Genomic DNA, 57671 nt, shown 5'->3' with positions numbered 1-57671 from the left:
TCACGGGCCGCAATGCGCAGCCGTCGCCGGGTGCCTGGCGCAAGCGGCGTCCCGGGCACCAACAGGCGCGCGCCTTTGAGGCGCAGGATGATTAATCCATATCGTCCGTCGTAGCCGCTGACGACAGCGTCAAGACTGACTGCGGCATCGCGGCGCGAGGCAAGTGGCAGGGCATGATCGCTTTGCAAGGCCTGTAACGGGCCAGCAGCGGTCACGGTTCCATGTTCCATCATGACCAGATGATCGGCAAAATGTTCTATATCGGCCGCATGATGGCTGAGATAGATCATTGGCAGTGTAGGATTTTCGTGCAACCGCTCAAGGAATGGACGAATCTCTCGATTTTGCGCAGCGAGCAAATCCTCCACCACGAGGAGCCGGGGTTTTGACAACAATGCGGAGCCTATCGCGACACGTTGCCGTTCGTCGGCCGACAGAGTTGAGGCCGAGCGGTCAAGCAGCGACGCCAGGCCAAGCAGTTCGACCACTTCATTGCAGTCAACCTTGGTTGGTGTGGACTTGGCGGCGGCGTAAAGCAAGTTGCGTCTGACGGACAGCTGCGAAAACAGGGTCGGGCGCTGGGCAACATAGGCGACGGGGCGCAGATGCGGCGGGCGGAACCTGGCCTCGTCCTGCCACACCTCACCATCGAGCGCACAGAAGCCGGCCGGCAGGCGCGTAAAGCCGGCGATGCAGCGCGCGACGGTCTTCTTGCCGCAACCTGGCGGGCCGACGATCGCGGTTATACCCTTGGCCGGTACGCTAAACTGCGCATCAAGCGGGATGCGCCCGCGAGAGCCGCTGAACGCAACTTCGATACAGCCTGGTTTTGCTGCTCTCACTTGTCGGCGCTCATGCTGCAAATTTCGATTAAGGCAACGAGCAGGATCACCGCAAGCAGCAAGATCAGCGTGCCGCCAACGAGCCAGTTCGTTTCGCTCCAGCGTGACGTCTGCATCACGGCGATGCCATAAGGCGCGGCCGCAGCATTGCAGGTTGACAGCTGTACGATAGGCGGCGCTTTGAATAGTTCCGTGCCGTTTACGAGGGCCGCAGTCGAGCGCCGCAACGCGTGCCGGCCGATCACACAGCTGAACAAGGTTTTCGCACTTGTGGGACGATGCTCGACCAGTCCGATCGGACGCAGCACCGCTTGTGGGGCCTGGCCGCATTGCCCGCGGGTCGTGATAAAGTCAAAGGTGGCCTCGCGCCCTGCGTTTTTGCAACGTGCCGCAATGACGTCGGCTGGCCGTGTGGACTGCGGGCCTATCACCAAAGTACGGTTTATTGCCAGCGCATCTGCGTGCACAGGCTGCGTCAGAGTTGCATCGATTGGGATCAATTGACCAGGCTCATCGCGACTCCAGAAGCCGGTACTGCAACCGCTCTTGCCGCTGCAGCACCTTGCGCCCCATCCCAGCAAGCTTCGTGCCGCTCGAGCAATACTGTGCCGAACCGTTTTCGCGCCAATCGAACCGAGGACAGGTGGCTCAGCGCCGTACTCTCGAATGGCTGCGCGTTATGCTCGGGTCTTCGACGTTGCAGTCCTCCAACCGCATATCGCGGATGGGAGAGATGGTCGGACGGCTCTGCGTTGAACTGTCAAGGATGAGTTCGTCTGACGATGTGATGACCGAGACGTCTACCGTGGGCATAAGCCGACATTGTTGGAATGTGTACGATCTCGATCTCATCGATCGAGCTACCCGAGGGAAATGCGTCGCCCGACGGCTACTGTGATGGCATTGACCCCTTAGCTAGAAGTTTAGTGATCTCTTGGACGGGCCTTTCAGAGATTTCAGGCATCTATGCTTCATGAGCATCACGATCGACCTCCTCGCACGACTTTGGCGACCATCGCGCCAAGAGTGAGCACCGTGCGCCCAAGCGCAAACTCCCGAACGATTTCCTGATTTCATCGAGCAGCACGCCGGCAGGCCTTGTCTGAGAGCGAACAAATTCGCGCCTCACTCGCTCGTGCTGGCACATAGGACTGGCCATGGCTATCGCTTCGCTGCGCATCAGCGCCCCCAAATCCCCCTATCGGGACTGCGACATCACACTCGTGGAGGCAGCGGACCCAACGGCAGCGATAAGTGTCATGTGCACCGATGCGGAGACCGGCTTGATCATAGGCAGCCCGTCCATCGCGTCGAACCGCTGCGATTATCTGCGAAATGTCGGAGCAGACGAGGTCATCCGCCTGATCGGCGGCACCTACCGCCTAGCCTCGGTCGCTGTCGATATCGGAGCGCAGGATCTCGCCAGGCGGAGCCGTCGGATAACGGACGAGTTGCGGTTAGCCCCACGGTTGTGGCGACGGACACGGCGACGACGAGGTTCGTGAACGGCTCCGTGCATTGCGCTCGAACACTTGCGTCGACGGCGTCGCCTCATTTGCGCTTGCCGGGTGCTATGCTGACGGCGAAATGGGCCGGGCGCAATGGTGCATCGTGCGTCAGCTGGTCGACAGCTAAACCTGGCAGTTGAAGACCTCTCTACCCGGAATGGCAGCTCCGGCTTGATCCGCTCACGACCTTGGGCGGGCGTTCAGCACTCTTGGTTGGCAACGGCGGTCTTTGATCTCTGCTTTGTCATTCAGGTGATGTTCGTCCGTCGTGACGACTCAGGCTTTGAAAAGTGCCGGTCTGACGCATTCCCTTGCTTGGTGACAGCAGAGGTTGGATCTATGGACGCAGGACGGGCTCAGCGGGGCGCTCGCACGACTTCCGAAACGTCGGAAACTGGTGAAACTTCCGAACCGAGGGAGCGATGGGGCGAAGCCATGACACTGGCGAGGGCGTCTGCCGCCGATCAGACTCCTCGCGAAGCTTCGGCTCCGAGCGAATCGCCGCGCAATCAGGTTGCGGAGAACAGGGCTGCCGAAGAGGGGCAGGGCGAGAACACGAACGGGCCGGAGGCGACGAGGCGAACGAGAGCTTGGGAAGAGGCGGGCGATATCGATGAAGCGCTGGATTTGTCGTCATTGTCCCTGACCACCTTGCCGGCTGCTCTCCCGGCCGGCCTCCGCCGCCTGAATCTTGACGACAACCAGTTGACCACTTTACCCCATCCTCTTCCGGCCGGTCTCCGGCGGCTCTATGCCAGCGGCAATCGCCTATCCAGTCTGCCCGACCTTCCTGCCGCACTGCGGCGGCTTTACGCCATCAGCAATCGGCTAACCAGCCTGCCCGCTGAGCTGCCGCCCGGGCTCCGCCGCCTGAACGTCAACAGCAATCGGCTAACCGATCTGCCCGACCTTCCACCAACACTTCAGGAGCTCGATGCCAGCGGCAACCATCTGACCAGCCTGCCCGCCCTTCCAGCCGGGCTCGAGCGCTTGAACGTCGACTATAATCAGCTGGCCGATCTCCCCGATCCCCTTCCGGCTGCGCTCGAGTGGCTCAGCGCCAGCCACAATCGGCTAACCAGCTTGCCCGAGACTGTCCCGTCAGAGCTCCTATGGCTTGATGCCAGCAATAACCAGTTGACCAGCGTGCCCGAGCCCCTGCTGGCCCGGCTAGGTCGAGAGTCCAGCATCAACCTGGAGGATAATCCGCTGCCCGAGGAGGTGCAGGCCAACCTGATGACGGCCCTGCAGTCTGGGGACTACGCTGGCCCGCAGGTGTTTTTTACAGGGGATGAAGGGGTCGCACAAGTTCAGGCGCGCTCCTTGTCCGATGTTGTCGCGGACTGGCTCGTTGGTGAGCCGAAGATGGTGGCCGCCTGGCAGGGCTTCGCCCAAGAACCGGGCGCCCAGCAATACGCACACTGTCTGGACAGGCTGAGAGGTACCGTGAACTACGGCAATGAGACGTTCCGGCAGGCGGTGCGCGATGACCTGAGGCAAGCTGCGATCAGGCCGCGATTGCGCGAGCAGTACTTCCAACTCGCCCTCGACGCGAGCACGAGTTGCGAAGATCGCATCACTTTTACTTGGAATGGCATGCAGACCGCCCGTCTGAACGTTGATGTCGAGGACGGGGTCTATGACGGGCGGCTCGAGGAACTGCTCCAGCACGGTCGTGTCATGTTCCGCCTGGAGACGCTGGACGGCATCGCGCGCGACAGGGTCAAGTCGCTCCGCCGCGCCGATCCGGACTCCGACGTCGACGAGATCGAAGTCTACCTTGCTTACCAGAATCAGCTGCGTGACCCGCTGGAATTGTTGCACATCGCCCCCGACATGCGCTTCTTGGCCGTCTCGCACGTCGATCAGAACGACGTCGCTGCGGCTGAGACATTCGTGCGGAACCAGGAGAAAACAGGGTTCGCCGATTATCTGGCAACGCGCTGGCAACCTTGGGCGACGGTCGCGCGCCGTATCGCGCCCAAAGACTACGAAGCGATGGAGAAGCGGCTCGCCGATGCAGTAGAAAATGAATTCAAGACTCGCTTGGCCCAAAGCCTCGCCGCGCTTCAGATGACCGCAGACACCCAGGCATCCTCTTCCACGTCCTGGTTGCAGGATGCCGAGCGGGAGCTTGGAGCCGAGATCAGCAGCAAGCTCGCTTGCGAGATCAAGGGCGATCTCCTGCGCAAGGTGCTCACAGACCGAGGGCTTGCGCTCTGAAGCGGTCCTCCAAGGGCAAGGGCCGTCGATCCATCCGCAATCGTCATTACAGTCATGACCTTTTCGGAGATCGACGCCGCAGATGGCAACGGCCTCTTCATTTCTCCTGCATTTGTAGTGTGCGCTGCTCGGATCACGCAAACCAGCAGCCGCAAATCGTTCCCGATTCCGGGAGCCAGCCGCCTGGTTAGCTCGCCGCGCGGCGATTGGCGCGAGCTTGCGATCTGGCGTTCATTTGGCCTTGAGTCCCGAGTGCGACAGCCCTGCCGCAAGCAAGTCGCTCGAATTGTGCTGTCGCTCTGTCGGCATTGGCAACAACCGCTGCGCACAACCTTCGACAGTCGGTTGTGCGCCGGGCGGCCAGGTCGTCGGCATCGGCGACCGCCATGCTGCATGCTCGCGCCCGGGCCTCGACATGTGCAACGCAGGACATATTTTCGCGCCCGACGTTTAAAGGGCTTGAATCGCACGTAGCGTCAGGTCGTACGATCTGAAGTACAAGGCGACGGCCCCGAAGCCTCACGATGGATAACAAACGTTGCGAATGTCCAAAGACTTCAGTCTCGCTCTGCCCGAGGCCGCTGCATGCGCCTTGCGTCGCTTACGCCCCGCGCGGGTAACGTCCCTGCGTTTGCGGCCTGAGCAGGGCATTCCATTCGGGGTCAAACCGGGGCGCCTTCGCTTTACCGCTGTGCAGCGACGGCGTACCAGGATCAGGCCCCATCTTGGCTGGCCCGCGTGCTCGTCTTTGCGGACGAAGGTAGCCAGGCTTGCGAGGTCACTGAAATCGCATGACGGGTCGATTGCGTGGCCGTAAATGGCTTCGTTTTCCTTGTGCGGCTACTTCGTCACCAACGTCTTGGACGCGCGCGTGCAAGAGGAGCGAGCGGTGCGCGGTTTGACGTCGCTCTAGCTCTGAGGTTCCTCATCCAGCATCGCCGCGTGGATCATTCCCTTCGGCCCTCGGGGCTCCCAGGTCATCGGTTGGCCGTAGAATCATCAACTATAGTTACGCAGGACGTTCGAGACCGGCCATGTATCAAGCCGCACAAATCGAGACGTCCCGATCTCGATTCGTGGCGCTGTTCAACAGCAAGCGAAGCCAGTCTCAGCCGCGAGGTTGTGGCCGTCTCGAGAACGATGATCAGCAAGCGCCTTGGGAGCGCCGCCTGGTCGCAAACATCGCGTTCCCTGCCTCGCCGCTTTGGCAGCTTCCACCTGTTCTCCGGTAGACGGGTGATGTTGCGCATTCAAACAATCCTGGAGGACGTGCGGGTCAAGAGAGATGCCGTGAACCAAGGGTCGCGCACTCGTTGGATCTATAAAGGACCTCGCTTTGCGACGGCTATCGCGGTCGTGGCGATAATAACGGCTTTGTACACGGAACACGCACGTGCTCGAGCGGTAGAAGCAGAGGACGCATTGTCGTCTTGCAGGTTGGATTTGACGCGCTTTTGTGGCCACTTTACTGGACGTCAGGATACGGATGTCGTTATGTTCTGTCTCAGAGATAACTTCAAAACCTTGCGTGCTGAATGCCGTCGCGCCATTCCGGTCGCGACGGAACGAAAGGAAAGCGCGAAACGAGGCGGCGTCCACAAGAAGGCAGCGTCGCGTGTGATCCGTCGTGAGAAACCATCGAAGCGGTCGATTCGGAAACGGTGACGGAATGAGTTTCCGAACCGATGCTCCACGAAAGTCTTCATCACGCTGAGTGAATCGAGGTTGATCAATCGGGTAGGAAGCGGGAGGAGACGAGTTTGCTCGCGTCTCGGCCAAGATGTGTTCTTCGACAATGTGCCCGATCCTCGTCACTTATTGATGTTCTAACGACGCGTACCTCGATTGACGTCAGAACCGCAGCGTCAGAGGAAATGTTGTCGCCAAGAGTCGCTCAAAAGTAGAATGTTGCTCAAGCAGGCGCTTTTCAAGGGCGTGTCGTTCCGCGTCCGGCAACTCGGCTTCGAGCAACCGACGACAACGCCAAATGCTGTTTCTTACCGATCTTATCTCGCTCAATCTGTCGTCAATTGACGTCATCACGCAAGCTGACCCGACTTTCAAGTCGCCAAGAAACCCGTCCAATCTCCCAATCTTAGGCAGCCGTCCCACGAAGCGATGTTCAATTCGATTAAGTCGCTGAGGAGAGCCTGTCACAGATTGCTTAGGTGGTCAGGAGAGCGAAGGCATGGTGTGCACGAAGGCCCTCATCAATCGATTATCATCTTGTCACTGCGCATGTGTTGGAATTTGCCGCAGGTCGAGAGGTTTCCCTGCGTTATGGTCATCTACGGTGCGGAATTCATGCGCGCTCCTACCAAGCTTAGTGGGCGCGCATGAGAGAAGTTCTTTCTAGACGGGCGAATCAAACGTGACGCGGGATACGCTCGTCTCTCTGGGGCCGAGTCCACAAGGACGATGTGCTCGTGCCGGGATCGACTGCGAAGATATCAGCGGTTGATCACGAGCCATGGTCGGGCTTTCTCGCCTCAGCTGATGGGAGGGCTGGAATGGCTTCTTGGTCGAAGCCGGCGGTCGGTCCGGGGTCGAACCGGCCGGGTCCTGATCTCGTCTCGACGCTGCCAGTATTGACATGAGCGTGGCCGACCTTGTTCATCGGCGGGTGCTCGGATCTGCGCCTAGACGAGAGCAGCAGTTCGCAAGCCGTTGTGACGATGCGACCGCCGATGGCGCTAGCGCGACCGGCGCGTCCGCTCGCGGCGATCCAGACCGCGCCCGGTCGCACGCCGAGTTCCGGGCGCGGCAATCGCCTCTTCGGTCAACGAGCGGGGTGCGTGCGCTCATCAACGTCACGGAATAGGCTATCTCCGCATCTGCGTCCAATTGGAACACGCCAATCGCGCTCGAACCAATCAACAGAACGAACCGACCGTGCTCGATACCTCAGGTGGCGCGAGCAGGCGGCCTTCCTCCATGGCGGGCCATGCCACAAACCCGCGCTGTGATACCCGGCTGAGCGTTTCGGTCAGGTGTACGTCGCTCTCTGCATAGGCCAGTTTACCGCTTGAACCTTACGTCGCGTCAGGTTGTAGGTTCGAAAGGCGATGAACGAGGCTATGCCGCGCAGGGATCATGATGCATTGGCACTCAAACTCGAGCAGCTTGCTCATCCTCAGTTCTCTCGGTGGGAGGGGCTGTTGGTTAACCCCAGGTCCACCGAGCGTCAGGAAAAGCTGACACGCCAGCAGTTGATTGGTCCTAACGAGGAGCCTCGCGCCATGTGGCACAGAACGATCGAATGGCGTGACCACTGAAACGCTTTCGTGAAGGCTGCAGCCGCGCTCGCGATCAGGTCGGCCCGATCGATCAGTGACGGGAGGCTTGGCACGAGGCAGTTCATCTCCACTCTTGGGCGCCGGATGGGCGCATCGCTCGCATAGCCACGAGGGCGCTCGTGGGGGAAGTACGGGAGGTCTGATGTTCGCGCAAACGAAGCTCGATGCCGCGCTGAGTGAGATTGAACGGGCTCGCAACATCGCGGAATTCTCGACTGCGGTGGTCAGCCACGACAAGCAGTTGCGGATGACCGAACAGGCAGTGTTCTTGCAGAAGGCTGCTGCGGAGTTCCAGCGTAGATTCTTGACATGCTTCGAGGAAACCATCCGTGCGAGAAAATCGTGGGGCTACGCCACGACATGCAATGCCGTTAGCCGAAGGGCCGGTGGTCAGCCAGGCATGGAGGCATGCGAAAGGATAGCTGCCCAGTTATCGCGATTCGATGACACCCTGATCAGGAAAGTCGGGATCAGGGCGCTGTCGATTTTTGCATCGTCATTCGGGCGCCATCCCAGAAGAGCGGAATGCCGCAACGGAGCAATCAGAATTGCCAAGTTCTGTCGCGATGAGAGCAGGTCACTTCGGGAATTGAACAATTTGAGCCTGGCAGCACTGGTAAATGGATTTTGCAAATGGCCGGAAGAGGCGGCCTTTCGCGAGGCCACCCTTGCGATCGCCGGTGAGATCACTTCCCGCGCGGGCGGCCGCGGCCGGCTCGCTGATTTTACGCAGCAGGGAATGGCAAACCTGGTGAACGGCTTTTGCAAATGGCCAGGAGAGCCAGCGTTATGCCAAGCCGCGGTCGTGCTCGCCCGTGAGGTCCAGCGCCGTGCCGCGCAGTTGCCAGAGTTTGCCCCCCAAGGATTGTCCATCCTGGTGAACGGTTTCAGCAAGTGGCCGGAAGAACCGGCGTGTGGTCAAGCCGCGGTTGCAATCGCGCATGAGGTCGTTCGGCGTGCCAAATGGTTTGATAGTTTCAGCCAGCAGGATTTGGCAAACCTGGTGAATGGCTTCAGCAAGTGGCCAGATGAGCTAGGCGCTCGTCAAGCGACAGTCGCGATCGCGCAGGAACTGCTTCGTAGTGCCGCCCAACTGCGTGGCTACACTCAGCAAGGCCTTGCGAACCTGGTGAATGGCTTCAGCAAATGGCCTGAAGATGAAGTCTGTCGCAGGGCCACCATCGCGATCGCAGGTGAGGTCCTTTGCCGCGACAGCCAACTTCCGGATCATACTCATCAAGGATTGGCAAACCTGGTGAACGGCTTCAGCAAATGGCCGGACGAGGTGGTCTCTCGTCAGGCCGCCGCCGCACTCGCTCGAGAGATCCTGCGCCGGTCCCCTCGGCTAGGTGATTTTACCCGTCAGGGATTGGCGCTCTTGGTGAACGGCTTCAGCAACTGGCCAGAGAATCCGCCGTGCGGCCAAGCGGTCGTCGCGCTTGCGGGCGAGGTCCTCCGGAGCGCCAACCCTGAGACAGGACTGCCGGGTTTTACTGCTCAAGACCTGAGGGGGCTCGTGATGGGTCTCAGCAGATGGCCGGAGCAGGTGGCGTCTCGCCAAGCCGCAATCGCGGCTGCCGATGAGATCAATCGCCGTGGTATCGGGCTCTTTGATTTTACGCGGCTCGAAGCCGAGAGGTTGATCAACGCTTTTAGCCAATGGCCCGAAGAGGTCGCGCGCCAGTCTGCCATAGTGGATATCACCACGGAGCTCCAGGTCATACAGCGTCAAACCGTAGCGAATTGCATTGGAGAGAAGCGATTAGATCACGCGCTCGATTCGGCGACAGACATAAGCGGTCTTTCGCAAGCAATCGTCGACCCGCATGGTGCGAAGACGTCAAAACACGGAAGCCGCACGCAGCATAGCTCTCGCGGATCCGTCCATGGTACGCAGATTCCCCAAGGCCGAGCCAATGCTTAAAAGAAAGCAACCCTTGATCCAGGCTGAGAACGACGTGGTCGAGCATATGCTCTCGTCATTGACGACGATCTCATTGCAGAACCGCATTGCGCCCACCGATAAACAGGTGATGCATCATTTCGGGCTTGCTTGCGAAAGAGCGGGGCTGATCGCAACGGATGAATCGACGATCCGGATCCTAAAGCGTGTCTCTCGAGAGATCCACGGGGCGCGGTCGGTGCTGGAGTTCATCGCTCGCGATGCGCGTCAACTACAGTGAAACAAGTGCAGTGGTCGGTATCCACTGAACTGGAGCCATACGCTAGCTGGGTCTGCTCGGCCCGATCACTTGGCGACTATCAGAAGATCAGAGCGGCGACCGGACCGGCCTCGACGAGAATTGATGCCGTTATCTTAACGCGCGATGCGCGCCGAGCTCGACGAGCCGACTGTGCCAGGCATGTCGCGAACGTAGGCTTCGACAGCCCCGGTGAAGCTGCGCATTGAATACAGCAATCCGGACGAACCTCAGAATGGACAGCGGGCACGTCGGCCTTCCATATAAGCCTCGTACTCAGTACCGCCGTTGCATGATCAGGCTCAGTTCCAAGTCCCGAAGCATCGTGTAGTTCCGTCGGATCCATTGATGCAGCTCGGTTGACCAATCCCTCTCGTTGCGCAGATATCCGGTAAAAGAGAAATTCAGTCGATCGATGTAGGCCTTTAGAAATATCGGTAGCGCAGGGATGTGGAGCACACGTCCGTCATTCATGTTCTCGGGCAATCCGCCGCGCAGCACGAATTCATTATGAACGGTGACCAGATTCCCTGGCGGAACCTGTCGCCGCAGCATTTCATAACTCCGCCAGGAGATACGATCGGCGCCAGCGACGAACAGGATGATCGGCGCGACATACTGGCGCGCCGTCTCCTTCATGAACCCGATCTCATCGCACATCTTGAAGAACTCGTCGAAGGCATGGAAACCGAGATCAATCACCTTGGCCACCCGATCATGGATGATCAGCGGGTCCACTAGCTGCATCTTGCCGTAAGTGTCGATCACGTCCGCTGTCTCGGTGATCCTTGGCAGGTAATCCAGCAATGATGGCTCCTTCAAATTGACGTCGAAGGAGAGCGCCGCGCCGTTCTTCAGCAACAAGAACTCGCTCACGAGGCGAGCGACAAGGGTTTTGCCGACCTGAGGGCTCGGAGAGCAGATGATGTAGACGGGTGTTGCTAACATCGCCAGCAATATCAGTCGAGTGTCGTACCTGGGCTGCCCTTGACTCGCCAACTATGCGTCTATTTCTCGCCGCCGCGAGTCACTGATTTGGCGCCAGCCAATTCTGTCAAGCTGATGCGGTCGTATTCACTCCAGACATTTGCGAGCCAGTGCCGGACATAGCCGCGTAGCACGAAGGAGTAGTTCGCAGGCTCGTCGTTTCGCGCCTTGTTCGCGATGAAGTCAACGAACGGGACCGCGGCCACTTCGACCTGCTCGTAGGCCATCTCGTTGAGCTTGGGGATGGTCAGCTCTGTTGCATACTTGATACGCTGGAAATACGAATTGTAGGTGGATTGGTCCCACTGGAAGAACTGCGTATCATTGATGAAGTTCTTTACCAGAAAATATTTTGCGCCAGCCATGAAGGATGCAGTCTCGGCGATTTCGTCAAGCGAAGCGATGGACGGTCCGAGGATGTGGAATACAGCGAAAGTGATCTGGCCCGACCGTGCTGCATCCAGAAAGCCGATGTCGCGCAGCGAGCCGAGCGCTGAGGATAGCAGGCCAGCCCGAGCATCAATCACCGTGACGGAGATTCCCGAATTGAGAGTATCAAAGATCTTCATCTGATCCGAAGTCGTCGTCATGTCGACGATCTCGGTGATATCCGGATAGAAGCGCTTCAATGTTCCTCGAGGTGATTCCGTATCGAATGCACGTATCTGCACACTATTGGCGCTGAAGTAGTCCAGAAGCGTTCTGGACACTGTCGTCTTGCCGACGCCACCCTTGTCTGCACCAACCACGATCACAACTGGCTTCACCATAGAACTCTCCTGCGACACTCACCATCGCGGACGCGACATGCGTCTGCGGCAAGCGTGTGCTTTGGCTGCGAACATGGCAGAACGAGGGACGCTCGAATGTATGATGCAGAGCTGCGTTAGTGATAGACAGCTTTATTGCCAAGCTGACATGACGGCGCACACAACGAGCGACAAAAGATCAGAACGGAGCTGTCGGCGCCAATGTTGATGTCGAGCTATGTGCGAATGTTCAGTACAGCGCCTCGCAAAGGGCGGGCCGTGGAGATGAAAGTCAATCGCATCACGATCCGCACCTTGGAGTGATGGCCAGCGAAACGAGTTGAATCTGACGTTGCGTCAGGTTGTGGAGCTGTCACGGAGATAACCGGAGCGACGCCAACTGTGTACGGATAGCTGCCAGCGGCGAACTTGCGATCAAGAAGCGGATAGATCCGATCTATCGTGTTGCAGACGCGCATGGGCGGTTGGCGATGGCGGACCGCGTGCGCATGTCACTGAGCGGCGGTTGCATAATCGGAAATCTGGCGCGGTTCGCCAGATGGATTGCAATTCCATCCGCTCTCGTCACCCGGCCCGGCGTGGTGCCCAGCAATCGGATGATTGACTGAAAACCCAAAGTTGGCGAACTGAGATCTCGTTGCGGCTGCCGGGAAGCGATGTCGCTAACCACGCGAACCTGACGATGGCGTCCTTGAGTGAGAATTCGTGAGGCCATCCGGAACGTAAGCCGCGTAAAATGGACGACGGCCGGCAACAAGCGTGTCAACAATGGGCTGCGGCGTTGCGGGGCTCTGCCAGTGGCGGCACTCTCGGGCCGAGCGTGAGATCCGAGGATATGTGGCAGGAGGTCGTGCAAGGCACCTACCTTGTAAGAGTCGTGTCGGCAGTATGTAGAGCTGCGGTTTCGGCACGACGTTACGGATCAGCATTTTATGAAGAAATGCCTGTCATAGCGCAGGTATCGTCATCATATGGGCGGTCTGCTCGAGGTCCTCCCTACATATCGCCTTTTGCGAATCTGCTGGCATCTCGGGGCAGTGACGCGCGATGCCGCGGCCTGGACCCCAGCTTGCAGGAAGTCCGATGCCCGAGACCCATGAGCGCGGCGTCGCGCGCTCGAGAGCTTGAAACAGCAACGGCGCCCACCGGCGAACGGTCGCGCGTGACGAGCCCCGGCGAGCCGCCCCAAGATGGTCTCTCAGCTTGGACCAGGCGCGCCATGGTTGGCGCTTGAGAACGTATAGCCACCGGACGTTCTCAGACATTCACAAAGCGGGAGTTTGCCGGAACTCATGCCCACAGCATCAGTGGCCCTGCGCCGCCCAAATGCGGTGTTACGGTCCGTTGTCATATCCGGTTCCGTCTGGCGCATGACCCATTTTCGTTTTCGCAGTCCGCCCGCTCGCTTACATCAAGTCATCGTCCCATTCCGGCGCGTGAGCTGGTGCACGCGCGGGGCTGGCGTGATGAGCATTGCGTTCGCCATCGTCGATTGTCGACAGATATAACGGCGGTTTGTCTTTTCGCTGCCATTTGCCTTCGCTGTTCTTGGTCCACTCGTCGCCGTGGCGGGTCGGGTCAAGCGCCATGATCGAGTGACCCACATCACCAAAACCCAATGCTGCCGTGCGGGCTTTCGCTTGTTCGTTGATAGGATGAGAGAGCAGCAATGGTCGCTCGCCGTCACGCCGAAGCTGGTGTTCCAGCAGAATATCGGCTGCGTTGTCCACAAGCGGGTGAGTGACCTGAAAACTTACAACGGATGTGGCGATCCGTCCTGGAAATTGCTGCTGCCATTGTTCTCCTTCGAACACATCGCTCATATCATCTGCGCTCGTGTTGCCTAACTGGTAGCTGAAATATCGTGCGTCCTTCGAATCAGAGTCCGTTCGGCCGTGGTTGTAAGTGACGTCCGCTGCGCGTTCGGCTTTCAACGACACTGAACGCGAGTAGCTCTGCGGTCTTGCGGCGATATCCTGTATCTCGTCGCCATAGAAGTCTTTCACTTTCGCCGCAAATGAAGATTGTGAGAGCTCTACCACAGGCGGATCGGAAACCAGGGAATACGGCCGTGAAGCTGCCGAAGATGGACTGGCGTGAGAGCCACGCGCTGCTATGTGCATGCCCTCTAGCATGCCGGTAAAGCTCTGGTCCTCGGCAGTATCGGAGTTGGGAGAATGGCTGGATTGGATGTTGGATGAGCCGTTGATACGGCCATACATGTCGGTGCGTATTCCTTTCGACAAATGACTTGACGTTGAGTGTGTGCCGCTCAAGCCCTGGAGCAGGTAGATATTCACCCAAGCTGACGACAAGATGACGAGGATACGTTGGCATGTGAGAACACGCCTGAGGCCTCTACTGCGACCGCCGGAGCTCATTGTGGCTCGCTCATCCGCGGTGGTTGGCTAGCGCGGCTGGTTTCGGCCGTTCCGTCAAGTGCGAGCGATAGCCTCAGATTGTTGCGCAACATCGGATTTGCGGGCTCGGCTGCGAGAGCTTGCCGATAGAGGGCCTGCGCCTCACGATGACGACCCTCACTGTCGAGAGCAACTCCCTTCGCGTTCAGGACGCGTAGATCACCGGGGACGGCACGCAAGACGTTGTCGAGCACCTCGAGCGCTTCATCGGGACGCTTGTGCGCCAGCAAGGCGCGCGCAAGCGGAATCGCCGCATCAACATTACCCGGTTGTTGCTTTAATGAATCTCGCAAGGCGTCCTCATCGGCATCTCGACCAAGGGCGGTCGCGATGCGTTCTCGCGTAGCAGGGTCAATCTCCTTGGTGTTCAACGGCTCTCGCGCTGACGTCTCTAGCGAGAGGCCTGGATTAGTGATGCTGGTGCAGCCTCCGAGCAGTACGATGGCAAGTAAGGTGAAGAGGGCTGAACACAGCCGAGGGCGCAACGAGCGTAAGTGCCGCCAATCCTTTATCTCAACCGGGCTCATGCGATCTCTTTACGACTACTGTGCACTGTTAACTGGCGGCGGGGATCGGGTCACGAATCGCTCCTGATGAAGCGCTATCCTTGGCAGCCGTGAGCTTGACCGATCCAATTGGCTGGACGGTGAAATCCGAGGCGAGATCCTGGTAGGACAGAACAGGCAGATCGATCGCGTTGCGGGTAAGAAAGCCGCGCACGAAGCGCCGGATATCCATTGAACCAAGAACTACCGGTCGGTTCTTGCTCCGTGCGATGCTGGAATGGATCTGGCGGAATTGTGAAAGCAGCTTCTCGCTCTGCCAATCCTCTAACACCAGGTAGGGACCGACTGCAGTATCGCGCACCGCGCCACGCACGATCTCCTCGGTCTCACGTTCGATGATGAAGGCGGCCACCACGCGGTGGGCGTTTGCATACCGATGACAGATTTGTCGTTTCAGACCGGAGCGAACATATTCGGCGAGCAGCACGGCGTTCTGCTCCCGTTCACTCCATTCTGCCAACGCCTCCAGGACCAGGCGGGTATTGCGAATGGGAATCCCCTCGTCCAATAGGCGGCGTAGGACGTCAGCGATCCGGGGTACCGGTGTTGTGCGCAGCACTTCCTTCACCAGATCAGCATACTCTTGCTCCATCCGGCCCAGCAGTTGACGCGTCTCCTGAATGCCCACCAAACGCTGTGCGTAGCGTGTCAATGTCGCGTGGACGCGCAAGGCGATGACGTCGCTCGGGCGGTGATGTCCGATTCCGGCGGCTTTGAGAGCCGTCGCATGACCTTGTTCGATCCAGATTCGATTCGTCTCGGGATCTTGCCGAAAGGGGATGCCGCTCAACTCGATGTTCGCCGCGTCATCGTTAAGCACGAGTTGCGTCGGGTCAACGAAATCACTTTCAACCGGCACTCCCTCGACGTCGACCCGGAATTGCGATTCACTTAAGTGTTGGTCGACTTGGGTGGGGATGCGTGGAACCGTGATGCCAAGATCTGAGGAGACCGTTGCCGAAATCTGCCCGATGCGTTGCTCAAGCTCGTCTTTGTCGATTGCATGGATCAGATTCGGGGCGAGGACCAGCGTGATTGGAAGCGCCTCTGCAGGCACGGTCTGCTTCTGAGCTTGGGCCTGAGCCGGAGCCGAACCGCTGGTGCCGGTGCCCGGCTTGGCGGCGGGCTTGCTGCCGGGTATGCCGACCTTGACGAAGCTTGCCGCAGCAAAGAGCGTGGCCAGCATGACGAACGGAGGCAAAGGGAAACCAGGGACGAGCCCCATCACGACCAGGACGCAGGCAGCCAAGCGAAGCGCTTGTGTGCTGGCCGTAAGCTGGTTGACGATATCGGCGCCAAGATTGAGTTTGGAAGGACCGTTGACACGGGTGACGATAGTTGCGGCCGTAATTGACAACAGAAGAGCGGGAATCTGCGAAATGAGCGCATCACCTATTGTCAGGATCGTATATTGATGCAGCGCCTCTTCAAGGGACATGCCCTTGGAGAGTATAGCGATCGAGATGCCTCCGAGCATATTGATGCAGATGACTATGAGCCCGGCGATGGCGTCGCCTTTCACGAATTTCATGGCGCCGTCCATAGCGCCGTGAAGTTGGCTTTCTCGCTCGAGTACGGCGCGCCGGCTGCGAGCTTCGTGTTGATCGATATGACCGTTGCGCAGCTCCGCGTCTATCGCCATCTGCTTGCCGGGCAGCGCGTCCAACGTGAAACGTGCCGACACCTCTGCGACCCGTTCGGCACCTTTGGCAAGAACCATGAACTGCACCATGGTCACGATTAGGAATATGACGATTCCGACCGCGATGTTGCCTGATATGACGAAATCGCCGAACGTCTGGATGATGCTGCCGGCGTCGCCCTCAGCGAGAATCAGCCGCGTCGTTGCGACGGTGAGAGCCAAGCGAAAGACGGTTGAGATCAGGATGACGCCCGGCAGGGACGAGAAGTCAAGTGGGGTGTTGAGATAGAGCGCGACCATGAGCAGCAGTATGGCAAAGCCCAGGTTGAAGCCGATCAACATGTCGATCACGACGATGGGGATCGGCATGATCATCATTCCGATCGCCAGAAGAAGCATCAACGCGACCATCAAATCCGGGTGTGACGGCGCGCGCATGATGAGACTGCGTAAGACGTTGGCCATGACGAGCCTTATTGTTGTTTGATTGGAGCTCTGCTGGCCCGCAACGAGACATAGCGTTTGAAGGTGGATTGCGCCTCAGCCATGCGGCCAGCCTGACGCAGGGCGTGACTGCGCAATAGCATCAAAGGCAGTCGCGAAGACGGCTGGTCGTCAAGTGTGTCAAGCCGGTCCAAAACGGCCAGCGCCTCGTGACCATGTCGCTCCGAGATGAGAGCGTAGGCCAGCATGCGTAGCAGGTCGACATCCCGAGAATGTTCGTGAGCGACGATGCGCAACAACGCTAAGCTCTGTGCACTCTGCCCACACGCAAGATGGACATAGGCAAGTGCGCAGAGTAAATCACGCTCCGGCCCGGAGATCAGCACGGCCTCACCGGGTTTTGGAACGTTTGGCGGTCGACCAGGTGGAAGCTGTTGCGGTCCATCCGAATTGGACATTGCTAACCTTTGATCAAGCCGTTGTTATTCTGGCGGAGCAGAATCAACCTTCGCAGCTCCAGCTGCAGAACGGCTATCCCCTCGCGTGAGGCCGCATCCTGTGGCGCGTTCGATAGCGCATCGGCCAAACGTTCGAGAAGAGGGCCGTGCTTCTCTGGGCGCAAAACATCGCAATGACGTAGGCGGGGCGTGACGAAGGCGAGCAGGTTGCCAGCGAGAGTGGGGCCATTGAGGCAAGTCAGTTCCGCGCTACGCGCGACCTCACCGAGCTGAGCGGGGGTACCGCTAGGATTGATGCGCGAAACTGGATCGATCGGGTCGAGCGCCAGTTCGCTCTCGATCGTAGCTTCAGCAGGGAGCTCTCGTGTGTAGGAATCCCCAAAAGCCGACGAGCGGCTCGTGCCTCCATTCCCATCCGTGTTTGCGATCTCGAGGCTCTTTGCTCGAGGAATGAGCGGGGTAATGGAAGGTCCATGATCGTCGACATTGGGCGGGCGAAAGGAGGCGCCAGGCTCGATAGAATGGTTGGGCAGCCTCGTCATGACAGTTTCCTTATCTATGGGGCTGCAACGTTAATAAGGCAGAATAGCAACCTGGCCATTCCGGCTCAGCAGCACACGCCCTTCTTCGATCCCATTGACTGTCCATCCATTATTCAACAGCGCGCCGACGAAATACTTTTGACCAGAAATGACGAGATAAGGGTCGCTTCCGCGCCAAACAGCTTGGACAGCAATGGACGACGGCGTCTTTTCCTCCCTGACGGCTACTGCATTGACAAGCGTATAAGCGCCATTGCTCTGGCGATCGAACCATTTCTGGACTTCCTCCCATTTCGCAAGAGAGGCGGGCGCAAGGGTGCCATCGGCGGTGACAACGCCCGTCCCAGAACCCACTTTGATGTTGAGAAGGCCCGCTCTATCAACTTCCTCTTGCAGCCGTTCGGCCGCTGCAACCGTGGTCGGAGCATCAGCTGCGTTAAGCGCCGATCGTGGCGAAACTGCCGCGGCAGGGGAGGAGCCGGAGCTGGGTGACGCAGCGCTGTCGCTACGAACGAAAAGTCTTGAGATTGTGCCGGCCGTAATGGAGCTGAGCAGGACCAAGGCGAGCGCGACGATCGACACACGCCAGCGGTCGGTACGGCGGACCGGTTGAGAGTCGTCTATCAACCAACGAATGGACATCGCGCCGGCGTGAATGACGGCGGGAAGAGGGACAACAACGCGCTCGTTCGGTGCAATGTTCTCGCCTCCATCGACCCGGATTTCGCTGGCAAGAGCCTCGATCTCGATGGCATTGCAATGTGGAGTGACGCGCAAGTGATGCCGTTCGAGACCTTGCTCGACAAATACAAAATCCGCATCGAGGCCACTGCCAATCAGGGTTGGTCCGGCCTCTGCTGTGCCCGTAAGTCCGCAATACGGTCCCGACAGCACTTCGAAACGGGGGCGATTCTGTTCATTCACGGCCGGCCTCCTGAACAGCGAACAGAGCCGCACGGCAACGCCGTACGACTCAACCCGAGTTCGCAGATTGCGCACCTGGGAAAAGTGGGACGACAGCGTCGTCCCACTTCAACTATTACTGAACCCGCTCGTCGGCGACCTTCTTGACGGTTGAAAGCTCAGTTGAAACGACGCGCACTTCCACGTCCCTCTCAGCAGCCTTCGTGCTGGTGGCAGTCAGGGCCGCGAGTTGCCGATTGAAGGCCGCTTCTCCTGCGGCTTCAGCAGCCGCGGAACCAGCCGCAGAAGTGATAGTGCCAGCTGCCCCACCTGCAGTCGAGGTATGAGACGCACCAACGTTAGGCATGTTGTTTCTCCTATTTGTAGGGTGTTACCGCCATTTGCGGCTCCTCTTCGCTGACGCCGCAACGCTCGACGTCAGGAATCCTCGGCAGTCTCAGCCATTACATCGTCAAAACGGCTCATCTGACTACCTAACATTTGGGTGGCGATGGAGCCGAGGGCGACGTTAAACGCTTGACGCATTGCCGCATCCTGCGAGTTATCGGCTGGATTGGCCACGCTATCGACCGGGCTGCCTGCACCCGGCGATTGGCGATGATTGCCATCCGCCCGTGCACGGTCTTTGCCGCCACGATTCGCATGCACGTCGGTATCAACGTGCCCACCGCCGCGTGCGCTCGTAATCCGCATCGGGTTCTCCTATCTCGTTCCAGTTAAGCCAGTGGAGGCAACTCTCTCTGCTGACCTCATTGTGGAAGCATTAGCTTTCGACAAGCTGACGAATCAAAAAAGATGGAGCGAGCCAATGACAAATCGTCGCTCTTCACGACGATCGCGATCAGTCCGGTTTCGCGTGGTGTCGAGCCGGCGCCACCCTCGTGAGGCAGTCTCCAGCCTGTTCCCGGTCTGCACGAACTGCAGAACGGGCTCTCCATCTCACATTGTAACCGTGGCATTCGATCTCCATCCGCGTCTTCCGCCGGTGATTGCAGTCTCGACAACTTCAGAGTTGCTGACGAGAGCCGGATGGCGCGCGATTAAGGTTCGGCAACGACGAGCCCGACTTGACGTTGATCGTGTGTCGGTGCGCCGAAAGGCAGATGACGAGGCGGGAACCGATGAAACGAGTGCTAGACCGCGGTCACGAATTCGCCGGCAAGCTTGCGGGGCCTGCTGATCGGCAGGGGGACCCGACTGCGCGAAGACCACGCAAGCTCGCCTACATTATTGTCCTGCCATCATTCGAGAGGACGGTGTGCCGCTCCGACTAGCTGTAAACGCCGCCGGCTTGCATCCGCTCGGACTCGATGCGAGCCTTCAGGTCGTTCAAATAATTTTCCGCGTAGGACTGCGCCATCGAAACCGGCAGGTTGATGCCGGCTGTCGCCGCTTCTTGAATGGCCTGTTTCACCAAACCTTCGCGCATGGCCAGTTTGACCTCAGGGCCGGCTATACAGCCCACCGCCTGAGCCGCAAGACTGAGGCCGGCTTCTTCCAGCGCTTGTTTCAAGTTGCCGCCTGTGATGGCTGTGTGCAGAAGATTGGCTGCTTGCGCCTCGCTCTCGAGCACCATTGACGCCAGATCGGCCAATTCACCCAAGCCTGGAATGACGCCAAGTACACCAACCGCCGTTGCGGCCCAGTCGATCACCTTCGAGCCCACCTTGAGCACATCGTCAAGCACGTGCATGAAGGCGCCCCCGTTCTTCTTGGGAGACTTGATATCGGGCTGATCCTCCACGCCAATCATCATGTCTGCGACAGCGGACTGATCGGCAGCCGTTTTGGCGACATGCGTCTTCAAGTGATGGGGCGTGCGGTTGGCAGCCGACATGTTGCTGAAGAAGTGGGTGAAGTCGTTATTGCTGATGTTGCCGGAATCGACCGTATGACCGCCGCCGAAGTCAAAGACCTTATGGTGGGTCTTGTAGCCTGTGATCGAATTGTTCAGGAGCCCGAACAACAGAGGATCCGACAGCAGCTGTGAGGCCGCCTGTCGTACCTCGGGAGCCAGGCTCTTGTCGTCGACCATGCTGGCGAGCTTGTCCCGCGTCAGGTCGCCCTTTCCGAAGAAAGCGGCCTGATTCTTGTTGATCGTGTTCAGCGTATCCAGCTCGGTCTGCGAGAGGTTCATCGACGATGAAGCAACCTGCAGGAAGTCCTCCTTGTGGACTTTATCTATCGAGCCACCATACAACTGTTTCCATTCGTTGGGATGATCGAGGAAGTATTGCGCGGCTGCGACAACCTGCGGCGGACATTTGCCGGTTTTGGCCTCGCCGTCGACGATCTGCTTGAAATCCGCAAGGCTCAGGTTCTTGGGCAGGTTATCCGAATACCGATAGAGTTCGCGCAACGCATCGTTTTCGCTCATAACCGATGGCTGACCGCTTCCGGTGCCGTCGGATGGAATGTAGTTGTGCTCGTAGCGTCGCGCCTGCTGGTCCTGGAATGTGGCAACCTGTGCGTGATGATCGGAGAAGCTGGAGAGGTCATCTGCCTTGATCTTGCCACCGCAGCGGCCGTCGCCTTGCGATCCTATCGCATAAAAGAGTTCCGGGTCCTGCTGCAGTGCTTCGATCGCCGCCTTGAGATCCGGCGGTGTGGAGGGATCATTGGCCAGGTCTCCAAGGGATTTCCAATCGAGCGGGCACTTGTCTTTGTGACGGTTCAGCACCGACACAATCTGCAACTCGGTATCGGTCAGGGTGCCGCTGTTCCATGTAATCCTTGAGCTGGGTACTGGCGCCGCCGCAATTCCAACGCTGCCCGCAGCAGCAGGGGTGGGCTCTGGAGCTTGCCCAAGTGCATCCAATGCCGCCTTGAGGTCTGGCGGCAAGATATTTCGCGTTTCCTGCGTGAGCTCCTCCGCCAGTTGCTTGGCTGAGTCTGCCGCCTCCGTATCCTGCGGTACGGAGTGATCGCCCGTCTTATCTTTCAAGGAGCAACCGGCCAGAATCGCCTCGAAGCTTGAAAGCTCCCCGGCTGACGGGAGGCCCGGAGCAAGCCCGGACAAAGTCCCCGTTGAGCAAGCGGTTAGCGGTAGGTTGTTGACTGACATTATACTTCCTCTGATGTGAGATTGCACCACAAGCCGGTCGATGGCGCAGCGGGAAATCGCGCCGGACAACGAACAAGAAGATCGATAGGCGGAGTCCAAGAGTCCTTGCGGTTGCTCAGCACGTCCCGGGCGCTTGGTTCCGCTACAATCTATCGGCACATCGCCGTCTAGCTATTCACGCTGTTATGATAGGAGGGATTAGCTTTCGAGAACCTGACGGCTCTCAGAAGAATTCGCAACGAGCCAATGAAAGAGAAGTAGCCGACGGCTATGGCGCATAATACGTACCTTAGTCTCGTCATGCTTGATCGTGTCCTGACGCGGCACATTGGCGGAATCAAGAACTCGCGGCTGCTATCCTGTAATGGTCGCGTTCGGCGATTTGCGCGACAAGCTCGGACCGCCGACATCCCATGCCGGACTTAATCGCGTTGCGACGCCTGCGTCTCCGCCACAAGGCTATCTGCATCTGCTCCATTGCCGCGGCGAAGTCATGCGACCAGATACTGTTTGCCGGTGCAATCCCACGATATTATTGCCATCGTCGAGCATGTTGAGTGGAGGTCGACGGTGGCCTCGAGCGCGACCAAGCTGAAATGCTTCAGCGTTTATTCCTTATCATCTACGTTTGGCCGCCCGGCGGACCTTCGCTCGACTCTCGAGGCCAAAAGCCAGGGTCCAGTGATGGTGTAAGACGAATCACCCCATCTTCTCGCCATTCAGCTGTGTGAGGTACACCCAGGACAGTGAAAGTCGTCACCGGCAAGGCCTTGCTCGGCATGACAAGGCCGCTTCCTAGCATGTCGATCTGGGATCGCGTGGCGGTTTGGCCAGTGAAGACCCAGTAGTCCTCGGCGCGACGTCCGTCCCTCAGGACAAAATCTCCGAGTTCTGGCGGCGCATCACCGGCGCGCGGCGACGGCTCGGCTTGCGATGGTCCGGCTTGAGGCGGCCGGCGCCGCATTGGCCCGGGTTCAAGCTCCTGCCAAACTCGATCCTTGCCGCGATCGCAGCCGCTCGCGAGGGAGTGCGCAATCGGCTGTTGGGAGTTCGAGCGGACGCCAGCGCCTGATGATGGTTCGGCGTGCGAAGATCCGGCCTCGAGCTCCCGCCAAATCAGGTCCTGGCTGACATCGGCGACTTCATGCAGCGCTAACAGTTCGTGTTCAAAGTCGCTCGGATATTGGCGCGATGAGGAATTTGGCTCCGGGCTCGCATCTGTTCGGCTTATTGAGTTAAAGTCCATCCTGTTCCACCTTTCAGATCACAGACCGGCTCGAGGTTGGGAGGAGCTATTCGGAGCAGCGCGCGGGGAGCTAAACTAAACTTGCCGTCAAGAATGATGCTGCCTGCTTTTCCGGTTCGATCGTCTCATCTCGACGTCTATCGCGGCGCTCGTGCAGGCTCTCATGCTGGCAGGATCAGCTTTCGAAAAGCTGACAAAGCATGCAGAGCGGCATTGAATTTTCTCCTAGGCCACCTCTTGTCATCAGTGATCTGGGCCCGGTGCGTGGACGACGCCACCTTGATGCGGCCCGGTGGGCGACATAGGCGCCTCTGGTCGTCCATCACGAACCACCACGCTTGAGGAGCCGCGAAACAGCATTAAAACCGTCTCGTGCGAAGGCTTTTCGACGATCGGGCTTCGCCGCGCCTCTGCCTCCGCCACCAGGGCTTTGAGCGTCTGGTCCACGAGCGCGACAAAGCGAGGTGGACCGGACGCGAGGACGAGGCCATCACCCGGTGCAGCTTTCAGGATATAGCGCTCATCAGAGATCTTAAGTGCATCGAGCGCCGCCCTGAATGCATCGAAAGTGATCGGATTCAAGGCGAGCAGGCGGCTTTGCACCTCGCGCGCGTCAGATACGTACAGCACCAATCCATCATAGTACCACTGAAGATTGTAGAGATTGGTCAAATGGTCGAGAAACGCTCTCGGAGTGAGATCCGGCATCCGCCCCCGAATTCTCCCCTTCACCTCGGCGCTGACGTTGACCCGAATATTCAAGTTGTTGCCGAATTCCTGGAGCGCCGCAGCGAGGTCCTGATCCAGGATCGTATAGCTATAAGGTGTCGATGGCAGCGTTAGGTCAGCGCCGAGCGCCCTAACGATACCCAGCGAAATAAAAACCCAAACGTATAGCGTGGTCTTCAAGATGTGTAGCCTCGTGGCTCGGGTGGGTGTGCTTGGAATTTGCGCTTGAGACCAGCCATCGAAACTCGCCCAAAATTGGAAATCGAAAATTTCGTCCAAACTGGCGACCAAGCGTGATCTTTAGATGACGATCTTGGCGATGCTCGTCAGCTTTTCGTCAGCTCTCTTGTCTAGGGTGCGGGCCGATCAAACAAGCGGCTAATCGCATCACGTGAGAGCTATGATTTCATGTTTGGCGTCACTCCGATCTCCGCCGGCCTTGTCGAATGCCTCTCCAGGGCCTGTTCATCGACGCAGGCCGAGTTCCAGAAGAAACTCGCACAGGTCGCCTTGCATCAAGATGTCGCCTCTTCCGTGACAGATGGCGCCTTGGCTCCACAAGCCGTGGAACTTCAGCGTGTCGGCGCGCCGGCAAATCCAGTCGGCGATCGCATTCTTCAGAATCTATCTGTCTTGCACCAGGGCAAACCATTTCCCTCGGGTGCAATCCCTTCGATGATCGGCGGCGAGCCTATTCCTGCGAAAAGTCTCCAGCTTGGGCCGGCCGCGCAGCCCGTCATGCGGTCGCACGAAATGCAGGTTCATTCCATCCGAAAGCCGGAAGGCGTGGATAATTTCGAAGTGATGCTGTCGAATTTGCGGGATGTTTACAACAGCGTCATTCAGGTTTCGCTTATCTCCAAGAGTGCCGGCACAGTGAGTTCATCCTTGAACAAGCTGCTATCGTCGGGCTGAGCGACCTCGATGGCTGTTTCGATGCAAAGAGAGGTTGGTCGCAACGTGCCGGCGGGAAGCTGGTTTCATGTTTTCCTCGCGCTGCCGCTTGTGCTTTTGCTGGCCGGCTGCAAGGCCGATCTCTACACTAAAGTCCAGGAGCGCGAAGCCAATGAGATGCTGGCGCTTCTCCTTAGCAAAGGCGTCGATGCTGTCCGTGTTGTCGCTAAGGATGGGACGAGCACGATTCAAGTCGAAGAAAAGCAGCTCGCCTTTTCGATCGAGATGCTGAACGAGCAGGGGTTGCCGAGGCAGCCTTACAAGAATCTCGGTGAAGTGTTCAAGGGATCGGGCTTGGTCGCCTCTCCGGTTGAGGAACGTGCCCGTTACGTCTACGCCTTAAGCGAAGAATTGTCGCGCACGATCAACGATATCGATGGGGTGCTCTCCGCCCGTGTCCATGTTGTTCTGCCGAAGAATGATCTTCTGCGACAGGATTCGACACCATCCTCGGCGTCAGTCTTCATTCGTCACAGCTCCGATGCGAAGCTCTCGGCTTTGCTGCCGCAAATCAAGATGCTCGTGGCCAACAGCATCGAAGGGCTCTCCTACGACAAGGTCGCAGTTGTGTTCGTGCCAGTCGAGCGGGCTCAGCATGAGCTGTCGCCTGCGCCTGCCGCGACTTCGGCCCAGCCGGCCAAGTTCTTGTCAGCGCCCTCCATGCTTGCCATCGGTGTCGGAGGCGTGGGCGCAGGGTTCGGCATTGTGGCTTACGTGCTGCTGAGCACACGTGCGCGCCAGCTCGGTCAATCATTGCGCAAACTGACAAATCTCGGTGGAGCTTCGAGTAGACCGGTGGTCCAAGCCGTCGGCAAAAAGCTAACCTCCGACGTGAGATAGGTAAAATGCAGTGTCGGTATCGACGTCCGCCGAACCAAATCATTCACTCGACCCGCATTCCGATCGCCTGCGCGAGCTTGCTGTCTTGATCCATCCGAGCCGTTTTGCCGCACATCTTGATGCGCTGCTGTCGGCTCCAACAGTGCTGAAGTTGCAGAATTCTTACAGGCTGCAGAAAAGATTGGCCGAATTGCTGCTAGGCAGCGAACTTTCCGCGAAAGGAGGTAGCTGGGGGAGGGACATTCTAGTCGGGCACGATCCGCGTCGGGTGGCCTTGCTCACTGGCAGCATCTGGCATGCACGTTCAGTCCTGAAGCTGGTATCAAAGCGCGATCTCACGATTCTGGTCGGACACATCGGAGCTGAAGCACATGCCTTCGGCATCCGACACTTATCCAGCGCCGTCGCGACCACACCGATAGTCGATCCTGAGCAACTTTCGCGGCAGATTGAACATGATGGATATGCCTGTCTTGGCGCTTGGCTCGAAGATGCGTCAGAGCTCGACCGCGCCCGCGTGCTTCTCCGCCTACCTGTAGGGTCCTCCGCGGAGACCCCTGCCAGCGAACACCACATCGCCGCAAGCCAATTGCTGTCTTTGGTGATGCAGCACCTGGCGACGGAGACACCAGCGGCATGATTGTCACTGACCCAGCGTTGCCAGAAGCGCCCCAGATACGTCCGCTTGGTCCACTCATACCGGCCGCTGAACTCGGAATATGGTATGATGCAATACGGACGCGCGCACTGGCGGAGCGGTATCTACAGCAGGTTCGCAGCTGGGCGAGCAAAGTCTATCAGCGCGAGCGTATGCGTGGCCACGCCGAGGGCATGAAGGCAGGCTCGGACGAAATGGCGCGGATCGTCGCCCGCGCAGCTTCTGAGTTGGCGCGGCGAAAGGCGGTTCTGGAACGGGAGTTGCCACAGCTCGTCATTGAGATCTTGAGCGATTTGCTAGGCTCCTTCGATCCGGGGGAGATGCTGATCAGGACCGTTCGTCATGCCATCGAACGAAGCTGTGGCGGTGCCGAAGTATGTCTTCACGTGTCTCCATTGAATGCCGATGCACTGACCCGTGAGTTCGCAGCGTTTGATGGAACGGATGGACGGCCCAAAATCAGAATTGATCCGGATCCGGCGCTGACGCCGGACCAGTGCGTTTTGTGGACCGAGTTTGGCAATGTCGATGTGGGGCTTGCCGCGCAGCTGCGTACTTTGCGTCTCGAACTTGGCTCGTCTTCTTGGATGGGCGAACCGTGACCGTGCCGCGATCAAGCGACCACGGTGCAGCTGGAGAAAAATCCGTCCACGCTGCGTTATCGTCTTTGCGATCTGCGGCAATGCAGATCGATACGCGTGCTGTGCGCGGACGAGTCAAACGGGCAATCGGCACGTTGCTTCACGCCGTGCTACCAGGGGCTCGCGTTGGAGAGATTTGCGTGTTGCAGGATCATGGTACGGGATGGTCGCTTGAGGCCGAGGTGATCGGGCTGCTTCCGGACGGCGTGTTACTCACGCCAATCGGCGACATGGTGGGTTTATCTAGCCGTGCGGAGGTGGTTCCGACCGGGCGAATGCAGGAAGTATCGGTCGGTCCCGATTTGCTCGGCCGCGTGATCGATAGCTTTGGCCGGCCACTCGACGGCAAGGGCACGGTAAAGGCAGCGCACACTCGCCCGCTGCGCGGCGCGGCGCCCAATCCAATGACGCGGCGCGGTATCGAGCAGCCGTTTCCGCTCGGCATCCGCGTGCTGGATGGACTTCTGACGTGTGGGGAAGGCCAGCGAATCGGAATCTATGGAGACGCCGGTTGCGGCAAGTCGACGCTGATGTCGCAAATTGTAAAGGGAGCTGCCGCCGACGTCACGGTGGTCGCGCTAATAGGCGAGCGTGGACGTGAGGTACGTGAATTCATCGAGCGTCACATTGGAGAGGCGCTCGGTCGCACGATCGTTGTCGTTGAGACGTCCGACCGTTCGCCGATGGAGCGCGCGCAATGCGCCCATACGGCGACGGCACTCGCCGAGTATTTTCGTGATCAAGGACTGCGCGTCGTTTTGATGATGGATTCATTGACGCGCTTTAGCCGCGCGATGCGCGAAATCGGCCTTGCCGCGGGCGAACCTCCCACGAGACGCGGCTTTCCTCCCTCGGTATTTGCGCTACTGCCCGGTCTGTTGGAGCGCGCCGGTATGGGCGAGCGCGGCTCGATCACGGCTTTCTATACCGTGCTTGTCGAAGGTGACGGTACAGGCGATCCAATCGCCGAAGAGACGCGCGGTATTCTCGATGGTCATATCATTCTGTCGCGCGCGCTTGCGGCGCGAGAGCATTTTCCCGCCATTGACGTGTTGTCGAGCCGAAGTCGCGTCATGGATGCGGTCGTCTCGGCGCCACATCGCAGGGCGGCATCCCTCTTCCGCGATCTGCTCTCGCGCTACAATGAGGCGGAGTTCCTGATCAAGGTAGGCGAGTACAAGCCGGGTAGCGATCCGCTAACGGACCGGGCAATCGGCTCAATCGAGGAGCTGCGGGCATTCCTGCGCCAGGGCCAACATGAACCGTCCAGTTTTGAGGAGGCCGTCACGTGGATGTCGCGTCTGACCGCCTGAATCTCGTCGAAGCCGCAAAATTGCGGCTCGTGAAGGACATGAGGGAGCGAAGTGCGCTTCGGGAATTGTCCAACATGGAGGGCAAGCGCCGCATCGCCGATGAAAGGGTGAAGCGAGCTTCCGAGACGCTTGCAAGCGCCGAGAAACATCGCGCAAGCGTCGAAGCCGAACTTTATCTGCAGCTGTCATCCATCGAAGCGATGTCCGTCACAGAACTCGATCGTCGCCGCCATCTCGTCATTGAACGGCTCGCAGCCGGCATCGCATCGGCACGTCAGGCGCTTGAGGAGGCCTGCGTCGCTCGAGAGCAGGCCGAGACGGAAGTGGCGGACGCGCGGGCTCTGTGGACCAGGCGTTTGGCAGCGCGCCGTAAATGGGAACAGATTGAATCTGATGTTCACAGTACAACCAATGCTCGTTTGGAGTCCGCCGCCGAAATCGAGGCCGACGATGAGGTTTTGCTTCGCTATCAGTGCGGCTCGTCTGGGCGGGCGGTCGGCGATTCGATCTAATGGCTGATTCACTGATCTCGGCGCGAGCTCGCGGTTCTATACAAATGGGGTCGGCAAATACTCGGGGCGAACCGTTACCATTCGAACCACCGCTAACGCTGACCCACGAGGTCGTCTCGTGGGTCAATGAGGTCGCCGCGCCGCGCGTGGTTCTTCAGAGCCGCCTTGGCGACAATCCCCTGTTCGTGCGCATGAGCCGGCTTGTCTGGCATGCAGAGCCATCGGCCGTCTCGATGCTTGACTGCGTAGTTCGCGTCGGGGACGACATGGCGATCTTGTCTTTGCCGTGTCGGCTTGCCGAGGCACTGATTTCGACGGTGCAGCAAGGCCTTACTCTACCTTCCGACCCAACCCGTTCGCTCCTTCTCGAGCTTGCGCTTGAATCGTGGCTCACGCGACTAGAGGCCTTGTTCGCGCGAGATTTACAACTTGTCCGCATCGACGAAGCACGGACAGAAGGGCCTTATCTAGAATTCGACACTGCCTACGGACCGCTCACTGACAAGGCGCGCCTATTCCTGTTCTCGCCTCTCGATCGTCGGGTTCCCCCTGCATTCGGGATCTTAGCCCAGCTGCTTGGCCAACTGCCGCTGGAAATGCCTAAGCTTTCTCCGGAGTTTCCTGTCACGGTCGCGATAGAAATCGGCTCGCTTCGTGTGAGCATCGCACTCCTTCGTCAAGCACAGGGTGGCGACGCGCTACTGCCGGACATCATTCCCTTCGCTCAGCACATAGTCATCCTCAATGCGGACAAGCTATGGGCTCCGGCTCAGGTGGCCGGTGCCAGACTGGTCCTACAGGGGCCGTTCCGCCTGCCACCCCATCCTCTAGAGTGTGCCCATATGACGCCACGACCTCAAGCGCAGCAGCTGGTTCCGCCATCGGAAGCCGACATCGACAATATTGAGATCACGCTTGTGTTCGAATGCGGTCGCTGGCCTATACCGTTAGGTACGTTGCGAAACGTCAACGAAGGGTATGTGTTCGACCTCGGGCGACCGCTTGATGGTCCGGTCGACATTCTTGCGAACGGTCGATTGATCGGCCGCGGCGACATCGTGCGTGTCGGTGAGGAGCTGGCCGTCAGGTTACGCGACAGGTTGGCGGTCAATGAGTGACATTCAACCAAGCATCGTTGCGCTTCTCGCGGTGACGGTCGGCCTTGGCCTGCTCGCGTTCGCGGTGGTCACAACGACCGCCTTCATCAAGGTTTCCGTTGTTCTCTTCCTGGTCCGTAACGCGCTCGGGACACAGTCGATACCCCCGAACATCGTTCTGTATGGCGCTGCATTGATCCTTACCGTCTTCATTGGCGCTCCAGTATTTGAGCAGACCTACAATCGTCTGACCGAACCGCAACTTCGATATCAAACGTTCGATGATTGGGTGACCGCTGCCAAGGAAGGGAGCGAGCCGCTGCGCACCCATCTCAAGAAGTCCACCAATGAGGAGCAGCGTTCGTTCTTCCTCTCGTCGACAGAACATGTCTGGTCGGAGGAAATGCGCAGCAACACAACGGCCGATGATTTTGTGATTCTGATACCGTCCTTTCTGATATCGGAACTCAAGCGCGCCTTTGAAATCGGCTTCCTTCTCTATCTTCCATTCATCACGATCGACCTGATCGTAACGACGATCTTGATGGCAATGGGAATGTCGATGGTTTCACCAACGCTGATCTCCGTCCCTTTCAAGCTCTTTCTGTTCGTTACGATCGACGGCTGGTCGCGGCTCATGCACGGATTAGTCCTAAGTTACGCAACGCGGGGAGGTTAAGATGGATGAGGCCAGTATTCTCACTCACCTGAGCCGATCGCTCGTCCTCTTCATGATTTGGGTTCTACCGCCGCTCATTGCGGCTCTCGTCGTCGGATTGGGCATCGGCATCATCCAGGCGGCAACGCAGCTGCAGGATCAAACCTTGCCGCTTACCGTCAAACTCCTTGTTGTTGTTGCCGTGCTTGTTTTGTTTTCTCCGGTGCTGAGCGCGCCACTTATCGAACAAGCCCAGCAGATCTTCGCGGAGTTCCCAACTCTCACGAGGTATTAACAAGTGGAACGAAAGAGTGAGTGTCCGGCACAGGGCCGCCATCGCCATCGCTCGTGTGAATCACGAGGAGATTGTCCGTCAGCTTATCGAAAGCGAGCCTCAGTAGCATGAGCAGAAGACCGCTACTTCGATCGCAAGCGGCCTTAACGATTTCGCCTCCGAAAGAGTGCTGCTCGAGACCGGAAAGCGAGGCGTCAAGATCGATGATGGCTAGGACGGTTGGCAGACGCTCGAACGATGCGTTCGGCGTGAGAGGTCAATAGAGCCTGGTTTGTCAGCCCTGCGGGCCCTGAGGGCGGCTGGTGCTATCCTTGAAACTGGCCATGTCTCGTCGCGGGGGAAGCCATGGGAGGCAGTTGGGGCCGAAGTGATCTGCCTTTCACATCATGGGCGCGTCACCTTGCAGGATCTGGAGCGAAACGGACGGATTATCTGCGACCTTCTTGAATTCTAACATCATGGCGCGGCGAGCGTGGCTGGTTCGATTGGCCGAGGCGAACGATCAACAGACTTCAAATGCATAATGTGTCCTTCACCGAGACGCAGATTCTGATCCAGACTGGTACCGAGTTCATTATTGCAGCAGGTCTTGGTGCAGCCCGGGCCCTCGGCATTATGTTGGTGCATCCCGTGTTCACGCGGCCGCACATTAGCGGGATGATCCGCGGAAGCTTGACGATCGCGCTTGGGCTGCCATGCTTGGCTCATATCAGGCACAGCCTGCAGATGCTAGATCCGGGCACTCGTATGGTCGCAGTCGCGCTGCTCGGTCTCAAGGAGATATTCATCGGCCTGCTGTTCGGCATCCTGCTCAGTATACCACTATGGAGCATTCAGGCAGTTGGTGACATCATCGACACCCAGCGCGGTATTTCGAGCCAGGTGGACGATCCTGCGACACACAGCCAAGCCTCGGCGACAGGTCTTTTTCTCGGGACTGCTGCAGTTACGATTTTCGTTCTATCTGGAGGTCTGCAGACGATGGTCAGGTGCCTCTACGGCAGCTATCTGATCTGGCCCGTGGATCGGCTACTACCACCCCTCACCCAGCAAGGGGCAATGGAATTCGTAGCGCTTCTCGATCATATCATGCGTACGACCCTGCTGGTCTCGGGGCCTGTGCTGGCTCTGCTGCTCCTGATTGAGGCATCGCTCATGTTGCTCGGGCGCTTTGCCCCGCAAATCAAGCTGAACGACCTTTCCCCGACCATCAAGAACGCCGCGTTTGGCGTCATCATGGTCAGCTACACCGTCTACCTCATCGAATACATGGGAGCGGAGATCACCCAGTTCAACGGTGTGCTGGAGTGGCTCGAGAAGTTCTTGAAATGAACGATTCGAGCGAGGAGAAGAAGCTTCCACCAACTGCCAAGAAGCTACGTGACGCCCGTAAGAAAGGCCAGCTCGCGCGCAGCGGCGACTTCGTGAGCGCGCTCAGCATTTGCGCCGGTTTCGGCTGTCTATGCCTCAGAGCGGGCTCGATCAAAGATGGATGGCATGAAGCGGTGCGGCTCGTCGACAAGGTACAGGCGCAGCCCTTCAACGACGCGGTCGCGCAGGCGCTGATCGGATTGATCGAACTCTGTATGGCAGCCGTCGCCCCAATTATTGGGGCGGCCGCGGCCGCAGCCGTTCTGGCCAGTGTCCTGGCCACTGGTGGACCGACATTTTCTGTCGAGCCGCTCAAACCAAGCCTTGAGAAATTGGATCCCATCAAAGGGTTGAAGCGGCTTTTCTCTCAGCGATCGCTTGTAGAGCTTGGTAAGTCGCTGATCAAGGTGCTCAGCCTGGGCGCAATCCTTCTTCTTACTGTGATCGCAAGCTGGAAGGCGTTGGTATACTTGCCTGTCTGCGGAATGGGATGTTTCGGCTTCGTCTTCCAAGAGCTCAAAGTCCTGATCGAGATTGCGGCCGGGGCCTTTCTGATCGGCGGCTTGGCTGATCTGCTCATTCAGCGCTGGCTATTTTTGCGCGACATGCGCATGACGGAGAGCGAAGCGAAGCGCGAATCCAAGGAACAGCAGGGCAATCCGCAGATCAAGGGCGAACACCGCCGGATCCGTCGCGAGGCGGCAAACGAATCCCCGATCGGCATTCGTCGAGCCACATTGATACTGACGGGACCCGCGACGGTGATCGGGCTGCGCTACGTTCGCGGCGAGACCGGAGTGCCAGTGCTGGTGTGCCGCGCTGAGGGCGAACTTGCTTCGCGGCTGCTTGAAGAGGCGCGGGCCCTGCATCTGACTGTTGTCCAGGACCATGTTTTAGCGCGTGAGTTGATCCAAAAGGCGACGATGGGGAGGGCCGTTCCGATTGCGTGTTTTGAGCGGGTCGCAAAGGCAGTCTTTGCTGCCGGCCTGGTGTAACTTCGCGTAAGGTTGATGCGCTGTATCCTGGTCAAATACACAATTTGATCGAAAAGCGGCGTAGTAATCACAGAAGTGGCTGGTCCCTATCGCGAACCTAGCGACCAGAACATGAGCCGACACTGCATGTCATGCTACGAGTATGGGCTCGTGATCCGCTCATGGGGATTCCGGTGAAGCCCTGTCATGAGTTCCACCTTCCGATCTGCTGCCGCTGTCCGGTGTGGAGATCTCACGAGCGGTAAGGGGGCGCACCGCACGATCACCACGCGTTGGCATGACGGCACTATTCCCCAGCAAGTCGCCAGGATCGTTGATCATGACTCCGAGATTATTCCGGACCGAGCAGCCCAGCGTCGGGTCAAAGGAATTATCGTCAGTTGAGGGGCCGACGATCGAAATCGGCCGGCAAACGGGAGGCCGTGCTTCGTAGATAATTGCCTCGATCCGTACACCGAAATGGGCGGGTAAATCGACGGGTGAGGCAGCCAAGCGAATATTATAAGGGGCAACGCCCATTGCGCGGGCCTCATGCGCCACTTGAGCAATGAGCCGGGGTGAGCCAGTGACGTCGAGATGGAGGGCATCCCGCCGACCGCGACTTGCCTTCGCAATGAAATCCCGCAGGCGATACCTCTCGGCACGACGCAGGCTGCCTAGGGACAAGACGCTGGTCTTCTGCTCCACTTCGATCGCTTGTTCGGGTGGCCCGAAAGAGCTCGGACCACTATTTGTGCATCCGCCTACCGCTACGCCAATAGCCAACAAACAGCACAGCTGACGTAAGATCATTGTCGGTCCTCATTCGATGATGAAGCCCGCACCGCCGGCCGTGCCCGGTGCTGCCATGGGGGGAGGGGTGCGGCCTCGCGGCGAACTTGCCAATGTGTTTGTTAAAGTGCGGCCGGCGTCCGAGGGCGGTCCGATACGGCCGGTGGGAGCGCTTATCTTGCCCGGATTCGAAGCTGGCCGCACGATATAGGGCGTGACAACTATGACCAGCTCCGTCTCCTGCTTCTGAAATGACGATGAGCGAAACAGCGCGCCTAAGATCGGTACATCGCCTAACCAAGGAAAAGCACCAATGTCGGTGTTGAAATTGCGCCTGATGAGCCCTCCAATTGCAAAGCTTTGACCACTGGCAAGCTCGACGACGGTACTGGCACGCCGCGTGGAGAGACCAGGCACAGAGATTCCGTTGACGCTGACCTCACCTTCTTTCGACAATTCGCTCACTTCAGGCTTCACGTGGATATTGATCTGATTGTTGCTGAGAACGGTCGGAACGAACTCCAGGCTGATGCCAAATTGACGGAATTGGACTGAGACCTGCCGATTGTCCTGCATGACCGGAATGGGAAATTCGCCACCTGCCAGGAAACTTGCTGACTCTCCGGACATGGCGGTAAGATTAGGTTCGGCAAGTACCGAAGCGAGGTGTTCGCTGGCGAGCGCGTCAAGAACAGCGCTGATATTCGCGCCGCCGACGCCGAATCCGATATTTGCCGTGCCGCCGCCGCGTGCCGCGGCGGTACTGCTAGGTCCACCGCGGCTAAAGCCAAAAACGAACGTGCCGTTTTGACCTGAGACGGAGAGGTTAACGCCGAGCTCCTTCATGGCGCTGCGCGAGACTTCGGCGATGCGCACGCTCAAATTGACCTGTAATGAGCCGGCAACCTGAACCTTATTCACGACCAGTGCGCCCGCACCGAGAAATTGCTCCGTCACCTTCTTGGCGGCATCAACAACATCGGCGTTTGGTGCCGTCCCACTCAGAATCGCGCCGCGTGGGGTATAGCTGACTTGGATTGGATAGTCCCCGAGTTCGGCCTTGAGCGCGGCACGGAGATCCTCGACGGGTTGCCTGACAACAACACGAAGCTCGGCTAAAGCTTCTCCATTGTCGTTCAAAGCAAACAAGCTCGTTCGCCCCGACTTTTTTCCGAACACGAAGATGGTCGTGTTCGACGGCGCCTGATAGTCGGCAATCGCCGGGTCGGCAACAAAGATGCTCGCCGCCGGCGCAGGAAGATGGATAGTCTTACCTTGAGAGGAGGCAAGATCGAGGGTTCCGTTGAGGCTATCAGCAGTGGCGCGCGCCGCCCTCTGAACGCCATCGCGTTGTGTCTGAGCTGCAGCGCACAATGGAAACAGTAGCGCAGCCGCGCACGAGATGTACGGCACGGCGATCATCCGGCGTCCAGCGTCACGACGAGAGAAGGCCTTCAAGGCTGTCTTTGCTTTCATGTTCGAGCGAGCTACGCCGCTGACGCGGCATTACTCAGCGCAAGGGAGTAACCGACGCCGCGCGCGGTCTTGATGGTTAGCGTCGCACCTGATTCGCTCAAAATGCAGCGCAAGCGGTAGATTCCGACCTCAAGCGCGTTGGTCGAGACATGGTCGTCGAAGGCATATAGGCTGTCTTCCAGTGAGGATCGCGGTACGGTACGGCCAGCGCGACTGAGCAAATGCTCAAGTATACACACTTCTCGGCGCGCAATTCTCAAGATGCGGTCTCCAACCGAGACTTGTCTGGCGACTGGATCGAAATTGAGATTGCCGAACGTAACGAGCGGGGCTGTCATTTGGGTTGCCCGTCGCAAAAGAGCGCGCATGCGAGCGATGAGTTCGTCGGTCGACACGGGCTTTGGCAGGAAATCGTCAGCGCCAGCGTTGAAAACGGCAATCCGCCTGCCGAGCTCATTCAGGCTGCTCATCATCATGGCCGGCGTCGAACATCCCTCGCGCCGCAAATGTTTCAGCCAGCTCAAGCCGTCTCCGTCTGGAAGAACCAACTCCAGCAGGAGAACGTCGTAGCTAGCGCAATCGAGCGCGGCTGCCGCCTCGTCCAGGGTGCGCGTCAGATCGACCGCAAAACCGTGGTTCAATAGCGCTTCCTTCACTCCGCGCGCAAAATCCGTATGGTCGTCGACCAGGAGAATTCGCATTTGATTGCCTTTCGTCCATCACCTCCAAGCTGAGCGCGTCACGATTGACCACGATCTCGGGCGAATCTGAACAACGGCTGCTTCGGCACGAGCGTTGACGAGTGGCGACCACGAGGACTGGCATAGTGAGCCGAGATCAATCTCACCCGATCCATTACCGGCCGATAACTGACCGCGTGCCCGTGACCGCACGCGTCGTCGGCGATGCTCAAAGTGCATCTATTGCCTGCAAGCCTGACGAAATTATTCACTGCATCATGCGCCTTGATGAACCGCTCGCGCTTCTGCGCGCCAGTGGCAGCAGTGCTTCCGGTCATCGACCTGTTGGGAGAAGTGTCCTTGGCGCAAATGCGCGCGGTCGAAACCAATGTAAAGAGAATGTTCGGGGTTGAAGTTGAACAGAGACAAGAAGTTGGCATTTGGAGCTCCCAAGTTGCCTTAGTCCGAAGTCGGCCTTGCTATGCCGTTGACCTTGTGGCCTCTCTAAGTCACGGCAAATGCAAGTATCGCATTTGAAGGCAGGTGACGTGTCGCAGCTGGCCCATGTGTCGGAAGCCGCTAGACGAAACGACCGATGCGCGTTCGAGCTAAAGACAAGTTCTCTCGATAGCCGGTAATCCGACCTGGCGAACGCGAGCGGTGCAGGCATCCGATCGCCTACAACATCGCCGGTGCTGCAGCCCGTCGAACACGGTTGTTGCGCGACGAGTGCGATCCCAGGTCTGCAACGTCACGCACCTAGTTAGGCGGTGTCGCCGGCCGGATGTCGTCTCTCGCCACGAACAGCGACGGATTGATCGCATCTCAAAATTGGGGCGGGGTTGCGCGCGGCGAGGGCGAGCAGAGGGTTGCGCGTCCTGATCTCGATCGGTACGCGGCGTTCCGGCTGCAACGAACCCACCGACAGTTCCTGCCCTCTGTGCATCGGTGACACCGACAGGGCGTCTTCGGGAGGAGTGCTCGACAAGCGTGGCCGAGCCGGCCGGCGCGACCTTGAGACATTGAGACATTCGCAATTCTTGCTACCTGCCAGAAATGTTGGCGCGACACAGAACGTCGCGACTTGTCAGAAAACTTACAATCTGACGTTACGTGCGGTTCAAGCCCATTCGAGCGGTGATTACGTCAATACCTACGAACTTGTAGGCCTCCTGACGCAGCGATGATCCTCACTCTGGGGCGTACAATCGATCTGCGCGTGGGCAAGTCCAGCGCGCCTTGAATTGGCAGGCATTTTGTCGATCGAGGCGTCGCACGGCCGACGTATGGCCGCAGCAAGTGGTGCGCATGAAAGGCAATCTTTCTTGAGTGTGTTCGGCGACGCGACGCGGTGAATCGATCCGCGTTGCCGCTGCCGCCAGCAGCCAGGTTGCTGTTGAACCGCATGTCACGATCTGAACAAAGGAAGGTCGCGTTCCGGACGCAAGCATAGGTTCGCGAAGATCACATTCGCCGGCAACTGGTCTGAAGGGAGAATCGATTGTCACACGGCGCTCCTGAACGCTGCTGCGAATGGACGCGTGACTATGGGCCCTTCGGGCAAGATTGGAAAAATCGATTGTTTCGATGGAACACATCCAAGTGACGAATGGACAATGAGGCGATACCCCCGAGCTCCCGGGCGCGTCCTCGACAGGCAGCAGGGCAGGCCGGACACAAGCTGACCTTCAACGAGGTTGCGAGCCTGATCATTACGAGCGCTGCGTGGGGGAAATAACCTTCTAATGTCGGCAATAAAGGTCTGTAGCGAAGGATCGCATGGGACCGCTGTTCGTTCGAAGAGGTGCGCGTTGGCGAGGCAAGCGCGGCTGAACTAGGGCGTGCGAGCCGTGTCAGCCCGCAGGTCGCGCTACGCGGGCCGGGGACCTGTGATCGACGTGTAGCGGAACGTGCGCAGGCGCATCTGGCGGCGCCGCGATGCGTGCCTTGAGCGTATCGCAGCGTCAGCGCGTCAAGCTGAGCTGCTGACACGTGCTGGGCCACAGTGGGCCGCCGGGATGAAGCGAGCCCATTTGCAGTCGGAGGCCCCCCTTCTTCGGACGGGCCTATTTGAAGTCTCGTGGCTTGGATAGCGGGCGCTGCCTGCTATGCGACAAGAGGCCGGAGCCGGCTCGAATGCGTATCCGCGCCTTGCATGAGGCGCACGCCGTGGGCAATCCAGAATCGCTAGTTAGGCTATCTTTTGCGTGACGACAGTCGATATAACGAGCCCATTGGGGTTCCTGTAACGTTCAGCGAGACTTTTGAACAAGTCACCTATCTGGCCTGATCGGACGGTAAATTCTCCATAGTTAGGATCAAAGAGAGTGGTCATTCCATTCGAGGTCGACGTTGTGATTGTGTGTGCGTCGCCGCCGGCGAAACGCAGGCTGAGCAAATAGATCGAACCGTTTTCAGTGACTTCGTTTACGAGCTGCGCGTTGCGCGAGGACGCGCTAAATCTATGTCTCGTCTGTTGTCCTGATGGTTCCAGGCCTGCTTCCCGCAACGTCGTGATTTTCGCTTGAAGATTGTGCGAACCTCGTGCCCTGTCGCTTCGCAATTGTGCCTTGAGGTCTTCATAGCGCTGCTGCCGCGTTGCCGCAGAGGCGTGGTTTTCCGAACCCGGTCGCAGCGCACGCATTCGCGATGACGGACTGCTGTGACGATTGCGGAGCCACTCCGCGGCCAAACCGACGCAGATGCCGTTGACATTCGCCTCAGGCAAATCGGCGGTCCTGTAATCGAACAGAGGGCGGATCGGCCTTGCGGGAGAGGATGGACTGGAACTGGAAGAGAGAGAGGATGTGCTGAGGTCGAAGGAGCTTGGGCTGTGAACGTTTGCATCCGAGGTGTTTGGCCTGCTGCAGCAGAGTCCCATTCTGTCGGACAATTCCCCTGGTGAGGAGGCCTCTCGCAGCGCGAGATCGGCAAGTGTTTCCGCAAAGTTACGGCTGTCCGTCGATTGATTCAACTGGTCCGCTTGATTGGCGCGCGTGGATGAGTCGCTGATCCGATGATACATGGCGATTCTCGTGTCCCTTCAGCGTACGGTTCCTCGTGGTAAGCACGAGGCTGCTTAAGCTGTGCTGAACTAGATAATCAAGCAAGCTGACGACGAACTGACGGGCAGCTGTGCGCTGCTTGGAGCGGAGGAGGAAAGCAATCGTCTGGTTGGGGCCGCCCGGCGGAATTCGGGCCCCGGGAGGAGTAAAGTGGGCTGGGGTCTCGATGCTTAGCTCACTTTTCTGCGAACGGCCCGGACATGACCCGCGGTCGTTCGTGATCATGACGTGCATCGCCATGGCGCTCTCGTTCAGCAGTGTCTGCGGTAAGCGCCTGGGTCTTCGCGTTTCGTAGGGCGCCGGACCAGGAGGACAGACGCAGCCTGATCGACAGACTGGCACAGCCGCCGTTGCTCGCCCAAGAGCCGATATCACCGAGATGCCGATGGTCCAAAATGCAACGGAGCGGGCTGGCGGATGTGATGGGCGAACTGACGACCCTCTCCGAGATGCGATAAACTGCTCTCGGCATAACCCGACATGCGCACGACCTCCGCACGCGAAAGGCGATCGACTATTTAGTCACTGCTCTCAGTCTTGAACGGATTTTCTTGCTTGGCGGTCCGATAGGCCTCCAGATCGCCGCCCAAAAACAAGCGCTCGGTCTCCCGGGTGGGTGTTCTACCCAGGGAGCACATCAGGTCCACATCCGCATCTATGTTCTCGTGATCGTCGACATTCATCCCGAGCGCAATGCTGCTCAAGATCTGGTCAGGGGTCCAGACCGCCGACTTCGGTATAGTGTAGGTGTGCAGCATCGTCGCGTTATTGGCGATTGCTCGGGCCCACGGATCGCGCGACGCGGACAGTTTGGAGGGGTCCTCAATCAAAGACACAAAAGGAGAGTCAACCTTGCCGCGCATATGCCATCCAGCCTGACGCGCCAGAGTCATAGGATATCGTTCCAGATGATCTCCAACGGAGGAGTGTTCGCGCGCCGCGTCACGCACATACGATATTGCGCTGGTCTCGGCTGCTCTGCGCGGCTTGCAATCGCCATCCGCGTTCTGAAACCGTCTCAGCTCTACATACGACGATCCAACAACGTCGTTGAAGATGCGTTCGCGATCGACGCCGCGGTCTGCAGGCCCAGACGCTGATGACCACGGTGCCGATTGCTGCTCGGCAAGTTCAATCTCGTTCCTGAGTGCCGCGAGCGTCGCCCCAGTCAGCGCTGCGGCAAGCTGGGCGCGCGCGCCTACAAACGATGAAGCCGAGCAGCGTTCACTTGGGCGAGGCCCGTTGGTTGCAGTCGAGGATGGTCCAATCCCGGGATTGGCCGATGAGGAAGCGCCGTCTGACGTTCGGTCGACCGGGCGGAAGCGATCGAGCTGCTGCTCAAAATCCACCTGGTCCTCGGACGGGTGCGCCGGCGAGCCGGCTTGAGCGCTCGCATCGCCGGTCTGTTGCCGCTGCGGCTCAAAATCGCGGGCTTTGGCGACTTCTGGGCCGTGCCGTGAGTCGATATTCATTTGCTCTCTCAAGTTACAGGTCCGTTCAAGAGTTTTTTGGTAGAAGCAGCTTTCGAGAAGCTGACGAGTCAGGAAGTGAATGATTATTTCGCTCGTCGGGCAGGCTCTTCTGGTCGGGCGAGGGGCGCGGGCCCCCCTTTTTTGGGTGCATCTTGTGACGCTCGACGTGCATCGCTCGCAGCCGGAGCGAATCCATCGAAAGCCAGTTTCGATACCAGTGTTGGCTTCGAGAACTGATGGCCATATTGCCCGTTGCGTGAATGCTGCGCCTCGCTCGTGACTCGGCCCGTCTCGGATCGCGGGCATTGTCCTTTCCATCGAGCGCGAGGGGCCTTGCAGAGAATGCGTCGTCTCCTGCGCCAAGTTGGTAGCATTCGACACGTGCCGGCTGAAACGGCGGAATCGCCACCGAGATCGGGCTTCCGATGGCGATGCTGAGATCATCCGCAAGTACCACTGTCGGAAAGCCGCTCGCCGCGATCAGACGACTAACGGAGAGGCACGCAGCAACCGGCAATCAAACTGCGAGACGACGGGAAAGGCTTGAACCGCACGTGGCGTGAAGTTGTAGGCTTTAAGCACGACCAAGGGCGACCCACGCAGTCATCTCGACTCCGGGCAGGTGCAAAAGGGATAAGTTGATGAAACGGATTGCTCTCGCGACCTTGCTAGTCGCCGCCGGACTTGAGCAGGCAAGAGGTCAAACCCCAGCCGCCGGCGAAATGGTGTTCACGGCCTGCAAGCCTTGCCACCGGGTCGGCGACAGCGCCAGGAACGCCGTCGGCCCAACGTTGAACGGGCTGATCGGGCGGAAGGCAGGATCGGTCGAGGGCTTCAGCTATTCAGAAGCCATGAAGGGCTCAGGCATCACGTGGGACGAGGCAACGTTTGCCGATTACATCAAGGACCCGAAGGCGAAGGTTCCCGGTACCAAGATGGCGTTCCCTGGACTCAAGGACGCCCAGAAAATCGCGGATCTGATCGCTTATCTCCATACCTTCGATAAATCGCCGGTCAAGCTCGAGCGCTAAGACGGTGCCCCGTGGCAATCGCTCGAGGAGCGCTCCTTCCGGCGAGCAGGCGACTCGGCCCGCCGCTCGTTCAGTCAAGATGTGGGCGATGGAACAGAAGAACGCGCCCTGCGGGCAGGTTTTCGGCCGTGTAGGGCTCACCGTTGATCAAGAAACACGTCATTGGTGCATCCCGGTGCGGCAGGAGGCCAAGGGTTTGGAGCATGTCAATGACGGCGGGTGAGGCCTCTCGGGGGCCGTGGTGCCAGTCGAGGCCGACGAACTCGCCGATATCGGCCAGCTTCGGAAGCCGGCGATGACCCGGTTCAGGCTCGGTAGACGGCGGTCGAAAATCCGGCACCGGCGCAGAATGGGCATCGTCCCGCAATTCGAGCGGTGTAGGGGGATTGAGATCAAGCAGAGATTCAAGACCGCCGTAGATATCAGTCGGAGCCCGCAGCTTCGTCGCTGGCGCAGCTTCACCCATCGGCCGAAGGCGAGCGTGGTGGATGAGCTGAACGTCATTCAGCCCTCCTGGCCCTAACGTGGCGGCGTAGCGCTCACCGCCAATGTCGTAGCTCATGATCCGCTGATCAGCGTCCGGCAGGAAGCCCAGGCGACGCAGCCTTTCGAGCATCGTATCCGGGGCGGGCTGGGTTCGGTGGGAAAAGTTCCCGGGGACGGCGAAGGAAACATCAAATGTCTCGCCGACGGGCGGCGACCCAAGGTGAATAAGCTGAACGTCATGGGGACCCGCGGGCCCCAGTACGGCAGTGTAGTGTTCTCCGCGAATGTCATAGTCCTTCATCCGCTGTACCGCGTCTGGCAAGAGCCCAAAGCGGCCCGATTGGTCGTGTCCCCATTGGTGGTGTAGCTCGGTAGAGCAAAGCCGTCCGCACGCGCGCCCTCCCATGGCGCCGTAGCGGGCGGGCGGCTTTGCGGTGGTCACCGGCAGTTCGCCGGTAGGGTCGGGTTGCTGATACCAACCTGATTCGAGGAACCACCGATGACCGATGAGATGATGAACCTCCGCACGCTCGTGGAGAAGACCCCTGATGCCGATCTGCTGCGCGAGATGATCGGCTTTGCCGCCCAGCGCCTGATGGAGCTGGAAGTGGAAGGCCAGACTGGGGCCGCCTATGGCGAGAAGAGCTCCGAGCGCCTGGCGCAGCGCAACGGCTACCGCGACCGGACCTGGGAGACCCGCGCCGGCACGGTCGAGCTGCGTATCCCCAAGCTGCGCAAGGGTTCCTACTTCCCCGGCTTTCTGGAGCCGCGCCGGATGGCCGAGAAGGCGCTCACCGCCGTGGTGCAGGAAGCCTATGTGCAGGGCGTCTCCACCCGCTCGGTCGACGACCTGGTGCAGGCGATGGGCATGAGCGGCATCTCCAAGAGCCAGGTCTCGCGGCTGTGCGCGGAGATCGACGACAAGGTGAAGGCGTTCCTCGCTCGCCCGATCGAGGGCGATTGGCCGTATCTGTGGATCGACGCCACCTACGTGAAGGTGCGCCAGCAGGGGCGCATCGTGTCGGTCGCGGTGATCGTCGCGGTCGGCGTCAACAGCGATGGCCGGCGCGAAGTTCTCGGTATGGACATTGGTCCCTCGGAGGCCGAGACATTCTGGACGGCGTTCCTGCGCAAGCTCGCCCGCCGCGGCCTGCGCGGCGTCAAGCTGGTCGTCTCCGACGCCCACGAGGGCATCAAGGCGACCGTCGCCAAGGTGCTCAACGCCAGTTGGCAGCGTTGCCGCGTGCACTTCATGCGCAACGCGCTGGCCCATGCCGGCAAAAGCGGACGGCGTGTCGTCTCCGCCTTCATCGCCACTGCGTTTGCCCAGGACGATGCCGAAGCCGCACGAGCGCAATGGCGAAAGGTCGCCGATCAGCTCCGCCCCAAGCTACCCAAGCTCGCCGGCTTCCTCGACGAGGCCGAGACCGATGTGCTGGCCTACATGACGTTCCCGCCGCAGCACCGCACCAAGCTGCACTCGACCAACCCGATCGAGCGCCTCAACGGCGAGATCAAGCGCCGGACCGAGGTCGTCGGCATCTTCCCCAATGAGGACGCCATCGTCCGCCTCATCGGCGCGATCCTGCTCGAACAGAATGATGAATGGGCCGTCCAGCGCGCCCGTTACATGACGCTGGAAACCATCGCGCCGTTGAGCGATGATCCAACCGTCAGTCTCCCGGCTATCGCCAGCTGACCAGTCCGGCTCTTGCCGGCGAACGCGGTGTCCCACCGCCAGTTACACCACGCTCAGGGACACGATCGCCCGATTTGGAGAGCATCGTGTCCGGAGCGGGTTGAGTGCCGTGGGCAAAGTCATTGGGAACGACCAGCGAAGCATCGAAAGTCTCGCCGATCGAGGTGGGCGTCGTCTGCGCAGCCCTGTCGGGCGGCGGCCCGGCTTGCTCCATTGCCCGTCCAAAGAATTCTGACGAGGCGGGATAGCGCAGCTGCGAGCTGGACTGTCTCGCCGCGGCATCGAAGGGCCCGACCCGGTCGACACTTTGTGTGCGCCGGTGAGCGGCTGAATCCATTTGCTGCCAAAGCTCCGGCGCATCGAACCCGCTGGCGCATGTCCAGCCGCCCCGATCAGCGGCATCAAACAGCTCGTCCTGGTCGACGCTTTGCACTGGCGAGTAGGCAGCTGAAGCCAAGGCCTGCCACGGTTCCTGCGTATCGATTCCGTCGGCAAGTGTGAGGCCGTTCTGATCCGCAGCAACACTTCGCACGGGCGAGTGGGCGATCGAACTCATTGTCGGCCAAAGCACCGGTGCATCGAAGGTGGTGACCAGAAGCGAGCTCTCTCGATGCGCGACATCGAAAAGCGGTTCGTGGCCGGCATTTTGTACGGGAAAGTGAGCGACTGAATCCGTTCCCTGCCCAAGCTCCGGCGCGTTGAATCCGTCAGCCGCCAGCTGGCTCCCCTGATCCGCGACACCCTCCAAAGGCTGCTCCCGATCAAAATCTTGCACGGGTGAGCGGCCGGCCGGCTCTGTTGGCTGACGGGAGCCGCTGCGAAAATGGTCCTGCACATTGCTGTCGCGGTAGTCGCGGAGCCTGTTCAGGCATAGATGAGTTTCTTGTTGCCCGGAAACAAAGTGTCGGCATGGCCGAGTAGCGTGTCGTGACCAAGCTTAGAAATTGATAACGGTCGAAGGGCTGCAGCCAACTTCCGAAGATCGCTAGAATAATTTCCGGCGGTTTTCTCGTCGATCTGTCGGCCAAAGCCTGCTTCAGCGGCCTGCCTGATGAGGCGGTCGTCTTCCTTGGACGGACGGTAATGCGTTGGGATGGACCGCGCTGGGGCGTCAGGTTCGCGGTACCTGCTAACCATTGACAATGCGGGGGCGATGACCTTGTCCTTTGGCAGCAGTTTCTTGGCATAGTCGAGCAGACTTTCTGGTAGTGGGTCAGTTTGAAAACTGACCCCGAAAGAAAGGGCTTGGTTAACGTCTGGGCTGCCCCTGCTCACGTTTTGGTGGAGTAGAAGGCGCGGCTATCGTATTCGTGGCAAAAGTCACGAATCGGTCATGCTGCGTCTTTCATCATCTATTCAATTACCCCTTGTCAGCATCCCTCATCTACGCGAGCCTTGGGCTGGCGGGGAGATCGTTCACGTCTGCGGAAGGCTGGGCGAACTCAACGGTACCGGCATGCAAGGCGGCCAAGCCAAGACCCGAAAAACGCTGTACGCAAAAGCCAAGCTTGCCGGTGATTATGACGCGGCGGACAGGATCGTCGAAGTCATGCTGTCCGAGGACATGCTTGATCGGCTAGTGGATGTTGTAACCCCCTTTTTGGTTAATGGAACCTCCCTCGTTTGCGTGGTTCCCCACCCGCCCTTTGACGATGCCCGCGCTGATGGCGCGGATTTGATCGGGCGTAGGGGTGTCAAAAATGCCCTCCCGATCCAGTATCTCGCTAGGTTGAGCGTTGAACTCGGAGCCGAGGTCGATACACAAATCGTCCAGAAAAGCAGGGTTGGGCGTACCAAATTAAAACATTTTCCACGTTTCCTATGGCAGCCTTGATTTGACGGTGATGTACGTCAAGACGCTGCCTACATCTTGGTGGATGATGTCCTGACGACGGGGGGAACGCTTGCGGCTCTCCGCAGTCATATCCTGCGCGGTGGCGGTAAGGTTGCCGCTATTACAACTTTGGCGCATGGGTCTGGCGACTCTCGCGCGCTTGCGCTTTCCGGTCCTACATGGCAGGGTCTGAAAGTTGGTTTTGGTATCGAGATTAACCCGTTTTGGAGAAAGGAGATCGGCCATGACGCAGAATGTCTTACTGAAGCCGAAGCCCAAATTCTCCTCAAATGGCGTTCTGGCGACGGACCCTGGGACACCCCACTTCAGCGCCTTAGAGATCGCCTCGCTCAGGCAGCAGCTAAAAACGAGTAGCGATAAGGCGGTAGCTGTCGCGAAAGGAAGAGGCGCAAAGCTGCATCCTCGCATCGCAGCCTTGAAGGATCAGAAGTCCAAGGCTTAGAGGACGAAACGGGATTCGAGAGGCCGCCTTACCGGGCGGCCTTTTTGCTTTCGAGCAGCCATCCCTGCGACTTCTCTCTGATCCATTCCAGCGCCTCATGTTCACTTGCAAAGCCAAAGATGCTATCAACTTCGCCGCCGCGCCATAAAACGCTGACCGAGTGGCCCTTACCGATAGCGTACTGACGGACAACGAACTGATATTCCGGCTTGAAGTTCGCCAGCTCCCATTGCTCCAGCATCGCAACGAGGTCTTCCATCTCCCAAAGCTTGTCGGTCACGCCAGCGGCCATCGCAGGCTGCGGATTCCGATGATCTCGCCCGGGTGTACCGATTTGATCTCGCCCAGGATTCCGAGATGATCTCGCCCACCATTCCGATTTGATGTCGCCCGGGGCGCGAGGCGTTCTGGCTGTTTGGTTTCTGGCATCGGTGAAGCCGCGGGGTCAACTTGAATCGCGGCTTGAGGCCCTTCTTCGTCTGCTGTTGGTCTGCTGTGGGCATGTGGGCAACGCTCTTTGCGTTGTCCAAGCGCAGCGGCATGTCCACAGCGCCACTGGCTCAGGCCTTTCGATCGGGTTTGCGGGTTCGCCGCAGGCTCTCGCCGTTGAGATCGATCCGGTGGGCGTTGTGGACCAGGCGGTCGAGGACGGCATCGGCGTAGGTGGGATCACCGAACACGACAGAGTACCCCTATTCTTGAACGGGTCGTGTCTCACATCACGATCACTGACCCGCATCATTTCCTTTTTGGGCAGCGGCTTGAGGTGCTGAAGGAGCGGTCGGGGCGCGGTCCCGCCTACGTCGTTGTCGCGCTGCCGGACGGACGGCGGCGGGGGGTTCGGATCGCCTCGACGGACCTTGCCGAGACGATCACTTCCCACCCGAACGCCGCCGATCTGCCGCGCATCAGTGCACGTACGCTGATCCCATTGATGCAACATTTGAGCGCGAGTCTGAGCCTTCTCGACGAGAAGGTGATTCGCGATGACCCACCGACCGCTTCCAGGTCGCGTTGCGTATCGACCCCTACCGACATTGGCAAATCCACCAGACCGCCGCACGGCCGACATTCCACGCCTCTGGCCAAATCTGTCGGCCGCGACACAAACCCAGATCGCTCAAGTCCTCGCCACGCTGCTGCGGCGAATGCAAGCGGTTCCCGGCACGCCCGGAAGGGGACTGGGTCGTGCTGATCAGCTTGAACGCCGTTGACGAGCGGCTCACGACTGCGCACCGAGCCAAGTTGGCCTATGTCTACGTGCGGCAGTCGTCCGTGAACCAGGTGCGCCAGCACCAGGAGAGCACGGAGCTGCAGTATCGCCTTGTCGATCGCGCCGTCGGTCTGGGCTGGCCCCCGGAGCGCGTCCAGGTCATTGACGAGGATCTGGGCAAATCCGGTGCTGGCGCTGTGGATCGGCATGGTTTCCAGAAGCTCATTGCCGAGATCGGCCTTGGCAACGCCGGTCTTGTGGTGAGCCTCGACGCTTCTCGCTTGGCCCGCAATAACCGGGACTGGCATCAGCTTCTCGAACTGTGTTCGGTGTTCGGCGTGCTCATTGCGGATGGCGAGCGGCTTTACGATCCGCGGGCCTACCATGACCGCCTGCTGTTGGGCTTGTCCGGCATCATGAGCGAGGCGGAGCTGCATCAGCTTCGGATGCGCCTTCACCAAGGGGAACGCCAGAAGGCGGAGCGGGGCGAACTGCGGCTGCCGCTGCCGGCGGGGCTCGCCTACGACCGCGCGGGCACAATTGTTCTCAATCCCGATGAGGAGGTGCGGGCCCGTCTTCATCTGGTGTTTGCCAAATTCCGGGAACTGCAAAGCGCGCGCGGTGTAATGCGTTACTTGGACAGGAATGGATTGTCCTTGCCGGTTCGGCCGCTGCTTGGACCATCTCCACACGAGATCGTCTGGCGTGCGCCAGATAGTGCACGCGTCCTTAATATCCTTCAGAATCCGGCCTATGCTGGGGCGTATGTTTATGGCCGCCGGCAAAAGGATCCGAGCCGATGCCGGCCGGGATCGCTGACGGGAACGGTCAAGGTAGCGATCGCGGATTGGGCGGTTTGCCTCCACGCCGCTCACCCAGGATATATCAGCTGGGAGGAGTTCATGGCCAACCAGGGGCGATTGGCAGATAACGTCTGCCGCTATGAGGGAGGACACTCTGGCGTACCGCGCAAGGGGGCAGCCCTGCTACAAGGAATCGCGGTCTGCGGTCGTTGTGGACGGCGCATGAGCATGCGCTACACGGGCCCGAATGCCGACTATCCGGTCTATTGCTGCCGCTCGGATCGGGACCAGCAAGGCAGTGCAATGTGCCAGGAAGTCCGGGCCTTGGCCGTTGACGCGCTGGTTGAGCGGATGGTCCTCGATGCCCTGGTGCCGGATCAGATTGAGATCGCGCTCGCAGCCGCGGGCCAACTGGAGCAGGAGAGCCGTCAGCTCGAGCGCCAGTGGGCGCTTCGCGTGGAGCGCGCCCGCTACGAGGCCGAGCGCGCTCGACGCCAGTATGACGCCGTAGAGCCCGAGAACCGCCTTGTGGCACGCTCACTTGAGCGGGCTTGGGAAGAGAGGCTGCGTGTCGTCGAGGCGATCGAGCAGGAGCATGCGCGTTGGCGCGGGCACGAGCCGCTTCTGATTGGCCCGGCGGAACGCGCAGGGCTACAAGCACTCGGCGAGAACCTGCCGCGGATTTGGAACGCGGCCACCACTTCGGTAGCCGATCGCAAGCGCATTCTGCGATTTGTGATCCGCGAAGTCGTTCTTGATCAGAAGCGGACCCGAGGTCAGGTGTGGCTCAAGATCGTCTGGCAGACCGGTGCAACCAGCGAGCATCACGTGCAACGGCGCGTTCAGACCTACCGCGATTACATCGACATTGATCGGTTGCGGAAACGGATCATCGAGTTGAATGCTGAACACAAAATGGATGCCGAGATCGCGGCAATACTCAATCAGGAAGGCTTCGTCGCGGCCCGAGGCTGCGCCTTCAAAGGCGAGAATGTCTGGCTGTTGCGTACCCGCTGGGGCATTCCCACCGTTAAAATTAACGGCGTGGACAAGAATCCGATGCGCTGGCCCGATGGGAGTTTCTCAATTCAGGGCGCCGCGGCTGAGCTTGGAGTGACCCCGCAGACAGTGTTCGATTATCTCGCGCGAGGATTGCTGGCAGGTCATCAGTTGGCCAAAGGCCAGCCGTGGCAGATCGAGCTCTCAGACGACCAAATCCGACAGCTTCGCAATCGGATACGACGCACCAATCGTTCGAAGAAGGAGGCATCATGAAGTCATCGGCTCGCCGATCAGCGCGTGCCATTGATCGACGGGGAGCTGGCTGGTGACGGTGGTGGAGCGGCGGCCGTAGCGGTCCTCGAGGATCTCGAGGAGGTCGTGGCGGGCTGCGGCGTCGAGCGGCTCGAGGCCCCAGTCGTCGAGGATGAGCAGATCGATGCGGCCGAGCGCCCGCAGGAGCCGCGGGTGGCGGCCGTCGCCGCGCGCCAAAGCGAGATCGGTGAACAGCCGCGGGACACGCTGGTAGAGCACGGAGCGATTGTCGCGGCAGGCCTTGTTGCCGAGCGCCGAGGCGAGCCAGCTCTTGCCGACGCCGGAGGGCCCGCAGATCAGCAGGTTGGCGTGGTCGTCGATCCATTGGCCTTCGACCAGCATCGTCAGGAGGCTGCGGTCGAGGCCGCGCGGGGTGCGATAGTCGATGTCCTCGACGCAAGCCTGCTGGCGCAGCTTGGCGTATTGCAGCCGCTTCGATAGCCGCTTGTCGCGTCGCAGCGAGGCTTCGCGTTCGAGCAGCAGCGCGAGCCATTCGGCATGGCCGAGGCTTGCGGCATCGCCGCCGGCTTCGATGTCGGCAAAGGCCTTGGCCATGCCATGAAGGCCGAGCGCGTGAAGCTGATCGAGGGTCGGATGGGTGAGCAAGGCGTGATCTCCCTAGTTGTAGTAGCGCGGCCCGCGGATGTTGGGATGAAGGATCGGCGCGTCGTCCGCGGAGCGCTTGGGTGAAGGACGCCGATCAAGGTTGTTGGCGAGGATCGATTTGACCGAACCGTAAGTGCGCGCGCCGATATCGATCGCCCGCATGGCGGCGGCATCGAGCCGCTGTTGCCCGTAGGATCGGGCGAGCCGGATGATGCCGAGGCAAGCGCGGAAGCCCTGTTCCGGATGCGAACGCTCATCGAGGATCAGATCGCACAGCGCCGCGGTGGCCGGTCCGATGATGGCGGCCTCCTTGCGGATGCGCTCGATGGTCCAGCCGGCGTAGCGCCGATGACTGGAGGCCATGTGCTCCGGCACGGTCGTGTGCTTGTGGTTGCCGCTCATGCGCTGATGCGCGGCGATCCGCTCACCCTTGTGGAAAATCTCGACGGTGCGGGCGGTGACGCGTACCTCAACTTCGGCGCGGACGAAGCGATGCGGGACGCTGTAGTAATGCGCCTCGACCTCGACGTGATAGTCGATGCTGACCCGGCAGATCCGCCACTCGGCAAACACGTAAGGGCTTTCCGGCAAGGCCTTGAGTGCCGGCCGGTCGATCTCCTCCAATAGCTTGCGGCGGGTCACGCCGAGCCGCCGGATCGGTCGCTCCTCGTTGAGCCGGGTCATTAACTCGGCGATCGCCGCGTTGACCTCGGCGAGGCTGTGGAAGGTCCGGTGGCGCAGCCGTCCAAGCAGCCAGCGCTCGACCATGAGGACCGCCTGCTCGACCTTCGCCTTGTCGCGTGGCCGCCGTGGCCTGGCCGGCAGAATGGCGGTGCCGTAATGCGCCGCCATGTCGGCGTAGCTGCGGTTGATCTGCGGATCGTAGAGGCAGGCTTTGATCACCGCGACCTTGGTGTTGTCCGGCACCAAGAGCGCCGGCACGCCGCCGATCGCCTCGAAGGCGCCGACGTGGCCGCTGATCCAGTCGGTGAGCCCCTGCGTCCAGGTCGCCTGCGCGTAGGTGAAGCTCGATGCGCCGAGCACCGCGACGAAGATCTGCGCGGCGCGTCGCTCGCCGGTGAACCGGTCGATTACCACCGGCACGCCGTCGCCGGCATAGTCGACGAACAGCTTGTCGCCGGCCGTATGCGACTGGCGCATCGTCACCGACAGGCGGCCTTCCCAGGCGCGGTAGAGCTCGCAGAACCGCGAATAACGATACCCGTCGGGTTCGCCCGCGATGTACTCGTCCCACAGGATCGACAGCGTCACATGCTTGCGCCGGAGTTCGCGGTGTACCGCCGCCCAGTCCGGCTCGGCCTGCCGGCGATGGCCCCGCCGGGTGCCGGGACCGGCTCCCGCGCTGGCGAACAGCCGGGCTTCCAGCGCAGCGTCGGTGATGTCGTCGGGCAATGGCCAGGTCAGCCCCGCCGCCTCGAACCGGTGGATCGTCAACCGCACCGTCGAAGGGGCTGTCCCCACCCGCCGCGCAATCTCGCGGGTCGGCATCCCGGCCGACTTCAATCTGATCACATCGCGCACATGGCGCATCGCAAACCTCTCCGTCGGCATCCAGGTCCCCCTTCGCAAAGCCGAAAGGCGGGACCGTATCGGAGCCAGAAGAGGCCTCGTCACCCCGGGCGACATCATCCCGGAATGGTGGGCGAGATCATCTCGGAATGGTGGGCGACATCAAATCGGAACGGTGGGCGAGATCATTCCGGAATGGTGGGCGACATCGAGCGGAATCAGCATCGCAGGCGTCACCTTGAGCGGTTGGTGGATCCGCAGGAAGTTGTAATACATCGTATGCAGCGCAATCGCTGCGGCATGGTTCTCAACCTTCTTTGAGAAGGCGTTCGTCAATCGGGTAAACCGGCGCATGTACATGCGCATGGTGAGGTTGCTGCGCTCGGCATAGGACGTGCTGATGTGCTTCGGATCGGGGTTGCCAATCTTCGGCTTCTTATCCGCGCCAAGGCACTTAGCCGGGCTGTAGCGGACTTTCGCCTGAGGATCAGAGCCGTAAATCTTGATGAGCATGGCATAGTCCACCTGATCGGCGAACGCGGCCTCAACGGCGTACAGGTACGGCCTATGGCCCTCGCTGGTAAGCTGAACGCGATTGGCTAGGCGGCTCTCCAGATCATGGACGAACGTCAGAGCGGCGTCCTGATCGCGTGCGCCAAGCAACCAGCTCACAATCAGCTTGGTATCGGCGCAGATCGCGGTCCAGGTCCAAACGTCGCCAGCGGCCTCGGGAGCGGCCTTGGCCTTCTCCACGTTCGCGGCCTTGGCATAAACGAACGACCAGATTTCATCCATCTGGACGCGCTTGCACGGCAGGTTACGCAGCGCCTTGTCCTGATAGGCGGCGCAGGCGTGACCGGCCTCAACCAAAAGTTTGGCTACCGTATTCTTGCTACATTCGGTTAAACGTGTGACGGCACGGATCGACTGCCCCTCGCAAAGGAGATGGAGGATTTGGGAGCGGGTCTTTCGATCCAGCTTGTTCATGGCCGAAGTATCTGACCCTTTATGCTTATCGTCAAGCATTTTGGGCGCTTTAAGAAAAATTAGTACTACGGGGTGTTTTTCTGATTTAACCGTGATATCGGATATAGTACTATGGATCGCAAGAAACTAGATAAGCTATGGGCGGACATTGCTGCCGCTCGGCGAAGCCCGCAGAAAGCGGGCGATCTAGAGGCGTTGGCAAAGTTGGCAGGACGGAAGGAAGTAAGCGGCGGGAATCACCCGATGTGGGTGAGTGCTTTTCCACAACATCGAGCGTTTCCCATCGAGAGACATGGAGGCAATCCAGACCTATCACCTCATGTGCGAAAGGTTGTCCTCAATCACCTTGAGGCGGATGCAGCGGCTTGGGAGGAAGTGCTTGAGGCAGAAAATGAAAATGAAGAAGGAGCGTAAAATGGCGGTGACGGAGATTCTTAAACAGCCCTATGCACGAATGGTCACGCCAGACGAAGACGGCAGCTATTTTGCTGAGATCGTAGAATTCCCTGGTTGCTTTGCGACCGGAGCTACAGCCGTTGAAGCGTTGGAAAATCTGGAAGGTGTTGCAGTCGATTGGGTTAATGCAACCATCGCTCAGGGACAAAACGTTCCGGAGCCGATGGAGGCTATGGATTACAGTGGGAAGCTTGTTCTTAGAATGCCGAAGGGCCTGCATAAGCGAGCAGCGCTTTGGGCAGACCGAGAAGGTGTTAGCCTAAATCAGTTCATTGTGAGCTGCGTGGCAGAACACGTAGGTTCGCTAGCTCGACCTGCTATGACTTACGCTCAAACGGCATTCGGCGGCATGAGTATCAACGTCATCACGTTAGGCGGAAATGGCGGAATGTTCATGGTGCCACACCACGGCAATACATTTCGTATCCCACTTCATATGGAAGCTGCCACCACGCAACTGCCTTTCGGACATTCTCGTAGGGATATGGCGCATGCCGGAACCTAGCCAATTCATGTTCACCTACCACGAATTGATTGCGGCTATGGTCAAACAGGCCGGGCTTCATGAAGGAAAGTGGCAGCTGATTATGAACTTCGGACTCGGAGCGGGTAATATGGGTCCGACTGAGGCCGAGCTTGTCCCGGGCGCGATGGTTGCTGTCACGTCGATTGGAATTCAAAAGGCGATTGATGGGGCTCCGGCTGCCCTTGTGGTAGACGCCTCTGTCGTCAATCCTGCTTCCACCTAGAAGCCGCAGCCTTTTTCGCAATTTCACTTCGGCGCGCGCCCGTTAAGCGACTGGCGCGCGCCTTACCGCCCTTCCGGCCCAACTCAACCGCAGCCGGATCTTTCCCCTCTTCCTCGGGCGTAGGATCGCGGTCGGGCGTCTCGCCTGTTGCGATATCAATGATTCGCTTAGCGAGCTGGTTCGAATCTCTGGGGCGTTTAGGCGTCATTCGTCGATCCGTTCGTAGGACCGGAAACTCGTCGAGTTTCGCCAGCTGTCCATGACCTTGCCGCAGTTATCACAGCGCGCGTCATCCGCATCTGGGAACGGTGTTCTCGTCGTTCGGCCGCGGTACTTCGCCCCGCAGTCGTAGGTATGCCTTCCCGTGATCCGATCAAACCATCCAGCCATGCCGGAGAATATGCGCCTCGAATCGCCTCAGTGCCACCCCTCCCGGTTGCCACAATCAAACTGACCCACTACCGACTTTCTTCATCGAGCCCAGCCATTGATCTGCCATACTGCTTCAGCGCTTCAGCCAATTTACGAAGTCGACGATCGTAGATACCGATGGTGGTAGCGCCCGGCGGTGGTCCTCGCTCAAGGGCGGCGCCAGACGCTGCTTGGATGAGGCGGTCGTCTTCGTCAGCGACATCATAAAGCTCACCGTGCGGATAGACGGGACCGACCCGTCGCACGTCTCTCAAGTGCTGTTCAAACTCCATGATCCCGTCCGGTGGTGGCGCGCTGTCGTTCTCGCTACTCACGTTAGCTTTCTGAAACCTGACGCGGCTTGGAGAAAGTTAGAATTGGACTGGCGGCCCCGCAGTCAGCTTCTTCGGGTCCAGCCGACATTCCTTGTATCGGGCGGGTACCAAACGATTGGCGGGCCGTGTCAGTCGTCAGCCAAACAAAGGCTGCGATGATCAAAGGGAGCAGAGCGGCTCCGCCGTGATGATCGTAATCATGTAGCCGATCTTGATCGGATCATCATAGCACGATCAAACGGTACGCCTTCGGAACGTTCTGATTGGTGGACGGCCGCGCCCGGGCCGTTCGGTGACCCACCGCGCCTGCTCATCCATCCGTGCACGCCAGACGTCGCAGGAATCCTCAAGTCAAAGGCCTTGCGCGTGAGACACGCGCTCGGTTGGCATGGACAGAACTTGCCCCCGTCGGCAACATGTTGTGCATCAAAGCGGACGAAGTCCAATTCAGCACGCTCCGTATTTTTGCGCGCGCGCGATCCTTGTTACTGTAAGCGGGATCGTACTATCCTGAACGTTGGCTGCAAATGGTGGGAGGCAATTTGTCGATCAAGAGCCGTTCCGATGAGGTGGCTGAGACGTTTCGTCTCTTGAGAGCGTTTCGCGCGCTCCGAAATCCTGCCGATCGTCGCCGTATCATCGAGATGGTTGAGACCATGTTAGCAAGAGACGATGCGCAGGGCATGGTTCGCCCACACGTCGATGAGGAAAAGGAAAGGTCCTGACTTGGCTCGGCCCGCAAACTGCTGATCGTCGGACGAACATGCCCGTGGTTTCAGTGGGCATGAGACCTCAGCGCGCCGGCCGCCCTATGTCATAGGTTCAATGCTGCAAGCCATGGCGCCAACACAACGATCGAGCAGCGATGCCATGACCCCGTGGCCGCTCGCTCGTTGTTTGATGGCGTCGCCGCGGGCCGCATCTCCTGGAGGCTCCGGCACGGCTCGTTTTGTGCCTTTCGGCCCGGAATTAGATTTCGATATCGTGGACGAACCAGCCGGAGGCCTGTCTTTTTGGACGTTCGAATTGTGGGCGACAGCTTGGGGCATCTTGACCTGGCTTTGATCTGTTTGCGCGAGGCTGCGCTACGTATATTTCGAATCAGCTATCGTGACAGACCCTACTTGTCCAGAGAGGGCCGCGGGGTTGCCTCGGTACGCGCGGGCAATATCGGGTACTCGATCTTGGGCCGCTGTCCTGTCAGCGAATTGAGAAATGCGACGATGTCGTTTTCGTCCTGATCGCTGAGCTTGGTGCCGAGCTGAACCTCGCTCATCACGCCAACTGCTTGCTTGAGGCTCCAAACCTGGCCCGAATGGAAGTAAGGGGCTCGCAAGGCGACGTTGCGCAAGGGCGCAGAGCGGAAAACGTACTCGTCACCAGCCATCTTGGTGACCGCGAAGCGGCCTTTGTCGGCGGCTGGAAGCAGTGGCGCGGCCGGCCTTCCGACCACGCCGAACGGGAAGTAATCCTGCCCTCCGACGTTGATTCCATTGTGGCAGGACGAGCATCCCTTTTCCATAAATAGCTTCAGGCCCGCCTTCTGCCGATCATCGAGCGCATGCTTGTCACCCTCGAGGTACTGATCGAAAGGCGCAGCGGGTGTAATAAGGGTCGCTTCGAAAGCCTCGATCGCTTTTGCGAAATTGTCAAAGGTGACGGGCGTCGCATCGTTAGGAAATGCCCTGCTGAACATGACGACATAGTCGTTCATCGAATTCAACGTGTCGAGCACTCTATCTGGCGTCGCATTCATTTCGACACTTGCCTGGACTGGCCCCTTGGCTTGCGCCTTGAGGTCTGCCGCCCGTCCATCCCAGAACTGCGCCACATTGAATACCGCATTATAGACGGTAGGCGCCCGACGCGCACCGCGCTGCCAGCCATGACCGACCGACGTTGGGCCGGCATCTACGCCGCCGGCGCCAAGATTGTGGCACGTATTGCAGCTAATGATCCCGCTCGATGAGAGCCGCGGATCGAAGAACAGCACCTTGCCAAGTTCGACCTTTTCATGGGTGACCGGATTGTCCTTCACCGCAGGAACGATCGAGGGAATCGGCTTGAAGATCTGTCTGGCGGCGCTCATCAAATCGTCATTCGCGGCTGCTGCTGACGACACCAGCATCCCGACGCCCAGGATGTATACCTTGCGTACAATGGAAAGCTCTCGTATCGCTAACTTCTTCATGGCGTGCAGCACCGGTTTTTGTTGGATATCGGAAGTGGATCAAGAGCGACACGCATCACTCTCATTCATGCAGGGCAACGCAGCGGGCGTCTGAAGCGGTAGTTTGTCGTGTCTTGCTCGCTTTGGCGTAGTTCATCATGAGATGCAAACGGCATCACCGCGCAGGCCGAGCCGTTTGAAAGCGCAAACGGCGCTTTGTCTTATGAGCTCCTGACCAGAACTGCTGGCTCCAGACGGCAGTCGACTTGCCCTTGCAAGAGCGACGATCGGTCCGGCGGCGTATATTGTCGTTCGCCATCATCGATCGGCGGACGATGGGGCCGCGCGCGTGCAAGTATGTTTGTATCACGCGGCATCGGTCGAAAAATCCTGCTCCGGCTCGGCGGAGCGCCACCATCGATGCCGAGCGTAGACCATATCGGACACCAGGACGTCCGAGAATGACGTGATGGAGGTCCTGCAGAGCGAGCTCTAAGACTTGAGGCTTCGTGCTGTTCACTGTCGATCATCGAATCTTATACACCGTCCGCTGCTCGGAATATTCTACAACCTGACGTGACGTGCGGTTCAAGCCCCATGAGCGCCTGGACGCGCGGCCATGTCTGGCTCGGGCTATCGAGAAGCGGCGGGGCATTTCTGCTTACGACGTGACGTTGGCTCAACGTCCAAACCAGCGCTTGGGCTCAGATGCATGGGAGTATCAAGCGGCGTGTCGCCGGGTTCTGCCTGCGTGAGCAGACTGTTCGATAACGCCAAGACAACGGGAGAGGAGACGTGGTCGTTGTCGGTATCAGCCGGCGCGACTGCTGCCGAAACGATCAACGCGTGCGCGGGTACCAGATCGATTATCATGGCACGTTGCGCGCGCGTGCACCAGGCGCTGCATCAATCCTTGCGCCGGAA

Annotated in this window: 46 protein-coding genes and 4 pseudogenes (1 of these 50 cut by a window edge); 22 read left to right on the top strand and 28 right to left on the bottom strand. The window is 59.3% G+C overall.

Features of this window, described 5'->3' with window-relative positions; all coding sequences use genetic code 11:
* Together modC and MTX23_RS28340 are read right to left on the bottom strand one after the other, a co-directional pair.
* Positions 1-842 carry the 5' portion of a molybdenum ABC transporter ATP-binding protein gene (modC, locus tag MTX23_RS28345; RefSeq protein ID WP_280973425.1) on the bottom strand. It extends 295 nt beyond the left edge of the window, so the window shows 842 of its 1137 coding nt (coding positions 1-842); it begins with the start codon at positions 840-842; the stop codon falls past the left edge of the window.
* On the bottom strand, positions 839-1342 hold the full coding sequence (locus MTX23_RS28340; protein WP_280973424.1) for a hypothetical protein: 504 nt from the start codon (positions 1340-1342) through the stop codon (positions 839-841). The genes modC and MTX23_RS28340 overlap by 4 nt, the downstream gene beginning before the upstream one ends.
* A 1347-nt stretch (positions 1343-2689) precedes the next feature.
* Here MTX23_RS28340 and MTX23_RS28335 point away from each other — a divergent pair.
* From MTX23_RS28335 to MTX23_RS28325, 3 genes are all read left to right on the top strand, one after another.
* Positions 2690-4573: an NEL-type E3 ubiquitin ligase domain-containing protein gene (locus tag MTX23_RS28335; protein ID WP_280978228.1), complete on the top strand. Its 1884-nt coding sequence runs from the start codon at positions 2690-2692 to the stop codon at positions 4571-4573.
* Positions 4574-8011: 3438 nt separating this feature from the next.
* Positions 8012-9793, top strand: coding sequence for a hypothetical protein (locus MTX23_RS28330; protein ID WP_280973423.1), 1782 nt, complete (start codon positions 8012-8014; stop codon positions 9791-9793).
* 13 nt (positions 9794-9806) lie between these two features.
* Positions 9807-10052: a hypothetical protein gene (locus MTX23_RS28325; protein ID WP_280973422.1), complete on the top strand. Its 246-nt coding sequence runs from the start codon at positions 9807-9809 to the stop codon at positions 10050-10052.
* 294 nt (positions 10053-10346) lie between these two features.
* Here the strand turns inward: MTX23_RS28325 and MTX23_RS28320 are convergent, their stop codons facing one another.
* The 11 genes from MTX23_RS28320 to MTX23_RS28270 all read right to left on the bottom strand — a co-directional run bounded on the left by MTX23_RS28320 (position 10347) and on the right by MTX23_RS28270 (position 24042).
* Complete coding sequence (locus tag MTX23_RS28320; RefSeq protein WP_280973421.1) at positions 10347-11018, bottom strand: hypothetical protein; 672 nt, start codon at positions 11016-11018, stop codon at positions 10347-10349.
* 59 nt (positions 11019-11077) lie between these two features.
* Positions 11078-11827, bottom strand: coding sequence for a hypothetical protein (locus MTX23_RS28315; RefSeq protein ID WP_280973420.1), 750 nt, complete (start codon positions 11825-11827; stop codon positions 11078-11080).
* 1406 nt (positions 11828-13233) lie between these two features.
* A complete protein-coding gene (locus tag MTX23_RS28310; protein ID WP_280973419.1) occupies positions 13234-14049 on the bottom strand; it encodes an Effector protein NopP in 816 nt (271 codons plus the stop codon).
* A 155-nt stretch (positions 14050-14204) separates the two neighbouring features.
* A complete protein-coding gene (locus MTX23_RS28305; protein ID WP_280973418.1) occupies positions 14205-14618 on the bottom strand; it encodes a tetratricopeptide repeat protein in 414 nt (137 codons plus the stop codon).
* A 184-nt stretch (positions 14619-14802) separates the two neighbouring features.
* Complete coding sequence (gene sctV / locus MTX23_RS28300; protein WP_280973417.1) at positions 14803-16920, bottom strand: type III secretion system export apparatus subunit SctV; 2118 nt, start codon at positions 16918-16920, stop codon at positions 14803-14805.
* 8 nt (positions 16921-16928) lie between these two features.
* Positions 16929-17357 carry a histidine kinase gene (locus tag MTX23_RS28295; RefSeq protein ID WP_280973416.1) on the bottom strand — a complete coding sequence of 143 codons (429 nt, stop codon included), beginning with the start codon at positions 17355-17357 and terminating at the stop codon, positions 16929-16931.
* A gap of 2 nt (positions 17358-17359) precedes the next feature.
* Complete coding sequence (locus tag MTX23_RS28290; RefSeq protein WP_280973415.1) at positions 17360-17899, bottom strand: hypothetical protein; 540 nt, start codon at positions 17897-17899, stop codon at positions 17360-17362.
* A gap of 30 nt (positions 17900-17929) precedes the next feature.
* A complete protein-coding gene (locus MTX23_RS28285; RefSeq protein WP_280973414.1) occupies positions 17930-18823 on the bottom strand; it encodes a hypothetical protein in 894 nt (297 codons plus the stop codon).
* 417 nt (positions 18824-19240) lie between these two features.
* Positions 19241-19516, bottom strand: coding sequence for a hypothetical protein (locus MTX23_RS28280; protein WP_280973412.1), 276 nt, complete (start codon positions 19514-19516; stop codon positions 19241-19243).
* A 577-nt stretch (positions 19517-20093) separates the two neighbouring features.
* On the bottom strand, positions 20094-21887 hold the full coding sequence (locus tag MTX23_RS28275; protein WP_280973411.1) for an HrpF/NolX family T3SS translocon protein: 1794 nt from the start codon (positions 21885-21887) through the stop codon (positions 20094-20096).
* Positions 21888-23376: 1489 nt separating this feature from the next.
* Positions 23377-24042, bottom strand: a complete 666-nt coding sequence (locus tag MTX23_RS28270) for a nodulation protein NolW (protein WP_280973410.1) — start codon at positions 24040-24042, stop codon at positions 23377-23379.
* 228 nt (positions 24043-24270) lie between these two features.
* Here MTX23_RS28270 and MTX23_RS28265 point away from each other — a divergent pair, with 228 nt between their 5' ends.
* The 11 genes from MTX23_RS28265 to MTX23_RS28215 all read left to right on the top strand — a co-directional run bounded on the left by MTX23_RS28265 (position 24271) and on the right by MTX23_RS28215 (position 33196).
* Complete coding sequence (locus MTX23_RS28265) at positions 24271-24777, top strand: nodulation protein NolB (RefSeq protein ID WP_280973409.1); 507 nt, start codon at positions 24271-24273, stop codon at positions 24775-24777.
* Between the two features lie 21 nt (positions 24778-24798).
* Positions 24799-25656 (top strand): type III secretion inner membrane ring lipoprotein SctJ, encoded by an 858-nt coding sequence (gene sctJ, locus MTX23_RS28260; protein WP_280978227.1) that lies wholly within the window; start codon positions 24799-24801, stop codon positions 25654-25656.
* Positions 25657-25666: 10 nt separating this feature from the next.
* Positions 25667-26296, top strand: a complete 630-nt coding sequence (locus tag MTX23_RS28255; protein WP_280973408.1) for a nodulation protein NolU — start codon at positions 25667-25669, stop codon at positions 26294-26296.
* Positions 26293-26916 (top strand): type III secretion system stator protein SctL, encoded by a 624-nt coding sequence (gene sctL, locus MTX23_RS28250; protein ID WP_280973407.1) that lies wholly within the window; start codon positions 26293-26295, stop codon positions 26914-26916. Before MTX23_RS28255 ends, sctL begins: the two co-directional genes overlap by 4 nt.
* Complete coding sequence (gene sctN / locus MTX23_RS28245; RefSeq protein WP_280973406.1) at positions 26913-28268, top strand: type III secretion system ATPase SctN; 1356 nt, start codon at positions 26913-26915, stop codon at positions 28266-28268. Before sctL ends, sctN begins: the two co-directional genes overlap by 4 nt.
* A complete protein-coding gene (locus MTX23_RS28240) occupies positions 28244-28780 on the top strand; it encodes a hypothetical protein (protein ID WP_280973405.1) in 537 nt (178 codons plus the stop codon). The genes sctN and MTX23_RS28240 overlap by 25 nt, the downstream gene beginning before the upstream one ends.
* Positions 28780-29898: a type III secretion system cytoplasmic ring protein SctQ gene (gene sctQ, locus MTX23_RS28235; RefSeq protein ID WP_348637526.1), complete on the top strand. Its 1119-nt coding sequence runs from the start codon at positions 28780-28782 to the stop codon at positions 29896-29898. The genes MTX23_RS28240 and sctQ overlap by 1 nt, the downstream gene beginning before the upstream one ends.
* Positions 29891-30556, top strand: a complete 666-nt coding sequence (gene sctR, locus MTX23_RS28230; RefSeq protein ID WP_280973404.1) for a type III secretion system export apparatus subunit SctR — start codon at positions 29891-29893, stop codon at positions 30554-30556. The genes sctQ and sctR overlap by 8 nt, the downstream gene beginning before the upstream one ends.
* Before the next feature lies 1 nt (position 30557).
* Entirely contained in the window at positions 30558-30830 is a 273-nt protein-coding gene (locus tag MTX23_RS28225; RefSeq protein ID WP_280973403.1) for a flagellar biosynthetic protein FliQ, read from the top strand.
* 516 nt (positions 30831-31346) lie between these two features.
* Positions 31347-32162 carry a type III secretion system export apparatus subunit SctT gene (gene sctT / locus MTX23_RS28220; RefSeq protein ID WP_280973402.1) on the top strand — a complete coding sequence of 272 codons (816 nt, stop codon included), beginning with the start codon at positions 31347-31349 and terminating at the stop codon, positions 32160-32162.
* A complete protein-coding gene (locus tag MTX23_RS28215) occupies positions 32159-33196 on the top strand; it encodes an EscU/YscU/HrcU family type III secretion system export apparatus switch protein (protein ID WP_280973401.1) in 1038 nt (345 codons plus the stop codon). Before sctT ends, MTX23_RS28215 begins: the two co-directional genes overlap by 4 nt.
* A 159-nt stretch (positions 33197-33355) precedes the next feature.
* Here the strand turns inward: MTX23_RS28215 and MTX23_RS28210 are convergent, their stop codons facing one another.
* From MTX23_RS28210 to MTX23_RS28190, 5 genes are all read right to left on the bottom strand, one after another.
* Positions 33356-33988: a CpaD family pilus assembly lipoprotein gene (locus MTX23_RS28210; protein ID WP_280973399.1), complete on the bottom strand. Its 633-nt coding sequence runs from the start codon at positions 33986-33988 to the stop codon at positions 33356-33358.
* A 9-nt stretch (positions 33989-33997) separates the two neighbouring features.
* The gene (locus tag MTX23_RS28205; protein ID WP_280978225.1) at positions 33998-35389 is read right to left on the bottom strand and encodes a type II and III secretion system protein family protein; all 1392 of its coding nucleotides are present in this window, start codon (positions 35387-35389) and stop codon (positions 33998-34000) included.
* A 65-nt stretch (positions 35390-35454) separates the two neighbouring features.
* Entirely contained in the window at positions 35455-36144 is a 690-nt protein-coding gene (locus MTX23_RS28200; protein ID WP_280973398.1) for a response regulator transcription factor, read from the bottom strand.
* A 2170-nt stretch (positions 36145-38314) separates the two neighbouring features.
* A complete protein-coding gene (locus MTX23_RS28195) occupies positions 38315-39148 on the bottom strand; it encodes a YopT-type cysteine protease domain-containing protein (RefSeq protein WP_280973397.1) in 834 nt (277 codons plus the stop codon).
* Between the two features lie 558 nt (positions 39149-39706).
* Positions 39707-40660 carry a hypothetical protein gene (locus MTX23_RS28190; RefSeq protein ID WP_280973396.1) on the bottom strand — a complete coding sequence of 318 codons (954 nt, stop codon included), beginning with the start codon at positions 40658-40660 and terminating at the stop codon, positions 39707-39709.
* A gap of 641 nt (positions 40661-41301) precedes the next feature.
* Between MTX23_RS28190 and MTX23_RS28185 the strand changes: the two genes are divergently transcribed.
* Complete coding sequence (locus MTX23_RS28185; RefSeq protein ID WP_280973395.1) at positions 41302-41691, top strand: cytochrome c family protein; 390 nt, start codon at positions 41302-41304, stop codon at positions 41689-41691.
* A 70-nt stretch (positions 41692-41761) separates the two neighbouring features.
* Here MTX23_RS28185 and MTX23_RS28180 read toward each other — a convergent pair whose 3' ends face one another.
* On the bottom strand, positions 41762-42478 hold the full coding sequence (locus tag MTX23_RS28180; RefSeq protein ID WP_280973394.1) for a hypothetical protein: 717 nt from the start codon (positions 42476-42478) through the stop codon (positions 41762-41764).
* A 198-nt stretch (positions 42479-42676) separates the two neighbouring features.
* On the opposite strand from MTX23_RS28180, the gene MTX23_RS28175 reads away from it, so the two are divergent.
* The gene (locus tag MTX23_RS28175) at positions 42677-43876 is read left to right on the top strand and encodes an IS256 family transposase (protein ID WP_280973221.1); all 1200 of its coding nucleotides are present in this window, start codon (positions 42677-42679) and stop codon (positions 43874-43876) included.
* Here the strand turns inward: MTX23_RS28175 and MTX23_RS28170 are convergent.
* Both MTX23_RS28170 and MTX23_RS28165 read right to left on the bottom strand, forming a co-directional pair.
* Positions 43863-44711 carry a hypothetical protein gene (locus tag MTX23_RS28170; protein ID WP_280973393.1) on the bottom strand — a complete coding sequence of 283 codons (849 nt, stop codon included), beginning with the start codon at positions 44709-44711 and terminating at the stop codon, positions 43863-43865. The genes MTX23_RS28175 and MTX23_RS28170 overlap by 14 nt on opposite strands.
* Before the next feature lie 29 nt (positions 44712-44740).
* Complete coding sequence (locus MTX23_RS28165; protein WP_280973392.1) at positions 44741-45151, bottom strand: hypothetical protein; 411 nt, start codon at positions 45149-45151, stop codon at positions 44741-44743.
* Positions 45152-45209: 58 nt separating this feature from the next.
* On the opposite strand from MTX23_RS28165, the gene MTX23_RS28160 reads away from it, so the two are divergent.
* Together MTX23_RS28160 and MTX23_RS28155 are read left to right on the top strand one after the other, a co-directional pair.
* The gene (locus MTX23_RS28160) at positions 45210-45710 is read left to right on the top strand and encodes a hypothetical protein (RefSeq protein WP_280973391.1); all 501 of its coding nucleotides are present in this window, start codon (positions 45210-45212) and stop codon (positions 45708-45710) included.
* Positions 45711-45954: 244 nt separating this feature from the next.
* Positions 45955-46173 (top strand): hypothetical protein, encoded by a 219-nt coding sequence (locus MTX23_RS28155; protein ID WP_280973390.1) that lies wholly within the window; start codon positions 45955-45957, stop codon positions 46171-46173.
* A gap of 28 nt (positions 46174-46201) precedes the next feature.
* Here MTX23_RS28155 and MTX23_RS28150 read toward each other — a convergent pair.
* Positions 46202-46471: pseudogene (locus tag MTX23_RS28150) on the bottom strand (hypothetical protein); the annotation flags it as partial.
* 262 nt (positions 46472-46733) lie between these two features.
* Positions 46734-46853: pseudogene (locus tag MTX23_RS28145) on the bottom strand (ATP-binding protein); the annotation flags it as partial.
* Positions 46854-47361: 508 nt separating this feature from the next.
* On the opposite strand from MTX23_RS28145, the gene MTX23_RS28140 reads away from it, so the two are divergent.
* Positions 47362-49464, top strand: coding sequence for a recombinase family protein (locus MTX23_RS28140; RefSeq protein WP_280973198.1), 2103 nt, complete (start codon positions 47362-47364; stop codon positions 49462-49464).
* A 6-nt stretch (positions 49465-49470) separates the two neighbouring features.
* Here MTX23_RS28140 and istB read toward each other — a convergent pair.
* The 3 genes and pseudogenes from istB to MTX23_RS28125 form a co-directional block, all read right to left on the bottom strand.
* Positions 49471-50109 (bottom strand): annotated as a pseudogene (gene istB / locus MTX23_RS28135) (IS21-like element helper ATPase IstB); the annotation flags it as partial.
* A 12-nt stretch (positions 50110-50121) separates the two neighbouring features.
* Positions 50122-51660: an IS21 family transposase gene (istA, locus tag MTX23_RS28130; RefSeq protein WP_280978207.1), complete on the bottom strand. Its 1539-nt coding sequence runs from the start codon at positions 51658-51660 to the stop codon at positions 50122-50124.
* Between the two features lie 201 nt (positions 51661-51861).
* Positions 51862-52626, bottom strand: a pseudogene (locus tag MTX23_RS28125) (IS1 family transposase); the annotation flags it as partial.
* Positions 52627-52737: 111 nt separating this feature from the next.
* Here MTX23_RS28125 and MTX23_RS28120 point away from each other — a divergent pair.
* The 3 genes from MTX23_RS28120 to MTX23_RS28110 are packed head-to-tail and all read left to right on the top strand — an operon-like array spanning position 52738 to position 53831.
* Positions 52738-53040, top strand: a complete 303-nt coding sequence (locus MTX23_RS28120) for a hypothetical protein (protein WP_280973389.1) — start codon at positions 52738-52740, stop codon at positions 53038-53040.
* On the top strand, positions 53018-53587 hold the full coding sequence (locus tag MTX23_RS28115; protein WP_280973388.1) for a type II toxin-antitoxin system HicB family antitoxin: 570 nt from the start codon (positions 53018-53020) through the stop codon (positions 53585-53587). The genes MTX23_RS28120 and MTX23_RS28115 overlap by 23 nt, the downstream gene beginning before the upstream one ends.
* Positions 53574-53831 (top strand): hypothetical protein, encoded by a 258-nt coding sequence (locus MTX23_RS28110; RefSeq protein ID WP_280973387.1) that lies wholly within the window; start codon positions 53574-53576, stop codon positions 53829-53831. The genes MTX23_RS28115 and MTX23_RS28110 overlap by 14 nt, the downstream gene beginning before the upstream one ends.
* A 458-nt stretch (positions 53832-54289) precedes the next feature.
* Here the strand turns inward: MTX23_RS28110 and MTX23_RS28105 are convergent, their stop codons facing one another.
* Together MTX23_RS28105 and MTX23_RS28100 are read right to left on the bottom strand one after the other, a co-directional pair.
* On the bottom strand, positions 54290-54577 hold the full coding sequence (locus tag MTX23_RS28105; RefSeq protein ID WP_280973386.1) for a hypothetical protein: 288 nt from the start codon (positions 54575-54577) through the stop codon (positions 54290-54292).
* Between the two features lie 1120 nt (positions 54578-55697).
* Positions 55698-56768, bottom strand: a complete 1071-nt coding sequence (locus MTX23_RS28100) for a cytochrome-c peroxidase (RefSeq protein ID WP_280973385.1) — start codon at positions 56766-56768, stop codon at positions 55698-55700.
* Positions 56769-57671: the final 903 nt, after the last annotated feature.

Source organism: Bradyrhizobium sp. ISRA436, assembly GCF_029910015.1.
Classification (GTDB): domain Bacteria; phylum Pseudomonadota; class Alphaproteobacteria; order Rhizobiales; family Xanthobacteraceae; genus Bradyrhizobium.
Note: the sequence above shows the minus strand (reverse complement) of the source record. Positions and strands in the feature narration are given on the sequence as shown.

Coding starts and splice junctions, on each gene's coding strand:
- MTX23_RS28335 (WP_280978228.1), top strand. CDS start 2,690: ATGGACGCAGGACGGGCTCAGCGGGGCGCTCGCACGACTTCCGAAACG.
- MTX23_RS28330 (WP_280973423.1), top strand. CDS start 8,012: ATGTTCGCGCAAACGAAGCTCGATGCCGCGCTGAGTGAGATTGAACGG.
- MTX23_RS28320 (WP_280973421.1), bottom strand. CDS start 11,018: ATGTTAGCAACACCCGTCTACATCATCTGCTCTCCGAGCCCTCAGGTC.
- MTX23_RS28315 (WP_280973420.1), bottom strand. CDS start 11,827: ATGGTGAAGCCAGTTGTGATCGTGGTTGGTGCAGACAAGGGTGGCGTC.
- MTX23_RS28310 (WP_280973419.1), bottom strand. CDS start 14,049: ATGTATGGCCGTATCAACGGCTCATCCAACATCCAATCCAGCCATTCT.
- sctV (WP_280973417.1), bottom strand. CDS start 16,920: ATGGCCAACGTCTTACGCAGTCTCATCATGCGCGCGCCGTCACACCCG.
- MTX23_RS28295 (WP_280973416.1), bottom strand. CDS start 17,357: ATGTCCAATTCGGATGGACCGCAACAGCTTCCACCTGGTCGACCGCCA.
- MTX23_RS28290 (WP_280973415.1), bottom strand. CDS start 17,899: ATGACGAGGCTGCCCAACCATTCTATCGAGCCTGGCGCCTCCTTTCGC.
- MTX23_RS28280 (WP_280973412.1), bottom strand. CDS start 19,516: ATGCGGATTACGAGCGCACGCGGCGGTGGGCACGTTGATACCGACGTG.
- MTX23_RS28275 (WP_280973411.1), bottom strand. CDS start 21,887: ATGTCAGTCAACAACCTACCGCTAACCGCTTGCTCAACGGGGACTTTG.
- MTX23_RS28265 (WP_280973409.1), top strand. CDS start 24,271: ATGTTTGGCGTCACTCCGATCTCCGCCGGCCTTGTCGAATGCCTCTCC.
- sctJ (WP_280978227.1), top strand. CDS start 24,799: ATGCAAAGAGAGGTTGGTCGCAACGTGCCGGCGGGAAGCTGGTTTCAT.
- sctL (WP_280973407.1), top strand. CDS start 26,293: ATGATTGTCACTGACCCAGCGTTGCCAGAAGCGCCCCAGATACGTCCG.
- sctQ (WP_348637526.1), top strand. CDS start 28,780: ATGGCTGATTCACTGATCTCGGCGCGAGCTCGCGGTTCTATACAAATG.
- sctR (WP_280973404.1), top strand. CDS start 29,891: ATGAGTGACATTCAACCAAGCATCGTTGCGCTTCTCGCGGTGACGGTC.
- MTX23_RS28225 (WP_280973403.1), top strand. CDS start 30,558: ATGGATGAGGCCAGTATTCTCACTCACCTGAGCCGATCGCTCGTCCTC.
- sctT (WP_280973402.1), top strand. CDS start 31,347: ATGCATAATGTGTCCTTCACCGAGACGCAGATTCTGATCCAGACTGGT.
- MTX23_RS28215 (WP_280973401.1), top strand. CDS start 32,159: ATGAACGATTCGAGCGAGGAGAAGAAGCTTCCACCAACTGCCAAGAAG.
- MTX23_RS28210 (WP_280973399.1), bottom strand. CDS start 33,988: ATGATCTTACGTCAGCTGTGCTGTTTGTTGGCTATTGGCGTAGCGGTA.
- MTX23_RS28205 (WP_280978225.1), bottom strand. CDS start 35,389: ATGATCGCCGTGCCGTACATCTCGTGCGCGGCTGCGCTACTGTTTCCA.
- MTX23_RS28200 (WP_280973398.1), bottom strand. CDS start 36,144: ATGCGAATTCTCCTGGTCGACGACCATACGGATTTTGCGCGCGGAGTG.
- MTX23_RS28195 (WP_280973397.1), bottom strand. CDS start 39,148: ATGTATCATCGGATCAGCGACTCATCCACGCGCGCCAATCAAGCGGAC.
- MTX23_RS28190 (WP_280973396.1), bottom strand. CDS start 40,660: ATGAATATCGACTCACGGCACGGCCCAGAAGTCGCCAAAGCCCGCGAT.
- MTX23_RS28185 (WP_280973395.1), top strand. CDS start 41,302: ATGAAACGGATTGCTCTCGCGACCTTGCTAGTCGCCGCCGGACTTGAG.
- MTX23_RS28180 (WP_280973394.1), bottom strand. CDS start 42,478: ATGAAGGACTATGACATTCGCGGAGAACACTACACTGCCGTACTGGGG.
- MTX23_RS28175 (WP_280973221.1), top strand. CDS start 42,677: ATGACCGATGAGATGATGAACCTCCGCACGCTCGTGGAGAAGACCCCT.
- MTX23_RS28160 (WP_280973391.1), top strand. CDS start 45,210: ATGCTGCGTCTTTCATCATCTATTCAATTACCCCTTGTCAGCATCCCT.
- MTX23_RS28155 (WP_280973390.1), top strand. CDS start 45,955: ATGACGCAGAATGTCTTACTGAAGCCGAAGCCCAAATTCTCCTCAAAT.
- istA (WP_280978207.1), bottom strand. CDS start 51,660: ATGCGCCATGTGCGCGATGTGATCAGATTGAAGTCGGCCGGGATGCCG.
- MTX23_RS28120 (WP_280973389.1), top strand. CDS start 52,738: ATGGATCGCAAGAAACTAGATAAGCTATGGGCGGACATTGCTGCCGCT.
- MTX23_RS28115 (WP_280973388.1), top strand. CDS start 53,018: ATGAAAATGAAGAAGGAGCGTAAAATGGCGGTGACGGAGATTCTTAAA.
- MTX23_RS28110 (WP_280973387.1), top strand. CDS start 53,574: ATGCCGGAACCTAGCCAATTCATGTTCACCTACCACGAATTGATTGCG.
- MTX23_RS28100 (WP_280973385.1), bottom strand. CDS start 56,768: ATGAAGAAGTTAGCGATACGAGAGCTTTCCATTGTACGCAAGGTATAC.